The 40,862-nt window shown below is 71.7% G+C and carries 35 protein-coding genes, 1 tRNA gene and 4 pseudogenes; 24 read left to right on the forward strand and 16 right to left on the reverse strand.

The genetic code is table 11. The annotated features are described in order from the left end of the window. Window positions 1-150: 150 nt before the first annotated feature. Window positions 151-1,134 carry an AfsA-related hotdog domain-containing protein gene (locus tag ASC99_RS09065; protein WP_057230149.1) on the reverse strand — a complete coding sequence of 328 codons (984 nt, stop codon included), beginning with the start codon at window positions 1,132-1,134 and terminating at the stop codon, window positions 151-153. A 232-nt stretch (window positions 1,135-1,366) separates the two neighbouring features. Beyond that, window positions 1,367-3,814 carry an AAA family ATPase gene (locus ASC99_RS09070; protein ID WP_057230150.1) on the reverse strand — a complete coding sequence of 816 codons (2,448 nt, stop codon included), beginning with the start codon at window positions 3,812-3,814 and terminating at the stop codon, window positions 1,367-1,369. 171 nt (window positions 3,815-3,985) lie between these two features. Between ASC99_RS09070 and ASC99_RS09075 the strand changes: the two are divergent. Then, a pseudogene (locus tag ASC99_RS09075) lies at window positions 3,986-5,011 on the forward strand (MFS transporter); the annotation flags it as partial. An 82-nt stretch (window positions 5,012-5,093) separates the two neighbouring features. After that, complete coding sequence (locus ASC99_RS41675; RefSeq protein WP_255359229.1) at window positions 5,094-5,420, forward strand: MFS transporter; 327 nt, start codon at window positions 5,094-5,096, stop codon at window positions 5,418-5,420. Between the two features lie 67 nt (window positions 5,421-5,487). Here the strand turns inward: ASC99_RS41675 and ASC99_RS09080 are convergent, their stop codons facing one another. From ASC99_RS09080 to ASC99_RS09090, 3 genes are all read right to left on the reverse strand, one after another. Then, window positions 5,488-5,898 (reverse strand): hypothetical protein, encoded by a 411-nt coding sequence (locus tag ASC99_RS09080; protein ID WP_057230151.1) that lies wholly within the window; start codon window positions 5,896-5,898, stop codon window positions 5,488-5,490. 129 nt (window positions 5,899-6,027) lie between these two features. Then, a complete protein-coding gene (locus ASC99_RS09085) occupies window positions 6,028-6,684 on the reverse strand; it encodes a hypothetical protein (RefSeq protein ID WP_057230152.1) in 657 nt (218 codons plus the stop codon). Then, complete coding sequence (locus ASC99_RS09090; protein ID WP_057230153.1) at window positions 6,681-7,502, reverse strand: ATP-binding cassette domain-containing protein; 822 nt, start codon at window positions 7,500-7,502, stop codon at window positions 6,681-6,683. Before ASC99_RS09090 ends, ASC99_RS09085 begins: the two co-directional genes overlap by 4 nt. Before the next feature lie 149 nt (window positions 7,503-7,651). On the opposite strand from ASC99_RS09090, the gene ASC99_RS09095 reads away from it, so the two are divergent. Both ASC99_RS09095 and ASC99_RS09100 read left to right on the forward strand, forming a co-directional pair. Beyond that, on the forward strand, window positions 7,652-7,999 hold the full coding sequence (locus ASC99_RS09095) for a PadR family transcriptional regulator (protein ID WP_057230154.1): 348 nt from the start codon (window positions 7,652-7,654) through the stop codon (window positions 7,997-7,999). Beyond that, entirely contained in the window at window positions 7,996-8,979 is a 984-nt protein-coding gene (locus ASC99_RS09100; protein WP_057230155.1) for a hypothetical protein, read from the forward strand. Before ASC99_RS09095 ends, ASC99_RS09100 begins: the two co-directional genes overlap by 4 nt. A gap of 55 nt (window positions 8,980-9,034) precedes the next feature. Here the strand turns inward: ASC99_RS09100 and ASC99_RS09105 are convergent, their stop codons facing one another. Further along, window positions 9,035-10,318, reverse strand: a complete 1,284-nt coding sequence (locus tag ASC99_RS09105; RefSeq protein WP_057230156.1) for a YncE family protein — start codon at window positions 10,316-10,318, stop codon at window positions 9,035-9,037. Window positions 10,319-10,397: 79 nt separating this feature from the next. On the opposite strand from ASC99_RS09105, the gene ASC99_RS09110 reads away from it, so the two are divergent. The 5 genes from ASC99_RS09110 to ASC99_RS09130 all read left to right on the forward strand — a co-directional run bounded on the left by ASC99_RS09110 (window position 10,398) and on the right by ASC99_RS09130 (window position 14,567). Further along, the gene (locus ASC99_RS09110) at window positions 10,398-11,099 is read left to right on the forward strand and encodes a TetR family transcriptional regulator (protein WP_082598194.1); all 702 of its coding nucleotides are present in this window, start codon (window positions 10,398-10,400) and stop codon (window positions 11,097-11,099) included. Between the two features lie 182 nt (window positions 11,100-11,281). Beyond that, window positions 11,282-11,794 (forward strand): toxin-antitoxin system HicB family antitoxin, encoded by a 513-nt coding sequence (locus ASC99_RS09115; protein WP_057230158.1) that lies wholly within the window; start codon window positions 11,282-11,284, stop codon window positions 11,792-11,794. An 81-nt stretch (window positions 11,795-11,875) separates the two neighbouring features. Continuing rightward, complete coding sequence (locus tag ASC99_RS09120; RefSeq protein WP_057230159.1) at window positions 11,876-12,724, forward strand: DUF4097 family beta strand repeat-containing protein; 849 nt, start codon at window positions 11,876-11,878, stop codon at window positions 12,722-12,724. Window positions 12,725-12,786: 62 nt separating this feature from the next. Continuing rightward, window positions 12,787-13,779, forward strand: a complete 993-nt coding sequence (locus ASC99_RS09125) for an ATP-binding cassette domain-containing protein (RefSeq protein ID WP_200948298.1) — start codon at window positions 12,787-12,789, stop codon at window positions 13,777-13,779. Continuing rightward, on the forward strand, window positions 13,776-14,567 hold the full coding sequence (locus ASC99_RS09130) for an ABC transporter permease (protein WP_057230161.1): 792 nt from the start codon (window positions 13,776-13,778) through the stop codon (window positions 14,565-14,567). The genes ASC99_RS09125 and ASC99_RS09130 overlap by 4 nt, the downstream gene beginning before the upstream one ends. 220 nt (window positions 14,568-14,787) lie before the next feature. On the opposite strand, the gene ASC99_RS09135 is transcribed toward ASC99_RS09130, so the two are convergent. Both ASC99_RS09135 and ASC99_RS40265 read right to left on the reverse strand, forming a co-directional pair. Continuing rightward, the coding region (locus ASC99_RS09135; RefSeq protein WP_157531447.1) for a type II toxin-antitoxin system PemK/MazF family toxin at window positions 14,788-15,047 on the reverse strand (260 nt) is incomplete at its 5' end. Between the two features lies 1 nt (window position 15,048). Beyond that, window positions 15,049-15,367: pseudogene (locus ASC99_RS40265) on the reverse strand (type II toxin-antitoxin system PemK/MazF family toxin); the annotation flags it as partial. Between the two features lie 176 nt (window positions 15,368-15,543). Between ASC99_RS40265 and ASC99_RS09145 the strand changes: the two are divergent. Beyond that, window positions 15,544-16,317 (forward strand): annotated as a pseudogene (locus ASC99_RS09145) (IS701 family transposase); the annotation flags it as partial. Between the two features lie 103 nt (window positions 16,318-16,420). Here ASC99_RS09145 and ASC99_RS09150 read toward each other — a convergent pair. Next, on the reverse strand, window positions 16,421-16,915 hold the full coding sequence (locus ASC99_RS09150; protein ID WP_235502597.1) for a hypothetical protein: 495 nt from the start codon (window positions 16,913-16,915) through the stop codon (window positions 16,421-16,423). Window positions 16,916-17,216: 301 nt separating this feature from the next. Beyond that, window positions 17,217-17,408, reverse strand: a pseudogene (locus ASC99_RS40270) (IS701 family transposase); the annotation flags it as partial. A gap of 112 nt (window positions 17,409-17,520) precedes the next feature. On the opposite strand from ASC99_RS40270, the gene ASC99_RS09155 reads away from it, so the two are divergent. Continuing rightward, a complete protein-coding gene (locus ASC99_RS09155) occupies window positions 17,521-18,768 on the forward strand; it encodes a sensor histidine kinase (RefSeq protein ID WP_057230163.1) in 1,248 nt (415 codons plus the stop codon). Further along, window positions 18,756-19,406: a response regulator transcription factor gene (locus tag ASC99_RS09160; RefSeq protein ID WP_057230164.1), complete on the forward strand. Its 651-nt coding sequence runs from the start codon at window positions 18,756-18,758 to the stop codon at window positions 19,404-19,406. Before ASC99_RS09155 ends, ASC99_RS09160 begins: the two co-directional genes overlap by 13 nt. 50 nt (window positions 19,407-19,456) lie before the next feature. Here ASC99_RS09160 and ASC99_RS09165 read toward each other — a convergent pair whose 3' ends face one another. The 3 genes from ASC99_RS09165 to ASC99_RS09175 form a co-directional block, all read right to left on the reverse strand. Continuing rightward, window positions 19,457-20,539, reverse strand: coding sequence for a hypothetical protein (locus ASC99_RS09165; RefSeq protein ID WP_057230165.1), 1,083 nt, complete (start codon window positions 20,537-20,539; stop codon window positions 19,457-19,459). A 65-nt stretch (window positions 20,540-20,604) separates the two neighbouring features. Then, window positions 20,605-21,567 (reverse strand): RNA polymerase sigma factor SigJ, encoded by a 963-nt coding sequence (gene sigJ / locus ASC99_RS09170; protein ID WP_057230166.1) that lies wholly within the window; start codon window positions 21,565-21,567, stop codon window positions 20,605-20,607. A 159-nt stretch (window positions 21,568-21,726) separates the two neighbouring features. Further along, complete coding sequence (locus tag ASC99_RS09175) at window positions 21,727-22,614, reverse strand: class I SAM-dependent methyltransferase (RefSeq protein ID WP_235502596.1); 888 nt, start codon at window positions 22,612-22,614, stop codon at window positions 21,727-21,729. A 117-nt stretch (window positions 22,615-22,731) separates the two neighbouring features. Between ASC99_RS09175 and ASC99_RS09180 the strand changes: the two genes are divergently transcribed. Further along, window positions 22,732-23,262, forward strand: coding sequence for a transcriptional regulator (locus ASC99_RS09180; RefSeq protein WP_057230167.1), 531 nt, complete (start codon window positions 22,732-22,734; stop codon window positions 23,260-23,262). Between the two features lie 109 nt (window positions 23,263-23,371). Then, window positions 23,372-24,064, forward strand: a complete 693-nt coding sequence (locus ASC99_RS09185) for a DUF4232 domain-containing protein (protein WP_057230168.1) — start codon at window positions 23,372-23,374, stop codon at window positions 24,062-24,064. Window positions 24,065-24,077: 13 nt separating this feature from the next. Here ASC99_RS09185 and ASC99_RS09190 read toward each other — a convergent pair whose 3' ends face one another. From ASC99_RS09190 to ASC99_RS09200, 3 genes are all read right to left on the reverse strand, one after another. Further along, window positions 24,078-26,348 carry a hypothetical protein gene (locus tag ASC99_RS09190; RefSeq protein ID WP_057230169.1) on the reverse strand — a complete coding sequence of 757 codons (2,271 nt, stop codon included), beginning with the start codon at window positions 26,346-26,348 and terminating at the stop codon, window positions 24,078-24,080. Further along, window positions 26,348-26,424, reverse strand: a tRNA-Gln gene (locus ASC99_RS09195). The genes ASC99_RS09190 and ASC99_RS09195 overlap by 1 nt, the downstream gene beginning before the upstream one ends. A 76-nt stretch (window positions 26,425-26,500) precedes the next feature. After that, on the reverse strand, window positions 26,501-27,490 hold the full coding sequence (locus tag ASC99_RS09200; RefSeq protein WP_057230170.1) for a GlxA family transcriptional regulator: 990 nt from the start codon (window positions 27,488-27,490) through the stop codon (window positions 26,501-26,503). A gap of 71 nt (window positions 27,491-27,561) precedes the next feature. Between ASC99_RS09200 and ASC99_RS09205 the strand changes: the two genes are divergently transcribed. From ASC99_RS09205 to ASC99_RS09250, 10 genes are all read left to right on the forward strand, one after another. Beyond that, a complete protein-coding gene (locus ASC99_RS09205; protein ID WP_235502595.1) occupies window positions 27,562-28,845 on the forward strand; it encodes an MFS transporter in 1,284 nt (427 codons plus the stop codon). Between the two features lie 215 nt (window positions 28,846-29,060). Further along, on the forward strand, window positions 29,061-31,040 hold the full coding sequence (locus tag ASC99_RS09210; protein ID WP_157531450.1) for an APC family permease: 1,980 nt from the start codon (window positions 29,061-29,063) through the stop codon (window positions 31,038-31,040). A 323-nt stretch (window positions 31,041-31,363) separates the two neighbouring features. Further along, window positions 31,364-31,453 (forward strand): K(+)-transporting ATPase subunit F, encoded by a 90-nt coding sequence (gene kdpF / locus ASC99_RS39355; protein ID WP_057230172.1) that lies wholly within the window; start codon window positions 31,364-31,366, stop codon window positions 31,451-31,453. Between the two features lie 2 nt (window positions 31,454-31,455). Further along, a complete protein-coding gene (gene kdpA / locus ASC99_RS09220; protein WP_057230173.1) occupies window positions 31,456-33,117 on the forward strand; it encodes a potassium-transporting ATPase subunit KdpA in 1,662 nt (553 codons plus the stop codon). Beyond that, window positions 33,117-35,228 (forward strand): potassium-transporting ATPase subunit KdpB, encoded by a 2,112-nt coding sequence (gene kdpB / locus ASC99_RS09225; protein WP_057230174.1) that lies wholly within the window; start codon window positions 33,117-33,119, stop codon window positions 35,226-35,228. Before kdpA ends, kdpB begins: the two co-directional genes overlap by 1 nt. Window positions 35,229-35,244: 16 nt before the next feature. Beyond that, on the forward strand, window positions 35,245-35,874 hold the full coding sequence (gene kdpC / locus ASC99_RS09230; protein WP_057230175.1) for a K(+)-transporting ATPase subunit C: 630 nt from the start codon (window positions 35,245-35,247) through the stop codon (window positions 35,872-35,874). Between the two features lie 99 nt (window positions 35,875-35,973). Then, entirely contained in the window at window positions 35,974-38,526 is a 2,553-nt protein-coding gene (locus ASC99_RS09235) for an ATP-binding protein (protein ID WP_057230176.1), read from the forward strand. An 80-nt stretch (window positions 38,527-38,606) separates the two neighbouring features. Then, entirely contained in the window at window positions 38,607-39,128 is a 522-nt protein-coding gene (locus tag ASC99_RS09240) for a SigE family RNA polymerase sigma factor (RefSeq protein WP_057230177.1), read from the forward strand. Beyond that, complete coding sequence (locus ASC99_RS09245; protein ID WP_157531444.1) at window positions 39,125-40,018, forward strand: hypothetical protein; 894 nt, start codon at window positions 39,125-39,127, stop codon at window positions 40,016-40,018. The genes ASC99_RS09240 and ASC99_RS09245 overlap by 4 nt, the downstream gene beginning before the upstream one ends. Before the next feature lie 81 nt (window positions 40,019-40,099). Continuing rightward, the gene (locus ASC99_RS09250; RefSeq protein WP_057230179.1) at window positions 40,100-40,828 is read left to right on the forward strand and encodes a TetR family transcriptional regulator; all 729 of its coding nucleotides are present in this window, start codon (window positions 40,100-40,102) and stop codon (window positions 40,826-40,828) included. The last annotated feature ends 34 nt before the right edge of the window (window positions 40,829-40,862 follow it).

The following is a 40,862-nucleotide window of genomic DNA, read 5'->3' on the forward strand; positions in this document are numbered from 1 at the left end:
CGCCTCGATTCGCCCGGCGCGTGCCCGGCACGACGCAGCTCTCCCGTTGGTCCGCTCGTTGCGCTCGCTCACTTCCGCCCCCGTGGCCGGTCCTGGTGTCGGTGGACTCTCCGACGGCCTGGCCAAGTTGGTCGGAGAAGTACTGGTCGGTCAGAAGTCCTGGACGACGGTGGTGCGGGCCTCGGCCACGGCCCGCCGGTGCTGGGTCAGCGTCAGGGTGACCGGGACGGCGGGCCGTCCGGCCGCGTCCCGGCCGAGCTGTCCGGGCACCACCGCGCAGCGCAGTGGCAGGTCGGTCTCGGCGTAGCCGCTGACGTGGATGTCGGTGGCCACCAGGGTGGACCGTCCGGGCGCCAGGCCGAAGGCCCGGGACGCCGCCAACAGCGAGGCCTGGCGCAGCGATTCGAGCAGCAGTGTGCCGGAGACGTGCGGTCCGCCGCCGCCCAGCACCGGGTGGTCGGCGCGGCTCAGCACCCAGGTGCTGAGCTGGCCCCGGGAGCTCTCGGTGGGCTCGCTGACCACCACGTTCTGCGGCGCCGCCCGGCCGACCGAGGCAGGCGGCACCGGCCAGGCCGGGCCGTCCGGCTCGTCCGCCAGTTCGGGCGCGGCGCGGACCGCCCAACTGCTGTGCTCCTGGTGGGTGCGGTGCAGCACCGGCGGGACGAACACCAGGCCCGCGCTGCCCGTCGCGCAGGGCACGTCGTCGATCTGGACGGACAGGTGGAAGTCCAGGCCACGTGGCACACCGTGCACCGAGTTGGCCGGAGTGGCCCGGATGTCGGTGGTCATCCGGGCCGGCCGGGACTCCACCCGCCAGGCCGTCAGATCGGTCAGCTCCAGGCTGAACCGGTAGAACAGGCCCCGGCGTTGCGCGGGCACCCCGAAGTACTGGTGGCCGACGAACTCGCCGATCTCCCGGATCGCCTCGGTGGTCAGCTGGTGGTCGTGGAAGTGGCCTGACCCGTCGTTGAACAGCGGGTGCCGGAGCGGGATCTCACCGGCCAGCACGAAGCGTTCCTCGCCGTTGCTCGGCGCGTCGAGCAGGTAGTGGTCCCAGGACGGCGGGCAGTGGATCAGGTGCCGGATGTCGTGGCCCGTGCCCAGCTCCGCGGTGGCGGCACTCTCGCCTCTCATGGTCCTCCCTCTGCTCCGGCGCCGTGCATCGACCGGGCCGGTTGCCGACCGCCCGTCCGCCAGCGTCGCCGCACCGGCCGGGCCGGGGCCAGCACGGCACGGTGGCAGCAAGTTGACTGGCCAGAACTGCCGGTCAGCGCCTCAGCAGCGCTTTAGTCGCGCTCATGGGGCGGGCCGGACAGTGGAGTACGTCGGCAGCGCCAGGTGTTCCCCCCTCCGGGGCGCTCCCGTCCTACGGCCCGCTCCACGGGTTGCCCCCGATCCGTGGAGCAGGGCCGCCCGGTCCTGACGGCCGGCGCTGCCGGTCGTCCAGTCCGACCAGGTGGGCGACCTGCGCCCGGGAGACGATGCCGAGCTTGCGGAAGATCCGGCTCAGGTAGGTCTCCACGGTCTTCGCGCTGACGCCCATCCGGCCGGCTATCTGCTGGTTGGTGCACCCCTCGCTCACCAGCAGCGCCACCTGCGCCTCCCGTCGGCTGAGCCCGGCCAGTCCCGGCTGCTCCGTCGGGTCGGGCCCCGGCTTTACGGGCCCGGCGTCCGCACGTAGTGCTACGAGCTCGGGCCCCGGGAAGGCCTCGGCCGGGGCCGGTACGGCGCCCAGGACGCGCAGCGTCTCCTCGACCCGGCGCTGCCACAGCCGACCCAGGCCCGCCGCCTCCCGCCCGGCCGCGGCCGCCGCCCGGTGGGCGCCGGGGACGTCCCGCCCGGCGAGCCTGATCCGGCTGTGCCAGAGCAGGGCGTCCACCGCCAGCGGCGGGCTGTTGAACCGTCGCCCGGCCGCCACCGCCAGCACCGCCCGGTCGGCCGCCCCCGCCAGGTCCCCGGCGTCCCACCTGGCCCGGGACAGCCCGAGCGCCGTGCGGCCGAGCAGCTGCCACTGCCCGGAGTCGAGTACGGCCTCGAAGGCCCGGCCGAGCAGGGCCTCGGCCCGGTGCCGCCGCCCGAGATAGAGCTCGGCGTCGGTCAGCCAGCGCACCGACTCCAGCCGGTGCAACGGGAGTTCCTGCCCCGCCAGCCGTTCGGCCGCCGCCCCCGCCACCTCCGCCGCCTCGGCGAACCGCTCCTCGGCGGCGTGCGCGGCGGCCAGCAGCGCCAGTGCGTGGGCCTGTGCAGCGGTGTCGCCCAGCCGGACGGCCCGTACGTACCCGTGCTCGGCCCACTGCACGGCGGTCCGCCCACCGACCGGGTCACCGACCTCCAATGCGAGGGCGGCCCAGGCGAGCTCGACGTCCTTGGCAGTCGCCAGCAGCTCCCGCGCCGCCGCCCAGCGCCCCAGTCCGCGCAGCGCCGACGACTCCGCCTCGGCCACCGCCTGCCGGCCTCCGGCGCCGTTGCCCACCCTGGCCAGGGCGTACGCCGCCAGCGCCTCCTCGGCCCGCCCGGTCAGCGTGAGCGCCTGGCCCAACCGGCCTGCCCAGTCGGCTGGTTCGTCGGCCCAGCGACGCAGCCGCCGGGCCGCCGCCGCCGGGGCGCGGTACAGGTCGGCGGTCGCCCCGGCCAGCAGCAGCTGACGGTCCGTCGGTCCGAGTGAGGAGGCCCGCTCCAGGTGGGCCGCCAGCAGCTCGGCCGGAGCGCCGGTCCGGCGCAGCGCCGAGAGTGCCCGCCCGGCCGCCCCGTACTGCCAGCCGGCCCGGCCGCCGCGCAGCAGCAGCGTCCGCACCACCGGGTGCCGGAATCGGAAACCGGAGCCCTCGGGCGCCGGCCGGAGCAGTGCCTCGGCCTGCAACTCGTCTATCGCGAGCAGTACTTGGGCCAGCGGCAGCCCGGCCACCTCGGCCACCGGCTGTGGCGCGACCGTGCCCCCGAGGGTGGCCGCCGCCCACGCGGTGCGCCAAGCGGTACCGGAGAGCGGGCCGAAGTCGAGTGCGACCGGGCCGCCGCCCGGCGTCGGCTGCGCGGTCGCCAGTTCAAGCGCGCCGACCAGCTCGGGGGCGGACCCGGCGCAGGCCCGGAGCAGCCCGGGCACCCCGGCCGCGTCCCGCAGCAGCACCTGACGGTCCACCGGATCCAGCCCGGGCCCGAGCAGTGCGGCCGCCTCGTGTGCCGCCAGCGGCCCCAACTCCAGGTGCTGCCAAGGCTGTCCGCCGCCGGTGCTGCGCAGCGCGGCGAGCCGGTTCGCGGCGGGGGAGTCCCGGTGCGCCAGCACGGTCAGCAGTCGGCCTCTCGGCGGGTGCCGCACCAGGTGGTCGAGCAGATCCAGCGTCAGCGGGTCGGCCCGATGGGCGTCGTCCAGGACCAGCAGCAGTCCCGGCCCGTCCGCCAGCAGTTCCAGGACGCTGCGGACCGCCCGGATCAGCCAGTACTCGTCCGGTGCCCCGACCTCGGTGCCGCCACCGCCCAGGGCGGGGAACACCCGGCTCAGCCGGACCGCCAGCGTACTCGGCAACTCCACACCGGAGTCCGCCAGTTGGTCGTCGAGCGCGTCCACCACCAGTTCGAACGGGGTGGCAGGCCCACTGCGCCCGGCCCGGCCGACGGCCACCCGCCAGCCCTCCGCCCCGGCCAGCGCGGCCAGTTCGGCCAGCAGCCGGGTCTTCCCGATCCAGGGTTCCCCGCTGACCGAGACGATCCGGGCGCGGCCGTCCGGCCCGGTGGCGCGGGTGAGGCGCAGGGCCTGTTCCAGCAGCTGCAGTTCCCCCCGTCGCCCCACCAGGGCGTCGCGGTCCGCTTCGGTTCTCATGACCGGAAGCCTGTCCGGGAAGCCCCTGACACGCCAAGCGTCCGACGCTGTCAGGTACCGGAGTGGCAGCAAGTCCCTCGAGCGATCAGTGCTGTTGGGGAGCTCGGCCACCTTCTGTGGGGGAGAACCCCGACTGGCCGGGGGCGTTTCCGGCCGCCATCCTCGGGAGTCATGGCCATCGAATCCGGGGAACTCGCACCTCCCGTCCAGGGCACGGCCAAGCAGCCGTACCCAGCGCCCGCCGACGCGCCCTCCCACCCGTCCGCCGAAGCCCCTGAGCGCTCCCGCCGGGTGCGGTGGGGCTACGCCGCCGGCTCCCTGGTGACCGGCACCTTCAACACCCTGCCCGGCCTGCTCCTGCTGCCGTACCTGACCGACACGCTCGGGGTGGGCGCGGCGCTGGCCGGTCTGATCGTGCTGCTCCCCAAGGTCTGGAGCGCGGTGCTCAACCCGCTGGCCGGACGCCTCACGGACCGCACCTCGAGCCGCTGGGGCGCCCGCCGCCCGTACGTGCTGTTCGGCGGTCTCGCGGTGGCGTTCTTCCTGGCCACCACCTTCGCCGGGTTCGCCGGGGGCTCGGCCGGTGTCTGGCTGACGGCGGCCGGATTCCTGTGCACCGCCACCGCGTTCGGCTTCTTCCAGGTCCCGTACGCGGCCATCCCGGCCGACATCACCCACCGCACCGAGGACCGGATCCGGCTGGTCGGCGGCCGGGTCGCGGTGATCGGCCTGGCCGCGCTGGTGGCCGGCGCGGTCGGTCCGGCCGTGGTCGAGGCGGCGGGCGGCGGCGTCGCCGGGCACCGCTGGGCCGGCCTGTTCGGGGCCGGGGTGGTGGTGGTCGGCGCTCTCGCGGTCTTCCTGGGCACGGCCGGGGCCCGGAGCCGGCAGGTGCTGGCGAGCGAGCCCAGCCTGCGCCGCCAGCTCGCGGTCGCCCGCGCCAACGGTCCGTTCCGGGTGCTGTTCGCCTGCGCGGTGGTGCAGACCCTGGCGACCGGCTGCTTCCTGGCCGGCGCACCGTACTTCGCCCGGCACGTGATCGGCGACCCGACCGCGACCGGTGTCGCGGTGGCGGCGTACGTGGCCCCCAACCTGCTGGCCGTCGGGCTCTGGTCCAAGCTGGCCGCCCGGCTCGGCAACCGGGCCGGCTACACCATCGCCAACCTGCTGTTCCTGACGGGCTGTCTGACCTTGTTGGCCGCACCGGCATTGCCGGTCGCGCTGGCGCTGCTGCTCTGGGGAGTGGCGGGGGCAGGCCACGCCGCTGCTCTGCGCGTACGCGATGCTCCCCGAGTACATCGCCCGGGACACCGCCCGCACCGGCCGCCAGCAGGCCGGGGTGTTCTCCGGGGTCTTCGCCACCGGCGAGGTGCTCGGCCTGGCGCTCGGGTCCTTCGCCTACGGGCTGGTGCTCCAGGCGTTCGGCTACGTCTCCTCCGACACCGGCCACGCCGCCGCCCAGTCCGCCGGTGCCGAGCTCGGCGTGCTGCTCGGCGTCACCCTGTTCCCAGCGCTCGCGACCGCCGGTCTGCTGTTCCTGCACCTCCGCCGACGTACCGCCAGTGCAGCTGATGCCGCATCCGGCGACGTTTCCCCTGTGGTGATGTGACGCGCCGTCCGGGCGATGCTCCGGACGGCGCGTCCCGAACCCCCGGGTCTCCGGGGCGGTTCAGCGATCAGCCGCAGTGCGACCAGCCGGACATCCAGCTGATGCCCTCGAAGGAGCCGCCCCACGAGATGCACGTGTTCGGGGCATAGAGCGTGACCGGGCCGGCGTAGTAGTAGTAATAGCCCCAGTCGGGGGACATCACGAGGTCGCTCTGCCGCTCGATCTGCACCCGCAGGTCGTACCTCGTGGTCCCGTTCGGGCTCCGCACCCAGGTGACAGCACAGTTGGTCGAGCCGTTGTAGAACAGGTAGACGTCGGCCACCGAGCCGAGGGCGTGGTGGTCGATCTGGTGGTAGCTGCTGCCGCAGGCCCCGCTCGGCGTCGTGGCCGCTTCGGCCGGAGCGGCCACGAGCATTGTTCCCGCGACCATGCCCAGAACACTGAGCGCGAGGGCCGCCATCCGCTGTATCTTGCGCATGAATCTCCGTTCATACATGCCTAGTCCGAAACTGCAGCAGGCACGATAGCAGCGACCAAGATCGTCTGAATATGGGTCAGCAAGGTGGCGGGCGATCTTGCCCGCTCGAAGCGGCGCGGCACCCGGGGACTACTCCCGGCGCGCCGCAGCGAAGTCGGTGACGAGGACGGCGACGACGGTCAACACGGCCCCGAGCACGGCCAGCCCGCCGACCGGCCAGACCAGCTCCGCCGCCGGGTGCCGTCCGGCCAGCAGGGTCAACAGCGGGTTGAGCGGCGGCAGTCCTGGCACCAGCGGCAGCACCAGGGCCGAGCCGAGAGCAGCCAGCAGGGAGTACCCGGGGCGGCCGACCACCGGGCGGGAGCAGACCAGGCCGAGGGCGCAGCCGGTGAACGCGGCCGCCGACTGGGCCGCCGCCCCGACCAGCAACTGCATGCCCTGGACGGTGTGTTGCCCCACGATAAGCGGGTAGACCAGGCCGACCACGGTGAGCAGCAGGCAGATCCCCAGCGCCACCAGCGCGTCGGCGACGAACAGCCGTCGTGCGCGGCCGGTGCTCACCACGGCGATCGCCCGGGCCTGGGGCTCGTCGAGGTTGACCACGCTGACCGTCAGCCAGCAGGCGGACAGGAACATCGCACCCGCGCAGACCCCGTAAGCCGAGGTCAGCGGACCGGAATCGCTGCTGGTGAGCACCGTCACCAGGGCGAGGAAAATCAGCACGGGCGGCAGGTACCGCTGCGAGTGCAGCAGCCTGGCCAGCGTGTAGCGGCAGAGCGCGGTCATCGCGACCCACCTCCGCCGAGCCGTCGCAGCCCGAGCACGGTCCAGCCGTTGCGCAGCGCGGTCAGCAGCAGCGCGTCGCAGTCCGGGGCGGCCACCAGGAGGGTGAGCCTGCCGTCCTGCCGGACCACTTCCTGTACGCCCGCCAGCGCCTGCCAGTCCACCGGCTCCCCGCCCGCCAACTCGACCTCACACAGCTGGACTTGAGCCGCGACCGGCAGCACCCGCCCCGAGGCGATCCGGTACGCCCGCGAGGCGGCCGACCGGGCCAGTGCCTCCCGGTGCTCGGTGAAGAGCACCGCGCCACCGGCTGCCGCCACCTCGCCGATCAGGGTCACCAGCGTGCCCTGCGCAGCGACGTCCAGGCCGGACCACGGCTCGTCGAGCACCAGGAGTTCCGGTGGCACCAGCAGGGCCTGGGCGACCGCGACCTTCTGGGCGTTCCCTTTGGAGAGCTCGCGGATCGCGGTACGGCTGCCGCCCACCAGGGCCAGCCGCTCCAGCAGTTCGCCGGCTCGGACGGTGGCTGCCCGGCCGGACAGGCCCCTGATCCGGCCCAGATGCTGAAGGTACGTCAGGGCGGAGAGCCGCTCGTGCGGCGGGAAGCGGTCCGGCACCCAGCCGACCACCTCGGGCCGCCCCGACACCGCGCCCGAGCTGGGCCGGGACAGCCCGGCCACGATCCTGAGCAGGGTGGACTTGCCGGAGCCGTTGCCCCCGGCGACCGAGACCACTTCGCCCGGCGGGAGTTCGAGGTCGGCCTCGACCAGGACCGGGGGCCCGCCCCGGTACACCTTGCCCACCGTCTCCAGACGGAGCACGCGACAACTCCCTCCCGGACCGCCCCGGCGCCCTCCGCCGGGATCACGCGGGATCGTACGCCGCCGGGAGTAGGGGCCGGATGAAGCTCCGCCGATCCCCTTATCGTCCGACCATCGACATATAGCGACGGCAGCTCTATGCTCGGCCCATGACCGAACGTCAACTCCAGGAGCCGACCAGGCTCGTGCTCACCGCGCTGGCCGATGCCCCCCGGCACGGGTACGCGATCATCCAGGAGGTGCTGGCGATCTCGGGCGGCAGCAGCCGTCTGAGCACCGGGACCCTCTACACCGCGCTCGACCGGCTGCTCCAGCAGGGTCTGGTCCGGATCGAGAGCGAGCAGGTGGTCAGCGGACGGATGCGCCGCACCTTCGCCCTCACCGACCAGGGCCAGGACCTGTTGGCGGAGGAGGTCGGCCGGCTCCGGACGGCCGCCGCCGAGGTCGAACGCCGACTCGCCACTGCGCGACTGCGCCTGAACGGAGCGACCGGATGAGCGCCGTGACGAATGGTTGGGGGAGCGACCACGTCGCCCCGAAGCCGGGCCGTCTGCTGATCGGCCTCTACCCCGCCCGCTACCGGGCCGCCCACGGCGAGGACATCGCCGCGGTCTTCGCCGATGCCACCGAAGGGCAGTCCCGGCGCGCGGTGCTCCGGGAGCGGCGCGACCTCGCCTCGCACGCCCTGCGGCTGCGGCTGCGGATCGGCCCGACCGATCCGGCCGGCCGGGTGCTGGCCGGGGCCGCGCCGGTCGCGCTCGCCCTCGCGGCCGGGTGTGCCCTGGCCTTCCTGCTGCCCAATCTGCGCCCGATGGTCCACGAGATCCGGTACCCGATCCGCGGCCTGGGTCTGCGCAACGCCCTGATGAGTGCGGTCTTCATCCTGGCCTACACCGCGCCGTGGCCGGTCGCCCTCGCGTTCGCCGTCCTGGGCCGCTGGCGGGCCGCCCGGATCGCAGGCGTGGTGGCGACTCTGCTGACCCTCGCTGTGTACGCCACGAACGGCCTGGCTTTTGCGTGGGTGATCGGAGAGATGGCGGCTACGGCCGCGGTCGGCGCGGTCGTGCTCCTGGCACCGTCCGGCCTAGTGGACGTCACGCAGCGCGGCCGGTGGGAAATGGCCGGAATCGCGCTCGCAATCGGGCTCCCGCTGGGCCTGGGAAGGCAGTTCGGGATCGACCTCTCCTGGCGGTTCGACCTGCTGCCGGTCTGGCTGAGCGTGGTGACGGCGGCGGTCCTGCTGGGCCGGCTGTCCGCCCGTCGGCCGGATCGACTCCTGGCCTTTGGTGTCGGGCTCGGAGTGGTGCCCTGGATGATGCCGTTCGCGGCCGCCGTCCTGCACGGGGCGGTACGCATGCCCACTCTGCTCCGCTACGGGGGAGCCTTCCTCGCCCCGCTCGGCGCGGCCGTGGCGCTGGCCGGAGTGGTCCACCTCGCCCGCCGGGTCCGGGCGACCGAACCGTCCGACCCCGCCTGAGAGCCACCGATCGCCGACCGCCCCTGACCTCGCGTCAGGGACGGTCGGCGTGCGTTCAGTTGCTCACGGGACCGGTCCAGCCGGCCGGGACGTGGCCGAGGCGGACCCGTTGCGGGTGGTCGCCGACGGCCGTGGTGGCGGTTCGCAGGCCGGTCGCGAAGTCGATCGCGGTGACCTGGTCGGCGCCGCTCTCGGAGATGATGCAGGACCTGCCGTCGCCGCTCACGGTCGCCCAGTACGGCTTCGAGGCGGGCACCAGCGGCCCTTCCTGCAGGGTGGCCCGGTCCACCACGGTCGCGTAGTCGTCCATGGTGCCCGCCACGCACAGCTTGTCGCCGGCCGGGCTGACCGAGAGGCCGTGGTGCCGGGAGTCGTTCACCCAGCTGGTGCGGTCCTCGCTGGTCGCGGGGTTCTTCGGCAGGGTCTTCACCCGGGTGACCCGGTCGGCGGCGACGTCGTACTCGACCAGGCCGTTGAAGAACGAGACCTGGAAGTAGAGCGCGGAGCCGTCGGGGACGAAGGCGGCCGGCCGGACGGCGTCGGACAGGTCGGGGCGGCCGAACGCGTCCAGCCGTTCGCGCATGTCGATCACCTTGACCGGGGCGTACGTCGTCGCGTCGACCACGGTGATCCTGCGGTCCCCCTTCGTCCAGTCCAGCCAGGGCGCGTCGAGTGCGGTGTTGACCTCGCCGATCGACATGTTCCAGATCCGGGTGCCGCCGTCGGCGAACAGGTTCTCGTGCGGCTTGTCGCCGGTGCGGAACGAGCCGAGCTGCGCGCCGGTCCTGATGTCCAGTACGTGCACGGTGTTCGAGGTGGAGGCGGAGACCGCCACCCGGCTGCCGTCCGGCGAGACCGCCATGTGGTCGGAGCGGTAACCCGACACCGGGAAGCGCCAGTTGATCCGTCCGGTGCCGAGGTCGATGGACACCACGTCGGCGAAGCTCGGCCGGGAGACCACCACCGAGGAGCCGTCCGGCGTCGAGTACATGTCGTCGACGAACTGGTCGTGCCCCTCGCCCGGGCCCAGCCGGATGCCGAGGAAGTAGGCCAGCTTCACCGGGTTGAGGTAGATCTCGGTGAGCCGCTGGTCCTTGTCCGGCACCACGTTCACCCGGCCGATCCTGGCCAGGTCCCCGCCGGAGCGGATCACGTCGGCGGTGCCGTCCCAGTTGTTGCCCACGAACATCACCTCCCGCAGGGCGGTGCCGCCCGGTTCGGCGTTCGCCGTGGCGGCGGTGCCGGTGACCAGCAGGCCGAGCGCGGCCGCGATGCCGCCGAGAGCTCGAACGTGCCGCGGACTGGAACTCCTGGAACGCCTGGATTCGGTGCGGGACATCGCGGCTCCTTCGCCGGTGCACACGGGAAGTCTGAAACGACGGGTAGTCAGATTGGCGCTACTCGACGGTAAGGAGGGCATGGCGGCCCTGGCAAGACCCCGGTACGCGACAATCGGTCCAGGCTGCGAAAGGCGGGGCGGGGCGGTGGGACAGGCCACGGGTACGTACGGCGGCAGGTCGGCGCAGGAGCGGCGGACCGAGCGGCGGGAGCGCTTCCTGGCCGCCGCGCTGCAGCAGTTCGGCGACCGGCCCGGCTACCGGGCGGCCTCGGTGGCGGGGGTGTGCGAGGCGGCCGGGCTGTCGACCCGTCAGTTCTACGAGGAGTTCCGCAACCTGGAGCAGGTGCTCGCGGCACTGCACCTGCTGGTCAACGACCGGACCGAGCAGGCCGTCCTGCGGGTCCTCACCGACACCGCCGGCCTCGGTTTCGAGCAGCGGATCGGTGCCGTGCTGCGCGCCTACATCACGGCCGCCACCGACGACCGGCGCCGGCTGCGGATCGCCTTCGTCGAGATCATCGGCGTCAGCGAGGAGCTGGAGCGCCAGCGGCTGACCCGGCGCTCGCGCTGGGTGGAGCTGATCGTCGCGGAGGCCGAGGCCGCCGTCGGCCGGGGCGAGATCGCGCCCCGGGACTTCCGGATCGCGGCCACCGCGTTCATCGGCGCGGTCAACGGCCTGCTGCACGACTGGACGGCCGGCCAGTTCGAGGCCACCCTCGGCCAGGTCGTCGACGAGCTGGTGGCCCTGCTGCTCGGATCGGTCCGTCGGCCGGGGGCCTGAACACCACGGCGCCACCGGTGGTGTCACCCTGATGTGGATATGGCGCCAACCTGGCTCAACATGCTCCCACCTGCGCAGATGCCCTCGATCGGACCCCCGTGGCGCACCGCCCGCACCATGTAGCGCCACAAGTGGTGCCACATTGGCTCGACATGGCGCCACTCCCGTGCCATGATTACGGCATGGACCTCACCCCGTATGTCGACACCCTCCGCCGCGAGCTCGCGGTGGCTGCCGAAGCCGGCGGCGACGAAGCCCGCGAGCTGGCCGAGCGGCTCACCGCTCCGCTGGAGTCGGCGACCCGGCTGACCATGCTCCACGTGCTCTCCGCGGCGATGGACGAGATCACCCGTGAACTCGCCCCCGGCTCGGTCGACGTACGGCTGCGCGGGCTCGACCCCGACTTCGTGGTGACCCTGCCGCCGGCCGAGGGCAGCGCCCCTGCGGCGCCGACCGCGCCCGTCGAACCGCTGTCGGCTCCGGCCGAGGGTGACGAGGGCGGCACCGCCCGGGTCAACCTGCGCCTGCCTGCCCATCTCAAGGCCCGCGCCGAGGAGACGGCGGCCCGCGAGGGTCTGTCGGTCAACGCGTGGCTGGTCCGGGCGGTGTCGGCGGCGGTCGACGGCGGCACCCGGCCGCGTACGCCGGAGAAGGCCCAGACGGTCGGCCAGGGCTACACGGGCTGGGTCCGCTAACCGCGCCTCCGCCCGCGCACCACTGCACTCGCATCGCGTCACCCACACCACTTCATCCAGAGCCAAGAGGACGGGACAGCCATGCCTTCTTTCGACACTCCCGAACCGATCTCGGTCACCGCGCACGTGGAGGCCGGTTCCATCCAGCTCACCGCGGGCGACCGCCCCGAGACCGTCGTCCAGGTGCGACCCCGCGACCCGAAGAAGGACCGGGACGTTCGGACGGCCGACCAGACCCAGGTCACGTACGCAAGCGGCGTACTGACCGTCAGGACGCCCAAGTCCAACCTGCTCGGCCTCGGCCGCACCGGCACCGTCGACGTGACGGTCGAACTGCCCACGGGCTCGCACATCGACCTGACCGGTGCCTGGACCCAGGTGCTGGGCGAGGGCCGGCTCGGCGAGGTCCGGGTGAAGACCTCCTCCGGCGACGCCCGCCTCGACACCACCGGTCCGCTGCACCTGACCGCCTCGCACGGCTCGATCACCGTCGACCGGGTCGAGGGCAAGGCCGAGATCACCACCAGCTCCGGCAGCATCCGGGTCGGCCTGGTCGACGGTCCCGCCGTCCTGAAGAACTCGCACGGCACCACGACCGTCGGCGCCGCGACCGGCGAGCTGCGGGTGAGCGGCGCCAACGGCGACATCGACATCACCCGGGCCGAGAGCTCGGTCACCGCCACCACCGCCCACGGCACCCTGCGGGTGGGTGAAGTGGCCCGTGGCACCGTCCAGTTGGAGACCTCCTACGGCGCCATCGAGGTCGGCATCCGCGAGGGCACGGCCGCCTGGCTGGACGTCAACTCGGGCGCCGGCCAGGTGCGCAACACGCTCACCGCGTCGGAGAGTCCGGAGCAGACCGAGGACAGCGTGAAGATCCGCGCCCGCACCCGGTACGGCAACATCGACGTGCGCCGCGCCCGGGCCTGACCACCCGCTCCGCCAACTCTCCCGCTCCCCCCGTCACTTCAGCCTCCGAAAGGGAGGACTCCATGCCTTCTTCTGTCATGCCCACGCCCAGGCGGAGCGGCGGCCCGTCGGCACCCGCCGCCGTCACCGCCGTCGGCCTGCGCAAGTCGTACGGCGACAAGGTCGTCCTCGACGGCATCGACCTGCGCATCCCGGCCGGGTCCGTGTTCGCGCTGCTCGGGCCGAACGGCGCCGGCAAGACCACCGCCGTCAAGATCCTCTCCACCCTCATCACCGCCGACGGCGGACAGGCCCAGGTCGCGGGTCACGACCTGGCCGCCGACCCGCAGGCGGTGCGGGCCGCGATCGGTGTCACCGGGCAGTTCTCGGCCGTCGATGGTCTGATCACCGGTGAGGAGAACATGCTGCTGATGGCGGACCTGCACCACCTGTCCAAGGGGGAGGGGCGGCGGGTCGCCGCCGAACTGCTGGCGCGCTTCGACCTGGTGGAGGCGGCCAGGAAGCCCGCCTCCACCTACTCCGGCGGCATGAAGCGCCGCCTGGACATCGCCATGACCCTGGTCGGCAGTCCCCGGATCATCTTCCTCGACGAACCCACCACCGGCCTCGACCCGCGCTCCCGCCACAACATGTGGCAGATCATCCGCGAACTCGTCTCCGACGGCGTCACCGTCTTCCTCACCACCCAGTACCTGGAGGAGGCCGACGAACTCGCCGACCGGATCGCCGTGCTGAACGACGGCAGGATCGCCGCCGAAGGCAGCGCCGAGGAGCTGAAGCGGCTCATCCCCGGCGGACACGTCCGGCTCCGCTTCGCCGACCCCGCCACCTACCGGCTCGCCGCCGCCGCGCTGCGCGAGGTCACCCGCGACGACGACTCCCTCACCCTGCAGATCCCGAGCGACGGCACCCAGCGCGCCCTCCGCACCGTCCTCGACCAACTCGACTCCGCCGGCATCGAGGCCGACGAACTCACCGTGCACACCCCCGACCTCGACGACGTCTTCTTCGCTCTCACCGGCACCGACCAGACCCCCAAGGAGAACGTCCGATGAGCTCCCTCGCCCTCGCGGTCCGCGACTCGTCCACGATGCTGCGCCGCAACCTGCTGCACGCGCGCCGCTACCCCTCCCTCACCCTCAACCTGCTGCTCACCCCGATCATGCTGCTGCTGCTGTTCGTCTACATCTTCGGCGACGTGATGAGCGCGGGCATCGGCGGTGGCGGCGCGGACCGCGCCGAGTACATCGCGTATCTCGTCCCGGGCATCCTGCTGATGACCATCGGCGGCACCCTGGTCGGCACCGCGGTCTCGGTCTCCAACGACATGACCGAGGGCATCATCGCCCGGTTCCGCACGATGGCGATCCACCGCGGGTCCGTGCTCATCGGACACGTCGTCGGCAGCGTGCTGCAGGCACTCATCAGCGTGGTCCTGGTCGGGGCCGTCGGCGTGGCGATCGGCTTCCGCTCCACGGATGCCACCGCCCTGGAGTGGCTGGSGGCGTTCGGGCTGCTCGCGCTGTTCGCCCTGGCCTTCACCTGGATCGCGGTCGGGATGGGCATGGTCAGCCCGAGCGCCGAGGCGGCCAGCAACAACGCGCTGCCGCTGATCTTCCTGCCGCTCATCTCCAGCACCTTCGTCCCGGTCGACGCGATGCCCGGCTGGTTCCAGCCGATCGCCCAGTACCAGCCGTTCACCCCCGCCATCGAGACCCTGCGCGGGCTGCTGCTCGGCACCGAGATCGGCAACAACTGGTGGATCACCATCGTCTGGTGCCTGGGCCTGGCAGCACTCGGCTACCGCTGGTCGAAGGCGGTGTTCAACCGCGACCCGAAGTGACCGGGCCTCCCCCCAACTCGCCCCGCCCCAGGGCGGCGTACGCCGACACCACGTCGGCACACGCCGCCCCGTCGGCGTTCCCGGCCCTGGGCCGGACAGGCCCTGATACTCCAGCCGCAGTTCGTGATCTCGATGGTGAGGGGCAGGGGACACAAGTGGCCAGCGTCGATCATCTGGGCGAGACCGACCACGCCATCGGGGGCGTCCGTTTCTTCTCCGTCTACCCGAGTTCACCGAGACGGAGGGCATCCTCAATCTCGCTGAGCTTCGCGGAGGACACGGCCCCTGCCCGCTCGATCAGGTCGTCCCCGGACACGGTGGTCAGCCACGTACACGGGGTAAAACCCGGACGCGGGAACGCGAACCGCAGCACGCCTTCAAAGGGCAGCCCTTCCGCGGCGCCCACTTCCACTTCGACGCCCAGGCCGCTGATGTCGAAGCCCGCCGGAGCGACGACCTGCATCCCCCGGAACCCGGAGGNCGAGACGGAGGGCATCCTCAATCTCGCTGAGCTTCGCGGAGGACACGGCCCCTGCCCGCTCGATCAGGTCGTCCCCGGACACGGTGGTCAGCCACGTACACGGGGTAAAACCCGGACGCGGGAACGCGAACCGCAGCACGCCTTCAAAGGGCAGCCCTTCCACGGCGCCCACTTCCACTTCGACGCCCAGGCCGCTGATGTCGAAGCCCGCCGGAGCGACGACCTGCATCCCCCGGAACCCGGAGGCGTCGTCTCCTGAGAGCAGTACGACCAGCCGCCGCTCGTCGAACTCGACCCACCAGACTTCGCCACGTTGCACATGTCCTCCTGATACAGGACGGCAGGCGGACGCTGCACGACCCTGACGCGCTGTGGAGACGGGTGCGGTCACCGTTGATCATCGGTGTGTGAAGACTGAAGATCACGCAGTGGCCGCAGGTCACAGCGTAGACCCTGCCCGTTGGCAGGAGGCGTTCGAGGGCCTGATGAGCCGGGATAGCGGGACGGTTCAAGCGGGTCGAACCCCGGCGCCGCGCAAGCCAGTTGACGCTCGGGCTTATGTCGGACCTGCCGCGCAAGAACTGCTGGACCATCGCCGAATGGGCCGGGGAGGCCACACCGGACGGCATGCAGCACCTGCTGGGCGGGCCAAGTGGGACGCCGACCAGGCACGCGACGACCTGCGCGAGTACGTGGTGGAGTACCTGCACGACGAGCAGGCGGTGCTGGTGGTCGACGAGACCGGGGACCCGAAGAAGGGCACCGGCACGGTCGGTGTCCAGCGCCAGTACACCGGCACCGCGGGCAGGATCGAGAATGCCCAGGTCGCCGTCTACTTGGTCTACGCCGGCCGGCGCGGGCACGCCGCAGTGGACCGAGAACTGTACGTCCCGCGCTCCTGGACCTCCGACCCCGACCGCTGCCGGGACGCCGGACTCGACCAGGACACCGCGTTCGCGACCAAGCCGGAACTGGCCGCCCGCATGGTCGCCCGGTTCCTGGACGCCGGTCACCGGGCCGCATGGGTCGCGGGGGACGAGGTCTACGGTGTACCCGAAACTACGTACTGCGCTGGAGGAACGTGGCACCGGCTACGTTCTCGCGGTGGCCTGTTCGCACGAAGCCGCCACCGGGGCCGGGAAGTTCCGCGCGGACATCCTGGCCAAGAAGGTACCCGAGCGGGCCTGGCAGAAGTTGTCCGCCGGGACCGGAGCGAAGGGTCACCGCTTCTACGACTGGGCTGTCATCGACCTCGTCGGTAGTCGACCCGAGCGGGCCGAACGAACCGGCCGTGGACCGCCGTTGCGGCAGGCCGGGGACTTCCCGAAACGGACCGTACCGCAAGCGCCGATCACGTCACGAGCTCTTCCGCTCAGCGGCCCGGCTGAGGGAAGGTCCGGGTCGCGAGAACCGCGCAGGCCACCGCCAGCGGCAACTCGGCGAAGACCGCCATCAGCACCGCCAGCTTGAAGTCCGAGCCCGGGGCAGCCGTCATGGTGTCGAACCAGGCGTCGACCAGCAGCAGGGCCGAGGTCGCGGCGGAGGTCAGGCAGGCCCGGCAGTTGCCGCGCCTGAGGAGCAGTCCGGTGGAGAGCAGGCCGAGCGCCTGAAAGCTGTCCAGACCCGTCCACGTCCAGGCCCAGTGCGAGGCCTGAGCGGTGGTCGGCAGCCCGGTGTGCAGGAAGACCAGCCAGGGAATCATCGCCAGCCCGAGCACGGTGAGGACCGTGGCCGCCCGGCGAAGCAGCAGGGGGAACGTCGAAGCGGCCGCGGCCTTCGGAAGGATCCGCGGGACACCGGAGCCCGAATCGTCGTCCCCGCGGACCAGACGGACCGAATGAACGCCGGTCAGCTGAGTGCTCGCCATGACACCTGACTCCCTCCCGTGCCCGCCCCTCGGGCACAACATCAGCATGTCGTTCGCGCACGCCCGAGGCAGTAGCGCTCCTATCCGACTTGATGGTGGTGGTGGGTACACCTTCCGCATCCCGGCGACACTGCGAGGAGATCCGGCCCGCCCCGCCAGAACCAGTTCGAATGCTGATCGATTTCCCTGCCCAGGGGCCGTCTGGCACTCCAGCTGTAGATCTTGATCACGACTGTTGGACGGCCTGACGTTGCTAGTGGCCGCTCCGTGCTCGGGCCTGGTGTCGTCGGCGCCGGCATGACCAGCGATGCCAGGTGGTCCAGCGGCGGGCCTGGTGCTCGTCCAGGCCGGTCAGGCCCTTCGCGGACTGGAAGGTCTCCTCCACCGTCCAGCGGCGCCCGGCCACCCTGACCAGGGAGCTCAAAGGAACGGGTCCAGCCGAGTAGCAACGGTAGAAGGCGAGTTCGCCGGTGCGCCGGTTGCGTCGAATGAGCTACGACCGGTGGCCCGCGCTGCTCGCCGATCTACAGCTGGTACTAGGTTCACCATGAGATCGGGTACAGGTTTCATGGCACCGTCCTCCTGCGGTGCCCTAGCGTCGTGCCATGACGATTCCAGCCGGAGTGAGACGCACGGTCCTCCGGGCGCAGCGGGACACCGGCTTTCTTGCCGCTGGTGTGCTGCCGCACCTGGCGCTGGTGCCCGTGTGGGCCTGGGCGGCGGCGACTACCGCCAGGACGGGGAACTGGCTCCTTACGGTTTCCATGTCGGCCGCCCTGGTCCTGCTCGGCACCCCGGTGCTGACGGCCGTTCAGCGGGCTCGCTACCGGGTGCTCATCGGTGTGGACGTCCCCCGGCTCACCCCCACCGCGCCGGAACAATGGACGTGGGCCTCGACCGCCCGGTGGCTCGCGGCGACGCGGCCTTGGCGCAAGATCGGCTACCACCTCCTGCTGGGCCCGCTGCTCGCGCTGCTGGAGCTGCTGGTGCTCGCGGTGGCAGCGGCGTGCCTGGCGGGCGTCATCGCCTACGCCTGGTCATGGGCGCTGCCAACCGGAATCCGCCAGGACTGGTTCGGCTACCTGATCCAGCTGCCGGCTTACACAGCGGCTGGACTCCTCCTCCTGTGCGCCTTGCCGTGGACCGCGCGGGCAGTAGCCCGGGCCGAGGCGCGGCTGGCGTTGGGCCTGCTCGGGCCCAGCCGGGCGCAGCGACTCCAGGAGCGGGTCGATCAGCTGGCCGTGAGCCGGACCGACTTGATCGAGGCCGTCGACGCGGAGCGCCGCCGGATCGAGCGCGACCTGCACGACGGCACCCAGCAGCGGTTGGTGTCTCTCGCGGTCAACCTGGGTCTGGCCATTGCCACCCGCCCGGACCTACCGAGTGATGCCCGCGAGGTGATCGCGAGAGCGCACCTGGAGGCGAAGGAGGCGATCGCCGAACTCAATGACCTGGTGCGGGGGCTGCACCCGGCTGTGCTCGAAGACCGAGGTCTGGACGCGGCGTTGTCCGGGCTGGCTGCCCGCACGCCCCTGCCGGTGCGGCTGCGGGTCAATCTGGAGGAGCGGGTGGCGCCCAACGTGGAGTCAGTCGCGTACTTCGTGATCTCTGAGGCGCTGACCAATGCAACGAAGCACGCCAACGCGATGCGTGCAGAGGTGATAGTCCGTCAGGTCGGCGAGGTGCTGCGAGTGCGCGTTACCGACGACGGGCTGGGCGGTGCCGACGCCGCCGCCGGCACGGGGCTGACCGGGCTGGCCAAGCGGGTCGGCTCCCTCGACGGGGCCTTCCACGTCAGCAGCCCCGTTGGCGGGCCCACCACCATCACCGCGGAGCTGCCGTGCGCGCGGTGATCGCCGAGGATTCGGTGTTGTTGCGGGTCGGCCTGATCAAGGTGCTGGAGACGGGCGGGTTCCAGGTCGCCGCGGAAGCCGCCGACGCGGAGGGGCTGTTGGCGGCAGTGGCGGAGCACCGGCCCGAACTTGCCTTGATCGACGTCCGGATGCCGCCTGGCTTCACCGACGAGGGGGTGCGGGCGGCGATGGAGATCCGTCGGCGCTGGCCGGGGACGCCGGTGGTGCTGCTTTCGCAGTACGTGGAGGAGCGGTACGCGGCTGACCTGCTGTCTGCGAACACCAGCGGTGTGGGCTACCTGCTCAAGCAGCGGGTTGCCGATGTCGCCGACTTCGTGGCGGCGGTCCGGCGAGTGGCGGACGGGGGCACGGCCCTGGACCCGCAGGTCGTCGCCCAGTTGCTGCTGCGGCGCGACAGCGACCCGCTCGCGCGGCTGACCCCCCGCGAACGGGAGGTGCTCGGCCTGATGGCCGAGGGGCGCTCCAATGCCGGCATCGCGCAGGCGCTGGTGGTCAGCGAGAGCGCCGTGGCGAAGCACATCAACAACATCTTCGCCAAGCTTGACCTGCCCGTGGTCGACGCGGACCACCGCCGCGTCCTGGCCGTGCTGCGGTTCCTCGGAGTGTCCCGGGCCTGACGTTCCCATCCGTGATCACGATCTACGGCTGGAGTACTAAGACGGAGGGTCTAAGCCCGTACGCCGGTGATCTCGGCGAACGCAGCCGTCCCCGAGTAGCCGATCAGGAAGCCGATCAGCAGCCCGCCCCAGAAGTCCTCGACGGTGACGAACGACTGCGCCTCGGACTTCCGCGCCGCGAAGACGATCGCCGCGCCACTGAGGATCACGGCGAGGACGAGCGAACCGATGGCGGTGCCGAGCTGCTGTTCGACCAGCGCGTTCAACGTGCGGGCGTCCTGGACCGACCGGCCGATGCTCCCCACGGCGCCGCCGAGAGCGCCTCCGGCCATCACGTTCCACAGGGCGGCCTTGAGCGGCACCGTGAGCGAGGTGGTGTTGGAGAAGACCCGCCGCCGATGCTGCCCGTCGCTCGGCCGGTCCGGCCGTGCGTCGCCGACCAGCCCCTGATGCGGCATCAGTCCGTAGATGACGGTGACCTGCAGGTGGTAGCTGGCCGGGACGAAGAACGGGCTGCGCCCGGTGCCGAGGCGGATGGTCCACACATCGGTGCACCCGGGCTCCAGTGCGGTGCCCTTCGGCAGCGAGCCGACCAGCGGTACCCGCTCCCGGCCGCTCGTCAACGGGTCGTACACATTGACGACGGAGTCGTCGTTGGCGGTGATGTGCAACTGCCGTGCCCGGCCGTGGAGATTGACCACGGCGTTCTCGTTCGCGGTGAGGTGGAGCTGGCCGGTGCCGCCGTGCAGGAGGGCCAGGTCCCGCTCGTGCTCCTCCTCCAGCCTGCCGAGTGCATCGACGATTCGGTGCTGCTCCGCGTGGTCCGCGGCGCCGAGCTGCGTCAGTTCCCGTTCGAGCGAGGCTCGTTCGGCGTCCCGCTGTCGGATCGCCGTCCGCAAAGCCTCGGCATCCGGTTCGGCGGCGTCGGCAGGCTGCTCCGACTCCGGTGCCCGCCACGACAGTTGGGTGGGCAGGCTCAGCTCGACCGAGTCGATCCACACGGGCACCGCGAACGGGTTCTTGACGTGCAGATAGACGGTGAAGTCCGTGCCCGAGTAGACCTGCGGGACGGAGAGATCGACCGTGAGGTCGAGCAGACCGAGCTGGGACGGTTCCGGCAGAGGAGTGGCCACCCGTTCAGGCTAGCGCCGGGCCCAACTGCCGGTGGCCGCAACGGAGAACAGCCGTGGCGTACGGGTCAGTCCGGGTCGTTCTCGTACGCGTTCTCGGTCCACGGGCGGAGCTTCTCCGGGTTGCGGACCGCCCAGATGCCGGTGATGCGGTCGTCGGTGAGGCTGAACGCCGCCACCGTCACGGTGACACCGGCCAGTTGGGCGACCAGGCCGGGCCGGCCGTTGACCGTTCGCTCCAGGAGCGTCAGGCCGGGGGCGATGTCGGCGATGTGGATCAGGTACTGGGCGATGAGCGCGCTGCCCTCGACCGGGCGGAGGACGGTACCGACCATGCCGCCGCCGTCGGCGGTCATCGTGGCGTCGGGGTCGAGGAGGTCGACGAGGGCCCTGATGTCCTTGGCCTCCCACGCGGTCTTGAACTGCCGTACCAGAGCGGCCTGTCCGGTCATCGGAACCACTGGGGTCCGGGCGTCGCGGACCCGCCGACGGGCCGAGGTCGCCAGCTGGCGGCAGGCCGCGGGGGTCCGGCCGACGATGTCGGCGATCTCGGGGAAGGGGTACCGGAAGACGTCGTGCAGGATGAACGCCACGCGTTCGGCCGGCGTCATCGACTCCAGGACGACGAGGAAGGCCATGTTCACCGACTCGTCCAGGGTGATCCGGTCGGCGGGATCGTCCGCCGAAGCACCGCCGCCCGCCGGCCCGCCGAACCACTCCGTACGGTCGGGCAGCGGCTCGGGAATCCAGGCGCCGACGTAGCGTTCGCGCCGGGCCCGCGCGGAGCCGAGCACGTCCAGGCAGATCCGGCCGGCCACCGTGGTCAGCCAGGCGCCGGGCGAGGCGATGGCCGCCTGCTGGGACGGTGACATCGCGTACCAGCGGGTGTAGGTCTCCTGCACGGCGTCCTCGGCCTCGGCGAGTGAACCGAGCAGCCGGTAGGCGAGGTTGGTCAGGTGGCTCCGCTCGCCGACCACCGCGCTCAGGGCTGCTTCGGACCGGCGGTCGTGTACTGCCTCGGACGTACTCATGGCTGCGACCGCTCCCCGATTTCTGCTCGCCGACGTCCGATCCCGGCAGCTCGCCTCAGATTTCGCGGGCCCACGTCGTCGGACTACCGAGACACTACCGATCACCGCCGTGAGGCGGACGAGAGGGACCACATCATGGGCCGAGACCGTCCAGGAGTGTCAGCGCCTGCGGGCGACCGTCACCCCGTCGCGCAGCGGCAGCATGACCGCCTCCACCCGGGGGTCGGCCGCGACGAAGGCGTTGAGCTCGCGGACCGCCCGGTGGTCCGCGCCGTCGAAGGCCGGGTCGAGGACGCGGCCGCCGAGGAAGACGTTGTCCAGCACGATCAGGCCGCCCGGGCGGAGCCGGGGGACCAGCTCCTCGTAGTAGGCGGGATAGCCGGCCTTGTCGGCGTCCACGAAGGCAAGGTCGAGCTCGGGCTCGGCCGGCAGCGCGCGCAGGGTCTGCAGGGCGGGCGCGATCACCAGGTCGATCCGGTCCGCGACGCCGGCCCGCTCCCAGTGGCGGCGGGCGATCGCGCCCCACTCCTCGTTGACGTCGCAGGCCAGCAGGCGGCCGCCGTCGGCCAGGCCGCGGGCGATGCAGAGCGAGGAGTACCCGGTGAAGACCCCGACCTCGACGGCACGGCGGGCGCCGACCAGCCGGGTCAGCATGGTCAGGAACGCGCCCTCGTCGTGCGAGACCTGCATCCGGGAGGCCCCGCCGGTGAGGGCCCGGGTCTCGGCCTCGAGATCGCGCAGCACCTGGTCGGCGGGGGTGCAGTGGGCGAGCACGTACTCGGCGGCCACGGGGTGGGTGGTCTCCACGCTGTCCCCGCCGTACGGGCTGCTCCACTCGATGATCGAGGGCCCGTCCAGCTGCCGGGTGACGGTGCGTCGGATCTCCTCCAGGGAGCCGAGGTCGGGGGCGGTGGCGGTCAGCTCCAGGGCGTCGGCCGTGACCGTGAACGTGCAGGCGCCACCTGCCGGCGCGAGCCCGTCCACGAGGAGGGCGGCGCGGAGGAGGTCGGCTCGGTCGGTGGCGATCCGGGCGGTGGAGATGGGCACGGTGCTTCCCTTCGGAGGAGAGGCAAGCGTCGAGAGATGCCAACGCTTTCGATGCGAGCAGTCTGCGGCGAGGCGAGCCTGGTTGTCAAAGCGTTGACTTCCATGGACACTTTGCGCATGGAACGCCCCGAGGACGACGAGCCGCTGGTGCTGGACTCCCCCGCGCACTTCAAGGCGCTCGGCCACCCCGCCCGCCACAGGATGGTCAACGCGCTGCGCCAACGCCCGGCCACGCTGAGGCAGTTGGCCGAGGCCACGGGCCTCGCCAAGGGCACCGTCAGCCACCACGTCCGGGTCCTCCAGGAGGCCGGGCTGGTCCGGATCGCCGAGACCCGGCAGGTGCGGGGCGGCACCGAGCAGTACTTCGCCCTGGTCAGCCGCGGCTTCCGACTCCCCGAGGGCCAGGGCGGCGGTGCCCGCTTCCTGGTGGAGGCCGCCCTCGCCGAGATGCTGCCTGAGCAGGACGACACCACCCACACCCGCCTCAGCCACCTCTGGCTCACCTCCGAGCAGGCCCGCGACCTCGCCCGGTCGATCGAGACCGGCGCCCCTCACCCTGCCCAGGACCCGGCCCACGGCGAAGCCTTCGGGCTGCTCGTCAGCCTCTACCGCGCCGACATCCCCCGCTTGGCCACGGACGGCGGCTGACGGAGCACCAACAGAAAGTCGTACCCGGGTGCAACCGAACGTCCACCCGGAACGTGCAGCATGTGGGCCCGCCTGTGCAGCGGGCCGTCCACCGTCCTGGGAGCCCTCTTTGAAGAAGCGTCACCTCGCCGCCACCACCGCCCTGGCCTGCGTGGCTCTCGCGCTGACCGCCTGCAGTTCCGCCAAGACCCCGGTGGCGGCCGGTGACTCCAAGGGATCAGCCACCGCGCCCTCGGCCGGCAGCAGCGCGAGCCCCGGCGGCGGCCCGACCACCTCGACGCCCAGCTCGACCGCCACACCAGCGGCCGAGTCCTGCGGCGGTTCGGAGAAGGAGAGCGACGTCACCGGCGTGCTGACCAACCTGGACAAGACTGCCGCCCCGCGATGGTCCGGCGTCATCAAGCTCACGAACGTCTCCAAGAGGCCGTGCAAGCTGTACGGCCCGGCCGACGTGCGCACCGACGGGGCGGGCACCTTCACCAAGCTGGTCACCGGCGTGCTGGGCGACGTGCAGTTCGTCACCGACCCGGCAAAGGCGACCGTGCTCCAGCCGGGCGAGTCGCTCTACCAGGCCGTCAGCTGGCTCTCCTCCCCGCCGACCGCGCCCAACGCCAGCTGCACCACCGGCAACCAGCTGGCCCTGTACCGGAACGAGGGCGCGATCACCATCTCCGTCCCGGTCAAGGACGCCCGCTTCTGCCCGGCCAAGGACATCGGCTCCCCGCAGGTCATGATCGGTGCCCAACTGACCGTCGAGGCCCAGGCCACGGCCCAGCTCCAAGCCTTCAGCACCAAGAAGTGACCGGGCGTCACTCTTAGGACAACAGCCGGTGCGGCCCGACCGTCCACCCGAGCAGGCGGTGCGCGGTGCCGCCCTCGGCTGTGCCGTCGTCCTCGAACTCCCCGCCGGCGGCGACCAGGACCAGCCCGGTCACCGCCGGGGTGAGTCGGGTCGGGTGGTCCGCAATGAACGAGTCGATGGCCGCCTCGCGGGCTTGCGGTGCGCAGAGCGACAGGTGGAAGAGCAGCTGCCGCCAGGCGAAGGCCGCGTTCTTCACGGTGGCCAGCGGGTGCGGGAGTTGCCCGGCCCGGGTCACCAGTCGGCAGGTGGTGTCGAAGGCGCGCCTGGCCAGCACCTCCCACCCGTCGGCGGGGGTGATGCCGACGGCCCCGACCAGGGTGGCCAGGTTGTGGGTGGTGAGGATCTGGGCCTGCTCGATGACCGTGCCGTTGGCCGCCACCGACCAGGAGGACGCGGGGCGGCCCGCCCGCTGTCCGCACAGGGCGGAGAAGCCGGACGAGGTGACGGAGCGGCGGCCGCGCACCGACTCGTCCGCGGGCATGGCGCGCACGGCCGCGTAGTCGATGCCGAAGTACCGCTCGTAGAGCGTCCCTTCGAGCAGGTCGGCGGCGACCTTGGCGGCCGCCAGGTACTTCGGGGTGAAGGTGCCCATGAAGATGTCGGCGGCCAGCTCCTCCACGAACGGCACACTGAGGTCGGTCCGCCGGGCCAGCGCCGCGAGCTCGCTCACCAGGGGGTTGGGCAGGATGGTGCCGGGGAAGGCGTTGACCGCCAACCCGCCCAGCCGCCGCAGCAGGGCGAGTTCACGCCCGCCCGCGTCACCGCCGGTGCCCCGGTGCGGCTCGATCGCCCGTACCCAGGGCAGTTCCCCGGCCCGTACCTGGTGCGCATGGTCGAGCAGCAGCAGCGAGCGCCGTCCGGCGAACGCCCGGTGGTGGGCCGCCGCCAGGGCGCCGAGCGCGTGGTCCCGGTGCGCGTCCGCCTCGGCTGCGGCGGCCAACTGCGGTGCCAGCCCGGCCAGTACCTCGGCCGACTGCACCAGGCCACGGTCGATCAACGTCTCGACCGGGGCGCTGGTGGCGGCCAGTACCGGCCGGTGCAGCGCGGACGGGAACGCGGTGCCGACCGGGATACCGCCACCCCGGCCCTCGGTCGGTCCTGTCTCGGCGAGCAGGGCCGCCGGATCGGCCAGTCCGTCGGAGCGGGGCAGCTCGGCGAGCCGGGCCAGCAGCACCTGGGCCAGCGCGTGGTGGGACGGCTGGGCGGCCTGCTCGGCCTGGGCCCGGCGCAGCGCCGTGTGCCGCTCGGAGCCGGGCAGACCGCGCCGCTGCACCATCGACTCGACCGCGCACCGCAGCAGTCCGGCTGTCCGCGCGGGCAACTCCTCCCCGGCGACGGTCAGTTCCAGTGCGGAGCGGAGCGCGCCGAGGTTCTTCCGGGGATTGCGGTGCTTGCCGCAGAGCAGGTGCTCGGCGGCCAACAGGCGGTACCGTCCCAGGAGTTCGGCTCCCTGCCGGTGCCAGTGCGGACCCGGGTCGTGGCTGCCCACCCGGCCGGTCGGCCCGGTGGTCTCCAGCCAGTGCGCCAGTAGCTCGTCGGAGAACGGCAGCCAGACCGTCATCGCCTCGCGCTGGGTCTCCACCTGGCGGTTCGGGCCGCGCCGCTCGAGGGCGGCGATGGTGTCCCCGACGGTCTGCCGGTGCACGGCGTCGGTCCCGGGCGCCGGGCCGTCGCCGGTCGGCGGGGTGAACCGCAGCCGGGCCGCGAACGGCGCCAGTACGGCGACCAGTTCGACGGCGGCGTCCTGCTCACCGGCCCGGACCAGCCAGGCCACCGTGAGCAGCGCGGCCTCCTCCGGCACCGTCACCCGGTAACGCCCGCTGTCCAGCAGCTCCCAGAGCCGGGCCAGCCCGGCCTCGGTGAGCGAGTACGCGAACAGCTCGGCCCGGTCCGCCGGGATGTCGGCTGCCCGGCAGGCCTCGGCCTCGTACGGCTGGAGCGGTCCTTCGGCGCAGGCTCGGCCGCTGGCGAACCCGCCCTGCAGCACCTCCGGGGTGACCCACGCGGGCAGCCCGGCCACCGGGGTCCGGCTTCCGATCCGCAGGCTGCCGTCCTTCATGCCGGCCAGTGTCGCCCGCCACCGGTCGAGGCGGCCTTCCGCCCGGGAGCGGGTGGCGGCATCGGGGTGGGAGAGCGCGGTCGTGAAGGCCCGGGCCAACTGCCCGTGGGCGTAGCCGGCGGAGACGGTGACGGTCGGGTGCTGCTGATCAGCGTTGATGTCCATGGCCGACGTGGCGGGTCCTGCCCCCGCGCCCTCCGGAACCAGAGTCCGGTGCTCTTGCTGACTGAGCTACACGCCGCTGCCCGCCACCCTACGGAGCGGCCCGGGAGCGGACAACGCGATATCTCCGGGGACGACCGGGCCGAACGAGGGCCCTATCCGGCCTCACTCGTGCGGAAGGTGCGCCGGTAGGCAGCGGGTGTGGTGCGCAGGGCCTCGTGGAAGCGCCGGCGCAGATTGACGGCCGAGGAGAGCCCGACGCGGTGCGCGATGGTCTCCACCGGCAGGTCGGTCTCCTCCAGCAGTGCCCGGGTGGCGGCGAGCCGCCGGTCCAGCAGCCAGCGACCGGGGCTGATGCCCAGCTGCTCGGTGAAGCGCCGGGTCAGCGTGCGGGCCGAGACCTGGGAGTGCGCCGCCATCTCGGCGACGCTGACCGGCTGGTCCAGCCGGGCGGCCAGCCACTCCAGCAGCGGGGCCAGTGAGTCGGCGACCGGTCCTGAGGTGGGCAGTTCGGCGTACTGCAGCTGGCAGCCCTCGCGGTGCGGCGGCATCAGCATCTGACGGGCCGTCCGCATCGCGTACGCGGCGCCGTGATCGGTGCGCACCAGGTGCAGGCAGAGGTCCACGCCGGCTGCCGACCCCGCGCTGGTGGCGACGTCGCCGTGGTCCACGTAGAGCACCGCGGGGTCGACCAGGACCTGCGGGAACCGGGCGGCCAGCTCGGCGGCCTGCGCCCAGTGGGTGGCGGATCGCCGCCCGTCCAGCAGTCCGGCGGCAGCGGGCACGAAGGCACCCGAGCAGATGCTGACGATCCGTGCGCCGCGCCGGTGCGCCCGGCGGACCGCTTCGAGGACCGCTGCCGACACCTCGGTGCCGGGCGCCTGCTGCCAGCCGGGGACCACCACGGTGTCCGCGCGCTCCAGCGCGTCCAGCCCGGCCGTCACCAGCAGGTCGTAACCGGACTGGGTGCGCACCGGGCCCGGGTGTTCGGTGCAGACCTCGAACGCGTAGCGGGCGGGTGTCGCCAGGCGGTGGTCGCCGAACACCTCGGTCGCGCAGGCCAGCGGGAAGGTCGACTGCGGCGGCTGCAACAGGGCCACCACCCGGTGCGGCGGCGGGGAATTCGGCAGCGAACGAGACGTCATGGCGCGAAAGTACCCCATCATGTCGTTCCGGACACTGGGACGGCCAAGTGGTCCAGACCAGGATCTCTGCTGTGACCACGACGCATGCTCAGATCCGGACCGATCCGCCCACCGCCCGGCCCCCGCTGTGGGACCGGCGCTTCACGCTCTTCTTCACGGCCCGGACGGTCTCGCTGCTCGGCGACGCGATGATGCCGGTCGCCGCCGCGCTCGCGGTCGGAGCGCTCTACGGGATCTCCGGGGTCGGCGTCGTCCTCGGCACCTGGACCGGGACGTTCGTCCTCCTGGTCCTGTTCGGCGGAGTCTTCGCCGACCGGTTCGGCGCGCGTCGGATGATGGTCGGCGCGGATCTCGCCCGGGTGCTCACCCAGGGGGTGCTGGCCGTCGCGTTCTTCGCCGGGCCGCCGCCGTTCTGGCTGTTGGTGACCACGGCCGCGTTGGCGGGTGCGGCCGTCGCGATGTTCCTGCCGGGGGCGAACGGGATGGTCCCGTCGGTCGCCCGTGAGCCACAGCGCGCCAACGCCACGCTCAAGGTGGCCGACGCGATCGCCCAGCTGCTCGGCCCGGCCCTGGCGGGGCTGCTGATCGCGCTCACCGGCGCCGGGGCCGTGTACGCGATCGACGCCGGCACCTTCGCGCTCAGTGCCCTGTGCCTGGCGCTCGTCCGGGTCGCCCCCACCGGCGTCGACTCCGTTCAGCCAAGCCGCAGTTCACTCCGTCGCGAGCTGCGTCAGGGCTGGCGGGAGTTCCGCGCCCGCACCTGGATGTGGGCGGTGATCCTGATCTGGGTGGGCTTCGGCGTGCTGCTCTTCGGCCCGCTGGTGCCGCTGGGCTCGTCGCTGGTCGGCGCTCGGCTCGGCTCGAACGCCTATGGCCTGGCCGTCTCCTTCCTCGGCCTGGGAACGGTGCTCGGCGGCCTGCTGGCGATGCGGCTGCGTCCGGCCCGGCCGCTGGCGGCCGGCGCGGCGGCGATGATGCTGTACACCGTGCTGCCGCTCGGCCTGGCGCTGGGCGCCGACCTGCCGGTGCTGCTGGCGAGCCACCTCGTCGGCGGCGGCGGGTTGGCGTTCTGGTCGGTGATGTGGGCCACCAGCGTGCAGACCCACACCCCGGCCGCGACACTCAACCGAGTCTCCGCGTACGAGCTGGCCGGCTCGGTGTCCGGCATCGCACTCGGCCAGCTGCTGGCGGGGCCCGCCATCGCGCTGGCCTCCCCGGAACGGCTGCTGCTGATCTCGGCGGGCGCCTGCCTGGCCGGCTGCCTGGCGCTACTCGCGATCCCGGCGGTCCGCACGTTGTGCCGCCACACGGATGCGGTTCGCCTGCCGCCTCAAGCTGCGCATGTAATTACCTGATATGCGTGCCATGCGGCATTCGTTCCGGATATCTTGACGATCCCTTAACGCTTGTCCTAACGGGCCCTTGACAGTTCCGATGACCCGGCCCGACCTGCGCAAACGGCGGGTCCGGCGGGGTTTTCGGTCCCCAGCGACAGATCTCCCCGCGCCTTACGCTCGCCCGTGTGTTCAATCTGCCCCAGGCGCTCAAGCGCCTCGTGATCGGCAAGGCCATGCGCAGCGAGGAGCTGGGCGAGACCCTGCTCCCCAAGCGGCTGGCGCTGCCGATCTTCGCTTCCGACCCGCTCTCCTCGGTGGCCTACGCCACCCAGGAGATCCTGCTGGTGCTCACCGTCGGCGGGACCGCCTTCCTCTACCTGACGCCTTGGATCGCGCTCGCGGTCGTGGCGCTGATGGTGGTCGTGGTGCTGTCGTACCGTCAGGTGGTGCACGCCTACCCGAGCGGTGGCGGCTCCTACGAGGTGGCCTCCAAGAACCTCGGGCCCAACGCCGGCCTGGTGGTGGCCGCCTCGCTGCTGGTCGACTACGTGATGACGGTCGCGGTGTCGGTCGCCTCGGGCGTGGCGAACATCATCTCCGCGCTGCCGAGCCTGGCCGACCACCGGGTGGTGCTGGCGGTCGGCTTCGTGGCCGTGCTGACGGCGATGAACCTGCGCGGCGTCCGGGAGTCCGGCAACGCCTTCGCCGCGCCGACGTACCTCTTCATCGGTGCCATCCTGCTGATGATCGTCACCGGCCTGATCCGGCTGGCACTCGGGGACGCCCCGGTGGCCGAGAGCGCCCAGTACGGGGTCACGCCCGAGCACGGCAAGGACGCGCTGGCCGGGGTCGCGCTGCTGATGCTCGGCCTGCGGGCGTTCGCCTCCGGCTGTACGGCGCTGACCGGCGTCGAGGCGATCTCCAACGGGGTGCCCGCCTTCCGGTCCCCGAAGTCGAAGAACGCCGCGAGCACGATGGCCGTGATGGGCATCACCGCGATCGTGATGTTCGCCGGCATCACCGCGCTCGCGCTGATCTCGGACGTCCACATCACCGAGGACGCCTGCCAGTTGACCGGCTACGCCGACTGCGCCACCACGCCGCAGCAGACCGTGATCGCCCAGCTCGCGGCGGCGATCTTCGGCGGCAGCGACAGCATCCTGTTCTACGTGATCCAGGCCGCTACCGCGCTGGTGCTGATCCTGGCGGCGAACACCGCGTTCAACGGTTTCCCGCTGCTGGCCTCGATCCTGGCCGAACACCGTTACCTGCCACGGCAGATGCACACCCGGGGCGACCGCCTGGCGTTCTCCAACGGCATCATCGCGCTGGCCGTGGTGGCAGGCGCCCTGCTCTGGCTCTACGACGCCGACGTCACCAACCTGATCCACCTCTACATCCTGGGTGTCTTCACCTCCTTCACGCTGTCCCAGATCGGCATGGTCCGGCACTGGAACCGCCTCCTGGCCACCGAGACGGACGGCACCGTACGGGGCACCGCCCAGCGGGCCCGGGTGATCAACGCGCTGGGCGCGGTGGTGACCGGTCTGGTGCTGGTGATCGTGCTGGCCACCAAGTTCACCCAGGGCGCCTGGCTGGCTGTGCTCGCGGCCGTCGCGCTGTGGGTGATGATGCGCGGTATCCGGCGCCACTACGACCGGGTGGCCGAGGAGTTGTCGGTGGAGGACCCGCGCGAGGAGTCCGCCAGGCCGTCGAACGTGCACGGCATCGTGCTGGTCTCCAAGCTGCACAAGCCGACCCTGCGCGCGCTCGGCTACGCCCAGGCCTTCAAACCGGACACCCTGGAGGCGCTGACCGTCGAGGTGGAGAAGGACTCCACGGCCGAACTGCGGGCGCAGTGGGACGAGTTCGACGTCCAGGTGCCGCTCAAGGTGCTGGACTCGCCGTTCCGGGAGATCACCAAGCCGGTCGTCGGCTACGTCCGCTCCGTCCGCCGGAGCAGTCCGCGCGACGTGGTCGCGGTGTTCATCCCGGAGTACGTGGTCGGCCACTGGTGGGAGAACCTGCTGCACAACCAGTCCGCGCTGTGGCTCAAGAGCCGACTGCTCTTCACCCCCGGCGTGATGGTGATCAGCGTCCCCTGGCAGCTCTCCTCCGCCCCCCGGGCCGACCGTCCGGCCCGCCGTGCGCCGGGCGCGGTGCGGCGTGGCGAGCCTGCCCGGTCGGCGAAGAAGGTCCCGGAGCAGGTCTGACGCACCGTCGGGGCCCCGGACAGCACCTCTGTCCGGGGCCCCACCCGTTCCGGCGCGGGGCGGCCCCGGTGGGCGGCATCAAGGTCGCGTCAAGGTTCCCGCCCGGGCCGTATGGAGCACGTCAGGAACCGTATTGCGGCTCTGACCAGCTGATTTGCTGGCGGAGCCGGCCTACCGCCGGTGCCGTGCGGAGCCCCGAAGGCGAATCCACGGCCAGGCCTCTGAACCACTCTGGTGGAGCCCATGTCCGACATCGTCTTCGTCGGGATCACGGTCGCCGTGTTCGCCGTCATCGCCCTGATCGCGCGAGGGGTGGAGAAGCTGTGAGCGCCGAGAACGTCGCAGGTCTCATCGTCGCCGTCGCGCTCGTCGGCTATCTCATCGTGGCGTTGATCTACCCGGAGAAGTTCTGACTATGAGCTCAACTCTCGCGGGCTGGCTGCAGGCCGTCGCCCTGGTGGGCGCGCTGGCCCTGTGCTACCGCCCTCTTGGCGACCACATCGCCAAGCTCCTCACCTCCGCCAGCCACCTCAGAGTCGAACGCGGCCTCTACAAGGTGGTCGGCGTGGACGCCGACGCCGACCAGCGCTGGCCGGTCTACCTCCGTTCGGTGCTGGCCTTCTCGGCCGTCTCCGTCCTCTTCCTCTACGGGCTGATCCGCCTCCAGAACCACCTGCTGCTCGGTCTCGGCGTCCCCGAGATGCCGGCCCACCAGGCCTGGAACACCGCGATCTCCTTCACCACCAACACCAACTGGCAGTCCTACAGCGGTGAAGCCGCCATGGGCCACCTGGTGCAGATGGCCGGCCTGGCCGTCCAGAACTTCGTCTCGGCCGCCGTCGGCATAGCCGTGGTCGCCACCCTGATCCGCGGCTTCACCCGGAACAGGACCGACCGGGTCGGCAACTTCTGGGTGGACCTGACCCGGATCGTGCTGCGCCTGCTGCTGCCGCTGTCGATCGTCTTCGCCCTGGTCCTGGTGGCCAGTGGCACGATCCAGAACTTCCACGGCTTCCACGAGCTGACCACTCTGGCGGGCGACCCGCAGTCGATCCCGGGCGGTCCGGTGGCCTCGCAGGAGGTCATCAAGGAGCTGGGCACCAACGGTGGCGGCTTCTACAACGCCAACTCGGCGCACCCCTTCGAGAACCCGAACGGCTTCACCAACCTGCTGGAGATCTTCCTGCTGCTGCTGATCCCGTTCGCCCTGCCGCGCGCCTTCGGCAAGATGGTCGGCGACCACCGCCAGGGCTACGCGATCGTCGCCGTGATGGGTCTGTTCTGGGTGGCCTCGGCCGCGCTGATCACCTTCTTCGAGGCGCAGCACGCCGGCACCGCCGCGCAGGCGGCCGGCGCCGCGATGGAGGGCAAGGAGCAGCGCTTCGGCATCGCCGCCAGCTCGCTGTTCGCCGCCTCCACCACGCTCACCTCGACGGGTGCGGTGAACTCGTTCCACGACTCGTACTCGCCGTTCGGCGGCGGTCTGACGATCTTCAACATGATGCTCGGTGAGATCGCGCCCGGCGGTACCGGTTCGGGCCTGTACGGGATGCTGATCCTGGCGATCGTCGCGGTCTTCGTGGCCGGTCTGATGGTCGGCCGCACCCCCGAGTACCTGGGCAAGAAGCTCGGCGGGCGGGAGATGAAGTTCGCCTCGCTCTACATCCTGACCACCCCGACCATCGTCCTGGTGGGCACCGGTATCGCGATGGGGCTGCCGGGTGAGCGGGCCGGGATGCTCAACTCCGGTGCGCACGGCTTCTCCGAGGTGCTGTACGCGTTCACCTCGGCGGCCAACAACAACGGCTCCGCGTTCGGCGGCATCACCGTCAACACCGACTGGTACGACACCGCGCTCGGCCTGGCCATGGTGTTCGGACGGTTCCTGCCGATGGTCTTCGTACTGGCGCTGGCCGGCGCACTCGCCCGGCAGCAGCCCGTCCCCGCCACCCCGGGCACCCTGCCCACCCACAAGCCGCTGTTCGTGGGCCTGCTGTCGGGAGTGATCCTGATCGTCGTCGGCCTCACCTACTTCCCGGCCCTCGCACTCGGGCCGATCGCGGAAGGTCTGCACTGATGTCGTCCACCCTTACCCCTGCGCCGGTCGACCAGGCCGAGGCCGCAGCGCCGCACAGAGTCTCCGCCGGTCTGCTCGACCCCAAGCTGATCGTCGCCTCGCTCCCCGATGCGGTGAAGAAGCTCGACCCGCGCGTCATGATCAAGAACCCGGTCATGTTCGTGGTCGAGGTCGGCTCGGTGGTCACCACCGTCGCCGCGATCGCCGACCCGTCCGTGTTCGCCTGGTCGATCACCCTCTGGCTCTGGCTCACCACGATCTTCGCCAACCTGGCCGAGGCCGTCGCCGAGGGCCGCGGCAAGGCGCAGGCCGAGACCCTGCGCCGGACCAAGACCGACGCGGTGGCCCGACGCCTGGTCAACTGGCCCACCTCGCAGGCCGAGGAGGAGGTCTCCGGCACCGCACTGCGGCTCGGCGACCACGTGGTCATCGAGGCCGGCCAGACCATCCCCGGTGACGGCGACGTGGTCGAAGGTGTCGCCTCGGTCGACGAGTCCGCGATCACCGGCGAGTCCGCGCCGGTCATCCGGGAGTCGGGCGGCGACCGCAGCGCGGTCACCGGCGGCACCAAGGTGCTCTCCGACCGGATCGTGGTCAAGATCTCCTCGGAGCCCGGCAAGACCTTCATCGACCGGATGATCGCCCTGGTCGAGGGCGCAGCGAGGCAGAAGACGCCGAACGAGATCGCGCTGAACATCCTGCTCGCCTCGCTCACCATCGTCTTCCTGATCGCGGTCTGCACCCTGCAGCCGATGGCCACCTACGCGGGCGCCCCGCAGTCGATGATCGTGCTGGTGGCCCTGGTGGTCGCCCTCATTCCGACCACCATCGGCGCACTGCTCTCCGCGATCGGCATCGCGGGCATGGACCGCCTCGTGCAGCGCAACGTCCTGGCGATGTCGGGCCGCGCGGTCGAGGCCGCCGGCGACGTCAACACCCTGCTGCTGGACAAGACCGGCACCATCACCCTGGGCAACCGCCAGGCGGCCGAGTTCCAGCCCGCCAACGGTGTCACGGTCGAGGAGCTGGCCGACGCCGCCCAGCTCTCCTCGCTCGCGGACGAGACTCCCGAGGGTCGCTCGATCGTGGTGCTCGCCAAGACCGGCTACGGCCTGCGGGCCCGCGCCCAGGGCGAGTTGACCCACGCCACCTGGGTGCCGTTCACCGCGCAGACCAGGATGTCGGGTGTTGACCTCGACGAGGCCGACGGCGTCCACCAGGTCCGCAAGGGCGCCGCCGGCTCGGTCGCCGAGTGGGTGGCCGCTAACGGCGGCACGGTGGGCACCGACGTCACCGACCTGGTCCAGCAGATCTCCGGCGCCGGTGGCACCCCGCTGCTGGTCGCCGCCAAGATCGGCTCCGCGCCGGCCCGCGCCCTGGGCGTCATCTACCTCAAGGACGTGGTCAAGGAGGGGATGAAGGAGCGCTTCGACGAGCTGCGCCGGATGGGCATCCGCACCGTCATGATCACGGGGGACAACCCGCTGACCGCCAGGGCGATCGCGGAGGAGGCGGGCGTGGACGACTTCCTCGCCGAGGCCACCCCCGAGGACAAGATGGCCCTGATCAAGAAGGAGCAGGCGGGCGGCAAGCTGGTCGCGATGACCGGCGACGGCACCAACGACGCCCCCGCGCTCGCGCAGGCCGACGTCGGCGTGGCGATGAACACCGGCACCATGGCGGCCAAGGAGGCCGGCAACATGGTGGACCTGGACTCCAACCCCACCAAGCTGATCGAGATCGTCGAGATCGGCAAGCAACTGCTGATCACCCGTGGGGCGTTGACCACCTTCTCGATCGCCAACGACGTCGCCAAGTACTTCGCGATCATCCCGGCGATGTTTGCCACCGTGTACCCGGGCCTGGACAAGCTGAACATCATGCAACTGCACAGCCCCGAGTCGGCGATCACCTCGGCGATCGTCTTCAACGCGCTGGTCATCATCGGTCTCATCCCGCTCGCCCTGCGCGGCGTCAAGTACCGTCCGTCCGACGCAAGTTCGCTGCTGCGCCGGAACATCGGGGTGTACGGCCTGGGCGGTCTGGTGGTGCCGTTCGTCGGCATCAAGCTGATCGACCTCGTGGTCCAGTTCATCCCCGGCCTGAGCTGAAAGGAGCGTCGGAACAATGTCCAAGCCACTGCCCAACGCCGTGCGCAACCACCTGACCGCGCTGCGGATGCTGCTGGTGATGACCGTGATCCTCGGTCTCGCCTACCCGCTGCTGGTGACCGGCCTGAGCCAGGTCGCGTTCGCCGGCAAGGCGAACGGATCCGTCGTCACCTCCGATGGCAAGGAGGTGGGTTCGAGCCTGATCGGCCAGAACTTCAACCTCCCGAAGAAGAACCCTGACGATGCGGAGGAGACGGCGCTGCCGGACCCGAAGTGGTTCCAGCCGCGCTTCTCGGCCGGCGGTTATGACCCGAACGCCTCCGGCGCCTCCAACCTCGGCCCCAACAGCGAGGATCTGACCAAGACGGTCACCGAGCGCCGGGCCGCGATCGCCGAGTTCAACGGTGTCGCCCCGGCGAGCGTGCCCGCCGACGCGGTCACCGCCTCCGGCTCCGGCCTCGACCCGGACATCTCGGTCGCCTACGCCGAGCAGCAGGTCAACCGGGTCGCCAAGGAGCGGAAGCTCCCCGCCGACCAGGTCGCCAAGCTGGTCGAGCAGCACACCACCGGCCGCACCCTCGGCTTCCTCGGCAACGAGCACGTCAATGTGGTCGAGCTGAACAAGGCACTCAGCGAGCTGAAGTGACGTCAGCAGCCGACTGAACGGACCGACCCTGCCCCGGGGCACCACCCGGGGCAGGGTCGGTCCGCCGTATCCGCCCTCCCACCGAAAGATGCAGCGCCCATGGCCCGCGACGACCTCACTCCCGGCACCGCGCACCGCCGCGGCCGGCTGAGGGTCTACCTCGGTTCCGCCCCCGGGGTCGGCAAGACCTACCGGATGCTGGACGAGGCCCGCAGACGCCAGGAACGGGGCGCGGACGTGGTGGTCGGCTACATCGAGTGCCACGGCCGCCGCCACACCGAGAACATGCTGCAGGGCCTCGACGTCGTCCCCCGGCTGGTCCGCACCTACCGGGGCACCGAGTTCGCCGAGATGGACCTGGACGCGGTGCTGGCCCGCCGGCCGTCCGTGGCGCTGGTGGACGAGCTGGCGCACACCAACGTCCCCGGCGGGCGGCACGCCAAGCGCTGGCAGGACGTCGAGGAACTGCTTGCGGCCGGGATCGACGTGATCACCACGGTGAACGTCCAGCACCTGGAGTCGCTCAACGACGTGGTGCAGAAGATCACCGGCATCCCGCAGCGGGAGACCGTCCCGGACGAGGTGGTCCGCCGGGCCGACCAGCTCGAACTGGTCGACATGGCCCCGCAGGCGCTGCGCCGCCGGATGGCCCACGGCAACGTCTACAAGGCGGAGAAGGTGGACGCCGCGCTCTCCAACTACTTCCGGGTCGGGAACCTGACAGCCCTTCGCGAACTCGCCCTGCTCTGGGTGGCGGGCCGGGTCGACGAGGGCCTGCGCGACTACCGGGCCACCCACAACATCGACCGGGTCTGGGAGACCCGCGAGCGCGTCGTGGTGGCCCTGACCGGCGGTCCCGAGGGCGAGACGCTGATCCGCCGCGCGGCCAGGATCGCGGACCGTACGGCCGGTGGCGAACTGCTCGCCGTGCACATCACCCGCAGCGACGGCCTGGCCGGTGCCTCGCCGGGAAACCTGGCCGAGCAGCGGCAGCTGGTGGAGACCCTGGGCGGCAGCTACCACGTGGTGGTCGGCGACGACATCCCCGACTCGCTCCTGACCTTCGCCCGCGCCCGCGACGCCACCCAACTCGTTCTCGGCACCAGCCGGCGTGGCCGGATCACCCGCTTCCTGACCGGTCCCGGCATCGGCGAGACCACCGTGGACGCTTCCGAGGACATCGACGTCCACATGGTCACCCACGAGTTCAGCGGCCGGGGCCGGCTGCCCTCGCTGGGCCGTCGGCACTCGCTCCGCCGCACAGTCGCCGGGTACGCCGCCGGACTGGTACTGCCCGTACTGCTCACCCTGCTGCTCTCGCACACCACCCTCAACCTGACCACCGACGCACTCATCTTCCAACTCGGCGTGGTCGCCATCGCATTGCTCGGTGGTGCGACCTCGGCGCTGCTCGCCTCGGTGACCGCCTCACTGCTCCTCAACTACTACTTCATCCCACCCGTCCACACCTTCACCATCACCGAGCCGAACAACGTCATCGCCCTGGTTGTCTTCGCCGTCGTCGCGCTCACCGTCTCCACCGTGGTGGACCACGCCGGACGCCTCACCACCCGGGCCGCCCGCGCCACCGCAGAGGCCGAGACCCTCTCCACCCTGGCCGGCAGCGTGCTGCGCGGTGCCGATGCCCTGCCCGCCCTGCTGGAGAAGTCCCGGACCGCCTTCGGCATGGACTCGGTCGCCCTGCTGGACCGCACCAGCGGCGAGGCGCTGGCCAGGAGTGACGGTGCCGGAGAGCCCGCCGCCGACCGCGAGGTGACCGAAGTACCGGTCGGCGAAGGCGCGTTGCTGATCCTGGCCGGGCGTCGGCTGCCCGCGGCGGACCAGCGGGTGCTGACCGCGTTCGCCGCCCACGTCGCGGCTGCTCTGGAGCGCGACCGGCTCGCCACCGTGGCCGCCGAGGTGGAACCGATCAAGGCCGCCGACCGGATGCGGACCGCCCTGCTGGCCGCCGTCAGCCATGACCTGCGCACCCCGCTGGCCGCCGCGCTCGCCTCGGTCGGCTCACTGCGCAGCCTCGACGTGGAGTTCTCCGAGGAGGACCGGGCCGAACTCCTCGCCACCGCCGACGAATCCCTGCTCAAGCTCAACCGCCTGGTCGACAACCTGCTCGACATGAGCCGCCTCCAGGCGGGGGCCCTGACCCTGCACCTGACGCCCACTCACCTGGACGAAGTGCTCCCGCGCGCCCTGGACTCGCTCGCCGACCCGGACGCCCCGATCCAGCCGCTCGGCCTCGCCGAGGCGCCGCCCGTACTCGCCGACCCGCCGCTGCTGGAGCGGGTGCTGGCCAACGTCATCACCAACGCCCTGCGCCACAACGCCCCCGGCGCCCCCGTCCTGGTGATGGCCAGCACCCACCTCGGGCGGGTGGAGATCCGCGTCATCGACCGCGGCCCGGGCATCCCGCCGGAGGACCGGGAGCAGGTGTTCCTGCCGTTCCAACGCCTCGGCGACACCGACAACACCAACGGCGTCGGCCTGGGCCTCGCGCTCTCCCGGGGTCTCGCCGAAGCCATGGACGGCTCGCTCGAAGTCGAGGACACCCCCGGCGGCGGCACCACCATGCTGCTCACCCTCCCGGCCGCCGGGCCCGTACCGGAGCCCGACGGGGAGCCCGGAGTCTGCGGTTGAGGCTGCTGCCGTGAACTCGTCCCGCCACCGAGGCAACGGTCCGGGGGTCTGCTGGGCTCTGGCAGGGTGAGGAGGTGCTCATGGGAGAACCGAAGACCGACCGGGACAGCGAGTTCCAGGCGTTCACCGTCATTGCCTGGCCACGGCTGCTGCGCACCGCGTTCCTGCTCGCCGGGGAACAGCACGCGGGCGAGGACCTGGTCCAGTCGACCCTGGAACGGACCTACGCGGCCTGGGGCAAGGTGCGCCGGGCCGACGACCGGGACGCGTACGTACGCCGCATCCTGGTCAACGAACACGCCCGGCGGTTCCGCCGGAAGGTGCCGGAGCACTTGGTCACCGCCGTCCCCGATCGGGCCGGGCAGGACGGGTATGCCCAACTCGACCAGCGGGCCGAGCTGTTGGCGGCCCTCGCCACCCTTCCGCCCCGGCAACGGGAGGCCGTCGTCCTGCGGTACTGGGAGGACCTGAGCGAGAGTCAGGTGGCCGTGGCGATGGGGTGTTCGGTGGGGACCGTGAAGAGCCAGGCGTCGAAAGGCATCGCCCGGCTGCGCACCGCCTCGTCACTCACCCGAACGACAAGCATCGGAGGTGCGGCATGACCAGCGAACAGCAGTCTGGGCATGAGGAGTTGGCAGCGCAGGTGGGGATCGGCCTGGCCGGTCTGGTGGACACGGTGGAGATCGGACCGGCCCCCCTCGCCGCCCTGACGGCCGGGGGCCGCAGGCGGCTGCTGCGGCGGCGGGCGGCGTTGACCGGGGCCGTGGCCCTGGTGACGGTCGCGGTGGTCGGCGGCGGGGTGCTGATCGGACCGGGCCTTCGCCCGGCCGACGGCACCGTGCAGGTGACTGCGGCGGCGGGCGGCACCGCTGCCCCGTCCGTGAGCGCTTCGCCCGTGGTCAGGGACCCGCTCTCGCCGGCCCGGGTCGTGGTCGCGCAGGGCGTCGTGGACGGCAAGGAGTGGAAGACCTGGGCCGCGCTCTGGCCGCTCGCGACGAAGGAGCAGTCCCTCGAGCAGGCCAAGCTGATCTGGCAGGAGCAGCACGCGGCGGGCTCAGACCTGCCCGAGCCGACCGCGGCCTACGTCCAGCAGTACTGGCAGCCCGCCTCGGACGTGGTGAACCTCTACTTCACCGTGGACGGCATCCGGCTGCCGTACAACGGCGGACTCACCCTCGCCGCCCCGGGCGGCACGCCCGCGAGCCCGACCGGTCCCGACGGCGGACTGAGCGGCGTGCTGGCCGGCGCCCTGGGCAAGGGTCAGAGCGCGGCACCGGTCCGAGTGGCCGTGCTCACCGTCGGCGCGGACGTCGGCAAGGTCGTGGTGACCTGGGCGGACGGCAGCAGCTACGAGCCGCCGCTGGTCGCCCTGGGCGGCTCGTCGACGCGCCTGATCGGTGTGGCCGAACGCCCGGGCACCACCGCCGCGTCCTTCAAGGTCTACGGCACCGGGGGGCAGCTGCTGGGCACGAACACGAGCTGGCTCTCCTGAGCCACGACCACCCTTGGCACTCAGTGCTGTCGATCATGAGCATCAAGTGCCATCCGAAGCCGAAAATGCTAAGTTCGCGCCATGACCGCCGCACGGGACACCAGCTCCGAGACCTCCGCCACGCCCGCGAAGCCCGCCATGCGGGACGCGCTGGTCGCGGCGGCCTTCCAGCTGTTCCTGGAGCGCGGCTACGAGCAGACCACGATTGACGACATCGTGGCGCTGGCCGGGGTCGGGCGGCGGTCGTTCTTCCGGTACTTCCCCTCGAAGGAGGACGTGGTCTTCCCCGACCACGAGCAGTGCCTGGCGGACATGACCGCCCTGCTGGAGGCGAGCGAGGACGGTGACGACGCGGTGGCCCGGGTCTGCGACGCCGCCCGGCTGGTGCTGCGGATGTACGCCGAGAACCCGGTCTTCTCGGTCCAGCGCTACCAGTTGACCAAGAAGGTGCCCGGCCTGCGCACGTACGAACTCTCGGTGGTCTGGCGCTACGAGCGCACTCTCGCCGAGTACCTGCGGGCCCGGTTCTCGGCCCGCCGGGACGGCACGCTGCGGGCGGACGTGATCGCCTCGGCCGTGGTCACCGCGCACAACCACGCCTTGCGGGCCTGGCTGCGGGCGGGGGGAGAGGGCGACGCGACGGCGGGGGTGGACCACGCGCTCGACTACGTGGCCCGGGCCTGGACGCCCGAGCAGTCCCCGGCGGCCGAGGCGGCGGAGGAGGACGAGGTGGTCATCGTCATCACCAAGCGCTCCACCCCGATGTGGCGGGTCGTCAGGGACGTCGAAGCGGGCCTCGGCCGGGGCTGAACGATCCTGAGAACGGCGGAGCCGGACGGCAGTT

The sequence above is a fragment of the Kitasatospora sp. Root107 genome, assembly GCF_001424875.1.
In the GTDB taxonomy this organism is placed as follows: domain Bacteria; phylum Actinomycetota; class Actinomycetes; order Streptomycetales; family Streptomycetaceae; genus Kitasatospora.

Coding starts and splice junctions, on each gene's coding strand:
- ASC99_RS09065 (WP_057230149.1), bottom strand. CDS start 1,134: ATGAGAGGCGAGAGTGCCGCCACCGCGGAGCTGGGCACGGGCCACGAC.
- ASC99_RS09070 (WP_057230150.1), bottom strand. CDS start 3,814: ATGAGAACCGAAGCGGACCGCGACGCCCTGGTGGGGCGACGGGGGGAA.
- ASC99_RS41675 (WP_255359229.1), top strand. CDS start 5,094: ATGCTCCCCGAGTACATCGCCCGGGACACCGCCCGCACCGGCCGCCAG.
- ASC99_RS09080 (WP_057230151.1), bottom strand. CDS start 5,898: ATGCGCAAGATACAGCGGATGGCGGCCCTCGCGCTCAGTGTTCTGGGC.
- ASC99_RS09085 (WP_057230152.1), bottom strand. CDS start 6,684: ATGACCGCGCTCTGCCGCTACACGCTGGCCAGGCTGCTGCACTCGCAG.
- ASC99_RS09095 (WP_057230154.1), top strand. CDS start 7,652: ATGACCGAACGTCAACTCCAGGAGCCGACCAGGCTCGTGCTCACCGCG.
- ASC99_RS09100 (WP_057230155.1), top strand. CDS start 7,996: ATGAGCGCCGTGACGAATGGTTGGGGGAGCGACCACGTCGCCCCGAAG.
- ASC99_RS09105 (WP_057230156.1), bottom strand. CDS start 10,318: ATGTCCCGCACCGAATCCAGGCGTTCCAGGAGTTCCAGTCCGCGGCAC.
- ASC99_RS09110 (WP_082598194.1), top strand. CDS start 10,398: ATGGCGGCCCTGGCAAGACCCCGGTACGCGACAATCGGTCCAGGCTGC.
- ASC99_RS09115 (WP_057230158.1), top strand. CDS start 11,282: ATGGACCTCACCCCGTATGTCGACACCCTCCGCCGCGAGCTCGCGGTG.
- ASC99_RS09120 (WP_057230159.1), top strand. CDS start 11,876: ATGCCTTCTTTCGACACTCCCGAACCGATCTCGGTCACCGCGCACGTG.
- ASC99_RS09125 (WP_200948298.1), top strand. CDS start 12,787: ATGCCTTCTTCTGTCATGCCCACGCCCAGGCGGAGCGGCGGCCCGTCG.
- ASC99_RS09150 (WP_235502597.1), bottom strand. CDS start 16,915: ATGGCGAGCACTCAGCTGACCGGCGTTCATTCGGTCCGTCTGGTCCGC.
- ASC99_RS09155 (WP_057230163.1), top strand. CDS start 17,521: ATGACGATTCCAGCCGGAGTGAGACGCACGGTCCTCCGGGCGCAGCGG.
- sigJ (WP_057230166.1), bottom strand. CDS start 21,567: ATGAGTACGTCCGAGGCAGTACACGACCGCCGGTCCGAAGCAGCCCTG.
- ASC99_RS09180 (WP_057230167.1), top strand. CDS start 22,732: ATGGAACGCCCCGAGGACGACGAGCCGCTGGTGCTGGACTCCCCCGCG.
- ASC99_RS09190 (WP_057230169.1), bottom strand. CDS start 26,348: ATGGACATCAACGCTGATCAGCAGCACCCGACCGTCACCGTCTCCGCC.
- ASC99_RS09200 (WP_057230170.1), bottom strand. CDS start 27,490: ATGACGTCTCGTTCGCTGCCGAATTCCCCGCCGCCGCACCGGGTGGTG.
- ASC99_RS09210 (WP_157531450.1), top strand. CDS start 29,061: ATGCGCAGCGAGGAGCTGGGCGAGACCCTGCTCCCCAAGCGGCTGGCG.
- kdpA (WP_057230173.1), top strand. CDS start 31,456: ATGAGCTCAACTCTCGCGGGCTGGCTGCAGGCCGTCGCCCTGGTGGGC.
- kdpB (WP_057230174.1), top strand. CDS start 33,117: ATGTCGTCCACCCTTACCCCTGCGCCGGTCGACCAGGCCGAGGCCGCA.
- kdpC (WP_057230175.1), top strand. CDS start 35,245: ATGTCCAAGCCACTGCCCAACGCCGTGCGCAACCACCTGACCGCGCTG.
- ASC99_RS09235 (WP_057230176.1), top strand. CDS start 35,974: ATGGCCCGCGACGACCTCACTCCCGGCACCGCGCACCGCCGCGGCCGG.
- ASC99_RS09240 (WP_057230177.1), top strand. CDS start 38,607: ATGGGAGAACCGAAGACCGACCGGGACAGCGAGTTCCAGGCGTTCACC.
- ASC99_RS09245 (WP_157531444.1), top strand. CDS start 39,125: ATGACCAGCGAACAGCAGTCTGGGCATGAGGAGTTGGCAGCGCAGGTG.
- ASC99_RS09250 (WP_057230179.1), top strand. CDS start 40,100: ATGACCGCCGCACGGGACACCAGCTCCGAGACCTCCGCCACGCCCGCG.